50 protein-coding genes, 1 tRNA gene and 1 pseudogene (2 of these 52 only partly in view) are annotated in these 57,671 nt (G+C 38.8%); 17 read left to right on the forward strand and 35 right to left on the reverse strand.

From position 1 onward, the window contains the following. Positions 1 to 67, reverse strand: partial view of a hypothetical protein gene (locus tag ACJ004_RS16580; RefSeq protein ID WP_410894232.1) — the 5' end (the start) only. The gene continues 572 nt to the left of window position 1, outside the view; the window shows 67 of its 639 coding nt (coding positions 1–67); the start codon lies at positions 65 to 67; the stop codon falls past the left edge of the window. A gap of 239 nt (positions 68 to 306) precedes the next feature. Between ACJ004_RS16580 and ahpC the strand changes: the two genes are divergently transcribed. Further along, complete coding sequence (gene ahpC, locus ACJ004_RS16585; RefSeq protein WP_410894234.1) at positions 307 to 870, forward strand: alkyl hydroperoxide reductase subunit C; 564 nt, start codon at positions 307 to 309, stop codon at positions 868 to 870. Between the two features lie 13 nt (positions 871 to 883). Then, entirely contained in the window at positions 884 to 2,413 is a 1,530-nt protein-coding gene (gene ahpF / locus ACJ004_RS16590; RefSeq protein ID WP_410894236.1) for an alkyl hydroperoxide reductase subunit F, read from the forward strand. A 171-nt stretch (positions 2,414 to 2,584) separates the two neighbouring features. On the opposite strand, the gene ACJ004_RS16595 is transcribed toward ahpF, so the two are convergent. Then, positions 2,585 to 3,514 carry a phosphate ABC transporter substrate-binding protein gene (locus ACJ004_RS16595; protein ID WP_410894238.1) on the reverse strand — a complete coding sequence of 310 codons (930 nt, stop codon included), beginning with the start codon at positions 3,512 to 3,514 and terminating at the stop codon, positions 2,585 to 2,587. A gap of 323 nt (positions 3,515 to 3,837) precedes the next feature. Between ACJ004_RS16595 and ACJ004_RS16600 the strand changes: the two genes are divergently transcribed. Together ACJ004_RS16600 and ACJ004_RS16605 are read left to right on the forward strand one after the other, a co-directional pair. Continuing rightward, positions 3,838 to 4,575, forward strand: coding sequence for an EAL domain-containing protein (locus tag ACJ004_RS16600; RefSeq protein ID WP_410894240.1), 738 nt, complete (start codon positions 3,838 to 3,840; stop codon positions 4,573 to 4,575). 27 nt (positions 4,576 to 4,602) lie between these two features. Beyond that, complete coding sequence (locus ACJ004_RS16605; RefSeq protein WP_410894242.1) at positions 4,603 to 4,821, forward strand: CBS domain-containing protein; 219 nt, start codon at positions 4,603 to 4,605, stop codon at positions 4,819 to 4,821. Positions 4,822 to 4,992: 171 nt separating this feature from the next. Here ACJ004_RS16605 and ACJ004_RS16610 read toward each other — a convergent pair whose 3' ends face one another. From ACJ004_RS16610 to ACJ004_RS16625, 4 genes are all read right to left on the reverse strand, one after another. After that, complete coding sequence (locus ACJ004_RS16610; RefSeq protein WP_410894244.1) at positions 4,993 to 5,103, reverse strand: hypothetical protein; 111 nt, start codon at positions 5,101 to 5,103, stop codon at positions 4,993 to 4,995. A 20-nt stretch (positions 5,104 to 5,123) separates the two neighbouring features. Beyond that, positions 5,124 to 5,726: an SDR family NAD(P)-dependent oxidoreductase gene (locus tag ACJ004_RS16615; protein ID WP_410894246.1), complete on the reverse strand. Its 603-nt coding sequence runs from the start codon at positions 5,724 to 5,726 to the stop codon at positions 5,124 to 5,126. Between the two features lie 253 nt (positions 5,727 to 5,979). Then, a complete protein-coding gene (locus ACJ004_RS16620) occupies positions 5,980 to 7,392 on the reverse strand; it encodes an amino acid permease (protein ID WP_410894248.1) in 1,413 nt (470 codons plus the stop codon). A 197-nt stretch (positions 7,393 to 7,589) separates the two neighbouring features. Next, positions 7,590 to 7,910 carry a hypothetical protein gene (locus tag ACJ004_RS16625; RefSeq protein WP_410894250.1) on the reverse strand — a complete coding sequence of 107 codons (321 nt, stop codon included), beginning with the start codon at positions 7,908 to 7,910 and terminating at the stop codon, positions 7,590 to 7,592. Between the two features lie 166 nt (positions 7,911 to 8,076). Here ACJ004_RS16625 and ACJ004_RS16630 point away from each other — a divergent pair, with 166 nt between their 5' ends. From ACJ004_RS16630 to ACJ004_RS16645, 4 genes are all read left to right on the forward strand, one after another. After that, positions 8,077 to 9,288, forward strand: coding sequence for an MFS transporter (locus ACJ004_RS16630; RefSeq protein WP_410894252.1), 1,212 nt, complete (start codon positions 8,077 to 8,079; stop codon positions 9,286 to 9,288). Between the two features lie 296 nt (positions 9,289 to 9,584). Then, positions 9,585 to 11,801, forward strand: a complete 2,217-nt coding sequence (locus ACJ004_RS16635; RefSeq protein ID WP_410894254.1) for a glycerophosphodiester phosphodiesterase family protein — start codon at positions 9,585 to 9,587, stop codon at positions 11,799 to 11,801. Positions 11,802 to 12,098: 297 nt separating this feature from the next. Next, positions 12,099 to 12,302, forward strand: a complete 204-nt coding sequence (locus ACJ004_RS16640) for a DUF3311 domain-containing protein (protein WP_410894256.1) — start codon at positions 12,099 to 12,101, stop codon at positions 12,300 to 12,302. Next, positions 12,302 to 13,801, forward strand: coding sequence for a sodium:solute symporter family protein (locus ACJ004_RS16645; RefSeq protein ID WP_410894257.1), 1,500 nt, complete (start codon positions 12,302 to 12,304; stop codon positions 13,799 to 13,801). The genes ACJ004_RS16640 and ACJ004_RS16645 overlap by 1 nt, the downstream gene beginning before the upstream one ends. An 87-nt stretch (positions 13,802 to 13,888) precedes the next feature. Here the strand turns inward: ACJ004_RS16645 and nagZ are convergent, their stop codons facing one another. Beyond that, the gene (gene nagZ / locus ACJ004_RS16650) at positions 13,889 to 15,646 is read right to left on the reverse strand and encodes a beta-N-acetylhexosaminidase (protein ID WP_410894258.1); all 1,758 of its coding nucleotides are present in this window, start codon (positions 15,644 to 15,646) and stop codon (positions 13,889 to 13,891) included. Between the two features lie 357 nt (positions 15,647 to 16,003). Between nagZ and ACJ004_RS16655 the strand changes: the two genes are divergently transcribed. Next, the gene (locus ACJ004_RS16655) at positions 16,004 to 16,786 is read left to right on the forward strand and encodes a 3D domain-containing protein (RefSeq protein ID WP_410894259.1); all 783 of its coding nucleotides are present in this window, start codon (positions 16,004 to 16,006) and stop codon (positions 16,784 to 16,786) included. 240 nt (positions 16,787 to 17,026) lie between these two features. Here the strand turns inward: ACJ004_RS16655 and ACJ004_RS16660 are convergent. The 12 genes and pseudogenes from ACJ004_RS16660 to ACJ004_RS16715 form a co-directional block, all read right to left on the reverse strand. Next, a tRNA-OTHER gene (locus tag ACJ004_RS16660) sits at positions 17,027 to 17,128 on the reverse strand. A 113-nt stretch (positions 17,129 to 17,241) separates the two neighbouring features. After that, on the reverse strand, positions 17,242 to 17,502 hold the full coding sequence (locus ACJ004_RS16665; RefSeq protein ID WP_410894260.1) for a hypothetical protein: 261 nt from the start codon (positions 17,500 to 17,502) through the stop codon (positions 17,242 to 17,244). Between the two features lie 19 nt (positions 17,503 to 17,521). Continuing rightward, positions 17,522 to 17,728: a hypothetical protein gene (locus ACJ004_RS16670; RefSeq protein ID WP_410894261.1), complete on the reverse strand. Its 207-nt coding sequence runs from the start codon at positions 17,726 to 17,728 to the stop codon at positions 17,522 to 17,524. A gap of 348 nt (positions 17,729 to 18,076) precedes the next feature. Further along, positions 18,077 to 18,244 (reverse strand): hypothetical protein, encoded by a 168-nt coding sequence (locus ACJ004_RS16675; RefSeq protein WP_410894262.1) that lies wholly within the window; start codon positions 18,242 to 18,244, stop codon positions 18,077 to 18,079. 90 nt (positions 18,245 to 18,334) lie between these two features. After that, positions 18,335 to 20,014: a glycoside hydrolase family 13 protein gene (locus ACJ004_RS16680; protein ID WP_410894263.1), complete on the reverse strand. Its 1,680-nt coding sequence runs from the start codon at positions 20,012 to 20,014 to the stop codon at positions 18,335 to 18,337. Positions 20,015 to 20,042: 28 nt separating this feature from the next. Next, positions 20,043 to 22,307 carry a glycoside hydrolase family 31 protein gene (locus tag ACJ004_RS16685; RefSeq protein ID WP_410894264.1) on the reverse strand — a complete coding sequence of 755 codons (2,265 nt, stop codon included), beginning with the start codon at positions 22,305 to 22,307 and terminating at the stop codon, positions 20,043 to 20,045. Positions 22,308 to 22,371: 64 nt separating this feature from the next. Next, positions 22,372 to 25,722 (reverse strand): glycoside hydrolase family 31 protein, encoded by a 3,351-nt coding sequence (locus tag ACJ004_RS16690; RefSeq protein ID WP_410894265.1) that lies wholly within the window; start codon positions 25,720 to 25,722, stop codon positions 22,372 to 22,374. Between the two features lie 75 nt (positions 25,723 to 25,797). Continuing rightward, a complete protein-coding gene (locus ACJ004_RS16695) occupies positions 25,798 to 27,063 on the reverse strand; it encodes an ABC transporter substrate-binding protein (RefSeq protein ID WP_410894266.1) in 1,266 nt (421 codons plus the stop codon). Between the two features lie 28 nt (positions 27,064 to 27,091). Beyond that, the gene (locus ACJ004_RS16700; RefSeq protein WP_410894326.1) at positions 27,092 to 27,937 is read right to left on the reverse strand and encodes a carbohydrate ABC transporter permease; all 846 of its coding nucleotides are present in this window, start codon (positions 27,935 to 27,937) and stop codon (positions 27,092 to 27,094) included. Between the two features lie 9 nt (positions 27,938 to 27,946). Continuing rightward, positions 27,947 to 28,822, reverse strand: a complete 876-nt coding sequence (locus ACJ004_RS16705; RefSeq protein WP_410894267.1) for a carbohydrate ABC transporter permease — start codon at positions 28,820 to 28,822, stop codon at positions 27,947 to 27,949. Between the two features lie 15 nt (positions 28,823 to 28,837). Next, positions 28,838 to 30,058: an ROK family protein gene (locus ACJ004_RS16710; RefSeq protein WP_410894268.1), complete on the reverse strand. Its 1,221-nt coding sequence runs from the start codon at positions 30,056 to 30,058 to the stop codon at positions 28,838 to 28,840. Between the two features lie 738 nt (positions 30,059 to 30,796). Then, positions 30,797 to 31,452: pseudogene (locus ACJ004_RS16715) on the reverse strand (RNA-guided endonuclease TnpB family protein). 249 nt (positions 31,453 to 31,701) lie between these two features. Between ACJ004_RS16715 and ACJ004_RS16720 the strand changes: the two are divergent. Further along, a complete protein-coding gene (locus ACJ004_RS16720; RefSeq protein ID WP_410894269.1) occupies positions 31,702 to 32,076 on the forward strand; it encodes a DUF4430 domain-containing protein in 375 nt (124 codons plus the stop codon). A 389-nt stretch (positions 32,077 to 32,465) separates the two neighbouring features. Here ACJ004_RS16720 and ACJ004_RS16725 read toward each other — a convergent pair whose 3' ends face one another. Beyond that, positions 32,466 to 34,004, reverse strand: coding sequence for a GNAT family N-acetyltransferase (locus ACJ004_RS16725; RefSeq protein ID WP_410894271.1), 1,539 nt, complete (start codon positions 34,002 to 34,004; stop codon positions 32,466 to 32,468). A 506-nt stretch (positions 34,005 to 34,510) separates the two neighbouring features. Here ACJ004_RS16725 and ACJ004_RS16730 point away from each other — a divergent pair. Then, on the forward strand, positions 34,511 to 34,768 hold the full coding sequence (locus ACJ004_RS16730; protein ID WP_410894272.1) for a Spo0E family sporulation regulatory protein-aspartic acid phosphatase: 258 nt from the start codon (positions 34,511 to 34,513) through the stop codon (positions 34,766 to 34,768). Positions 34,769 to 35,691: 923 nt separating this feature from the next. Here the strand turns inward: ACJ004_RS16730 and ACJ004_RS16735 are convergent. From ACJ004_RS16735 to ACJ004_RS16755, 5 genes are all read right to left on the reverse strand, one after another. After that, positions 35,692 to 35,865 carry a hypothetical protein gene (locus ACJ004_RS16735; protein ID WP_410894273.1) on the reverse strand — a complete coding sequence of 58 codons (174 nt, stop codon included), beginning with the start codon at positions 35,863 to 35,865 and terminating at the stop codon, positions 35,692 to 35,694. Between the two features lie 750 nt (positions 35,866 to 36,615). Further along, positions 36,616 to 37,383 carry a SurA N-terminal domain-containing protein gene (locus ACJ004_RS16740; RefSeq protein ID WP_410894274.1) on the reverse strand — a complete coding sequence of 256 codons (768 nt, stop codon included), beginning with the start codon at positions 37,381 to 37,383 and terminating at the stop codon, positions 36,616 to 36,618. 212 nt (positions 37,384 to 37,595) lie between these two features. Next, positions 37,596 to 38,465, reverse strand: coding sequence for a DUF1002 domain-containing protein (locus tag ACJ004_RS16745; protein WP_410894275.1), 870 nt, complete (start codon positions 38,463 to 38,465; stop codon positions 37,596 to 37,598). 615 nt (positions 38,466 to 39,080) lie between these two features. Then, the gene (locus tag ACJ004_RS16750; protein WP_410894276.1) at positions 39,081 to 39,710 is read right to left on the reverse strand and encodes an FMN-dependent NADH-azoreductase; all 630 of its coding nucleotides are present in this window, start codon (positions 39,708 to 39,710) and stop codon (positions 39,081 to 39,083) included. Between the two features lie 167 nt (positions 39,711 to 39,877). Beyond that, positions 39,878 to 40,042 (reverse strand): hypothetical protein, encoded by a 165-nt coding sequence (locus ACJ004_RS16755; protein WP_410894278.1) that lies wholly within the window; start codon positions 40,040 to 40,042, stop codon positions 39,878 to 39,880. A 536-nt stretch (positions 40,043 to 40,578) separates the two neighbouring features. Here ACJ004_RS16755 and ACJ004_RS16760 point away from each other — a divergent pair. Further along, positions 40,579 to 41,061 (forward strand): sigma-70 family RNA polymerase sigma factor, encoded by a 483-nt coding sequence (locus ACJ004_RS16760; protein ID WP_410894280.1) that lies wholly within the window; start codon positions 40,579 to 40,581, stop codon positions 41,059 to 41,061. 170 nt (positions 41,062 to 41,231) lie between these two features. Here the strand turns inward: ACJ004_RS16760 and ACJ004_RS16765 are convergent, their stop codons facing one another. From ACJ004_RS16765 to ACJ004_RS16785, 5 genes are read right to left on the reverse strand one after another with little or no spacing between them, the layout of a single operon-like run. After that, positions 41,232 to 42,416 (reverse strand): FAD-dependent monooxygenase, encoded by a 1,185-nt coding sequence (locus tag ACJ004_RS16765; RefSeq protein ID WP_410894282.1) that lies wholly within the window; start codon positions 42,414 to 42,416, stop codon positions 41,232 to 41,234. A 45-nt stretch (positions 42,417 to 42,461) separates the two neighbouring features. Next, positions 42,462 to 43,574 (reverse strand): cupin domain-containing protein, encoded by a 1,113-nt coding sequence (locus tag ACJ004_RS16770; RefSeq protein WP_410894283.1) that lies wholly within the window; start codon positions 43,572 to 43,574, stop codon positions 42,462 to 42,464. 13 nt (positions 43,575 to 43,587) lie between these two features. Next, positions 43,588 to 44,082, reverse strand: a complete 495-nt coding sequence (locus tag ACJ004_RS16775) for a DinB family protein (RefSeq protein ID WP_410894285.1) — start codon at positions 44,080 to 44,082, stop codon at positions 43,588 to 43,590. Between the two features lie 2 nt (positions 44,083 to 44,084). Then, the gene (locus ACJ004_RS16780; RefSeq protein ID WP_410894287.1) at positions 44,085 to 45,038 is read right to left on the reverse strand and encodes a fumarylacetoacetate hydrolase family protein; all 954 of its coding nucleotides are present in this window, start codon (positions 45,036 to 45,038) and stop codon (positions 44,085 to 44,087) included. Between the two features lie 34 nt (positions 45,039 to 45,072). Further along, on the reverse strand, positions 45,073 to 45,327 hold the full coding sequence (locus tag ACJ004_RS16785; RefSeq protein ID WP_410894289.1) for a YciI family protein: 255 nt from the start codon (positions 45,325 to 45,327) through the stop codon (positions 45,073 to 45,075). Positions 45,328 to 45,543: 216 nt separating this feature from the next. On the opposite strand from ACJ004_RS16785, the gene ACJ004_RS16790 reads away from it, so the two are divergent. The 4 genes from ACJ004_RS16790 to ACJ004_RS16805 all read left to right on the forward strand — a co-directional run bounded on the left by ACJ004_RS16790 (position 45,544) and on the right by ACJ004_RS16805 (position 50,821). Next, a complete protein-coding gene (locus ACJ004_RS16790) occupies positions 45,544 to 46,314 on the forward strand; it encodes an IclR family transcriptional regulator (RefSeq protein WP_410894291.1) in 771 nt (256 codons plus the stop codon). A gap of 250 nt (positions 46,315 to 46,564) precedes the next feature. After that, positions 46,565 to 47,914: an MFS transporter gene (locus ACJ004_RS16795; protein WP_410894293.1), complete on the forward strand. Its 1,350-nt coding sequence runs from the start codon at positions 46,565 to 46,567 to the stop codon at positions 47,912 to 47,914. Between the two features lie 353 nt (positions 47,915 to 48,267). Continuing rightward, entirely contained in the window at positions 48,268 to 49,272 is a 1,005-nt protein-coding gene (locus ACJ004_RS16800; RefSeq protein WP_410894295.1) for a peptidoglycan recognition protein family protein, read from the forward strand. Between the two features lie 382 nt (positions 49,273 to 49,654). Beyond that, positions 49,655 to 50,821 (forward strand): endo-1,4-beta-xylanase, encoded by a 1,167-nt coding sequence (locus tag ACJ004_RS16805; protein ID WP_410894296.1) that lies wholly within the window; start codon positions 49,655 to 49,657, stop codon positions 50,819 to 50,821. A 267-nt stretch (positions 50,822 to 51,088) separates the two neighbouring features. Here ACJ004_RS16805 and ACJ004_RS16810 read toward each other — a convergent pair whose 3' ends face one another. From ACJ004_RS16810 to ACJ004_RS16830, 5 genes are all read right to left on the reverse strand, one after another. Beyond that, positions 51,089 to 51,985, reverse strand: coding sequence for a carbohydrate ABC transporter permease (locus tag ACJ004_RS16810; RefSeq protein WP_410894298.1), 897 nt, complete (start codon positions 51,983 to 51,985; stop codon positions 51,089 to 51,091). Between the two features lie 20 nt (positions 51,986 to 52,005). Next, positions 52,006 to 52,881, reverse strand: coding sequence for a carbohydrate ABC transporter permease (locus ACJ004_RS16815; protein WP_410894300.1), 876 nt, complete (start codon positions 52,879 to 52,881; stop codon positions 52,006 to 52,008). A gap of 117 nt (positions 52,882 to 52,998) precedes the next feature. Next, positions 52,999 to 54,291, reverse strand: coding sequence for an extracellular solute-binding protein (locus ACJ004_RS16820; RefSeq protein ID WP_410894327.1), 1,293 nt, complete (start codon positions 54,289 to 54,291; stop codon positions 52,999 to 53,001). A 134-nt stretch (positions 54,292 to 54,425) separates the two neighbouring features. Beyond that, entirely contained in the window at positions 54,426 to 55,214 is a 789-nt protein-coding gene (locus tag ACJ004_RS16825) for a response regulator transcription factor (RefSeq protein WP_410894302.1), read from the reverse strand. Next, positions 55,208 to 56,962, reverse strand: a complete 1,755-nt coding sequence (locus ACJ004_RS16830) for a sensor histidine kinase (RefSeq protein ID WP_410894304.1) — start codon at positions 56,960 to 56,962, stop codon at positions 55,208 to 55,210. Before ACJ004_RS16830 ends, ACJ004_RS16825 begins: the two co-directional genes overlap by 7 nt. Positions 56,963 to 57,135: 173 nt before the next feature. Between ACJ004_RS16830 and ACJ004_RS16835 the strand changes: the two genes are divergently transcribed. After that, a protein-coding gene (locus ACJ004_RS16835; protein WP_410894306.1) for a YesL family protein crosses the window boundary here: on the forward strand, positions 57,136 to 57,671 show its 5' portion. The gene runs 109 nt beyond the window's last position; the window shows 536 of its 645 coding nt (coding positions 1–536); the start codon lies at positions 57,136 to 57,138; the stop codon falls past the right edge of the window.

Here is a 57,671-nt window from a genome sequence, read left to right on the forward strand (position 1 = left end):
TGGCAACAGAAAACGTAACAGATCCCGCTAATACCATGGCAAGGGCTCCCTTGGTTACTTTTTTCATGTTATTCCCCTCGTGTTTTTTGTGTGTTCATACTAATAAAATACGAACGACCCAAATGTCTTAAGGGGGTAGGAAAGAAAATAGAGTCTATTAACATTCCCAATGCAAGCAAAAAAAGTGGAACATTCTATTTGACAAAGTAATAGGTTTTATATAATAATAGTTTTTGTATTAGAATTAATCTAATTTAATAGTTTCTATTTAATAATACTAACAACATAATTAGGAGGAAATTAACTATGTCATTAATTGGAAAAGAAGTAAAACCATTCATAGCGAACGCGTACCATAACGGTGATTTTATCACTGTTAGCGAAGAAAACTTTAAAGGTAAATGGAGTGTAGTTTGCTTCTACCCAGCAGATTTTACATTCGTGTGTCCAACTGAATTAGAAGACCTGCAAAAGGAATACGCAACACTAAAAGATCTTGGCGTAGAAGTATATTCCGTTTCCACAGATACTCATTTTACACATAAAGCATGGCATGATAATTCCGAAACAATCGGCAAAATTGAATATATTATGATTGGCGACCCTTCACAAAAAATCTCTCGTAACTTTGATGTACTAGACGAAGAAGAAGGTCTTGCACAACGCGGTACGTTTATCATCGATCCAGAGGGCGTTGTACAAGCTGTTGAAATTAATGCTGACGGCATCGGCCGTGATGCTAGTACTCTTGTCAACAAAATTAAGGCAGCACAGTATGTTCGCAACAATCCAGGTGAAGTTTGCCCGGCTAAATGGCAAGAAGGTTCTGCAACACTTAAGCCAAGCCTTGACCTTGTAGGAAAGATTTAAGGAGTAGATTCAAATGTTACTAGATGCAGATATAAAATCACAGTTAGCCCAATATCTTCAGCTGATGGAGGGCGATGTGCTGCTCAAAGTTAGCACAGGGACCGATGACGTATCCCGTGACCTATTGGTTTTAGTCGATGAATTGGCTGCCATGTCACCGAACATTAAGATAGAGAAAACCCAATTACAAAGAACGCCAAGCTTTAGTGTAAATCGTATCGGCGAGGACACTGGCGTAACATTTGCTGGTATTCCGCTAGGTCACGAATTTACTTCATTAGTGTTAGCTCTACTACAGGTTAGCGGAAGAGCTCCTAAGGTTGATCAGAACGTAATGGATCAAATCAGAAACATGAAAGGCGAATATCATTTCGAATCTTACATCAGCCTAACCTGCCACAATTGTCCGGATGTAGTCCAAGCACTAAACATCATGAGCATTCTTAACCCCGGTATTACTCATACCATGATTGATGGTGCTGAGTTCAAGGAAGAAGTTGAAAGCAAAAACATCATGGCCGTACCAACTGTATTTCTAAATGGTGAATCCTTCGGCAGCGGCCGTATGACACTTGAAGAAATTCTAGCTAAGATGGGCAGTGGTTCGGATGCATCAGAGCTTTCTGATAAGGAACCATTTGATGTGGTTGTTGTTGGAGGCGGTCCAGCTGGAGCAAGTGCAGCCATCTATGCAGCACGTAAAGGTATTCGGACAGGGATTGTGGCTGAACGCTTTGGCGGACAGGTTATGGACACCATGGGTATTGAGAACTTTATTGGGACGAAATATACGGAAGGTCCTAAACTCGCAGCAAGTCTCGAAGAACATGTGAAAGAGTACAACGTGGATGTCATGAATTTACAGCGTGCCAAGCGTTTAGAAAAGAAGGACCTAATTGAAATTGAACTTGAAAACGGTGCGGTTCTAAAGAGCAAGACTGTGATCCTTTCAACCGGTGCCCGCTGGCGTAATATTGGCGTCCCAGGTGAAGCAGAGTTCAAGAACAAAGGTGTAGCCTACTGTCCTCATTGCGATGGTCCATTGTTTGCTGGAAAAGACGTAGCTGTTATTGGCGGCGGTAATTCCGGTATTGAAGCAGCCATTGATCTCGCAGGGATTGTGAATCATGTAACGGTTATTGAGTTTTCGCCAGAGCTGAAAGCTGATTCTGTCCTACAAGACCGACTTAACAGCCTGCCTAATGTAACGGTTATAAAGAATGCTCAAACAAAAGAAATTACCGGTACTGACAAGGTTAACGGCATTTCTTATATCGACCGTGAAACAGGAGCAGAGCATCACGTTGAATTACAAGGTGTATTTGTTCAAATTGGTCTAGTACCAAATACGGATTGGTTAGACGAAACGCTTGAACGGACCCGCTTCGGTGAGATCGTTGTAGATAATCATGGCGCAACCACCATTCCTGGTGTGTTTGCTGCAGGCGATTGTACCAATAGTGCCTATAAGCAGATCATCATTTCTATGGGATCAGGTGCTACTGCAGCTTTAGGTGCATTCGACTACCTCATCCGCAATTAATGCTATTTTTCAAAGTCGCTTCACTATCTTTCCGGTAGTAAAGCGACTTTCTTTTTTTGGGGGAGCTTGTCTCAATATAGCCCAAAAAAGTACCCAATAGGTAGACCTTTTTTGTGTCTAACACTATCGGGTACTTTTTACTTTACACTTACCTTTTTTGAACTCTAAAATTTATTTATTAGTTTGATTTCCTTTAGCATCGCGTTCTACTGTCATTTTTGATACAGGAAGATATCCTTGTTCCTTTAATAGAGTGTTTTGGATATCATCAGACATCATGTAGTCAAGGAATGCTTTTGCAAGATCTTTAGCCTCACCCTTTGTATAAGAGTGTTGATAAGCCCAAACCGGGAATTTACCAGATTGTACATTTTCTTCATTTGGTTCTACACCATTAATGGCAAGTGGTGTTACAGATTCGTCAGTAAAATAAGAGAACGCTAGATATCCAACGGCACCTTCAGTTTCATTAATAATCTTTTTAACAGTGTTAGAAGAATCTTCCGTAATTCCTTCAGCAGGTGTTGCTCCATCAAGTGCAAATTTATTGAATACCGCACGAGTTCCTGATGAGTCAGGACGGTTTACTAGAACAATCTTTTGATCTGCTCCGCCAAGTTCTTTCCAGTTTGTAATTTTTCCAGTGAAAACTTTAATTAAATCTTCTTTCTTAATATCTTTAATACCAACTTTAGGATTAACAGCCGCTGTCATACCTACAACAGCTACTTTATGGTCAACGAGTTGATCAGCAGGAATTCCTTCTTTTTCTTCTGCAAAAACGTCTGAATTACCAATCTGTACAGATCCTTCAGCAACTTGTGATAAGCCCGTACCAGATCCACCAGCATTAACTTGGACATCGACATTTGGATTTTCAGCCATAAATTCTTCTGCAGCCGCTGCTACTAATGGCTGCATCGCAGAGGAGCCAGAAATAGTTAATGAGCCGGAAAGTTCTTGCTTTTCTTCAGTTTTTGCCGTTTCTTTCTTCGTAGTTCCTTCTGTCTTATCTGTAGATGTAGAGCCTCCACAAGCTGCTATGATAACCATTAACGCAGCTAGCATTGTAAGTAGGCTAAATTTTTTCAAACTTTTCATTTGCCTTATTTCCCCCTAAGAATCATATGAATTTATTGTTTTGCCCCACAGTATTAAATATAGGACAAAAGTATTAATTTAATTTCAATTTAATGTAAAGGTTTTGTAAAACAGGATTTTTCCGTTTTAGTAAATCGAAATAACCTATCTATTATTCTTCTATTCAATTTTATAATAATATTTAAAAACAGATTGATTTTATTCTCTTTCATTTTTCCTAAAAAAGAGCATTTTTTTACACTCCCTTTACAAAATATTAATACTTTCGTAGTAAATTAGGATTATAATTTTAAAAATTAGAAACTTAGGATAGGACTTAGACAATGAACCAAACTTTTGATTTACCAATCTCCAACATTAAGCTATCTGAACCTCTTACTTTTTCCCATGTATTTCAGCCTATATTTTCACTGCAGGACGAAACCATTTATGGGTTTGAAAGTTTAATAAGAGGTAAAAAAATTCAAAACCCTCAATTTCTATTCGCTTTGGCTGAAAAGCAAAAAAAACTATTTGATCTTGATATGTCTTCCATTTTGCAGAGCATTTTCTCTTTTAATAAATGTATATCATCAAAAGATAAAGACGTATATCTAACCGTTAATATCTTTCCCTCTACAGTATTAGAACCATCCTTTCTTTGCTTCATTGAAGACATGATGAAAAAGGTAAATATTACACCTAACAAAATCATTTTTGAAATAAATGAAGCTGAGACTGTGCACAATTTCAAAAAACTCAAGGAAATAGTGCGATATTTAAAAGAATTCGGTTTTATGATTGCACTTGATGATTTGGGGAAAGGACAATCATCTTTAAGAGTAGCACTTGAGCTAGAGCCGGACATGGTAAAACTTGATCAATACTTTTCCATAGATTTAGAGAGATCAATAAAAAAACAACGCTTTTTAGAATGGATTACCTCCTATTTTAGAGAAGCTGGAACACTCGTAACACTTGAAGGCATTGAAACGGAATCACAATTATTCACTGCAAAGCAAGCAGGTGTCCCTTATGGTCAGGGATATCATCTTGGAAGACCGGTACCTTTAATTATTTAATCATCATTATGAGTTGGAGGTGAATAAATGCAACTAGCGATTGGGGAAATTGTAGAGAAAGTAACAAAAGTAACACCTTACACAAAGTGTGAGGAAGTGTATAAATCTTTCAAGGAAATTCCTTCTTTAGAGGGGGTTGTGGTTTGCTTGAATGAGGTACCAGTTGGACTAGTAATGAATACACATTTTTATCAAGCACTTTCCACTAAGTATGGATTTAATCTATTTATGAATAGAGGATTGTAAAAATCTGCATTATGACCTTCGATAATTACTTCATCACAGAAAATCACAATTAAGTGACTGGATTCATTATCTCATTGTTTCTCCTCCCTCATAAATAGAGACTTAACCTATAATAGATTAAGCCTCTTTGTTTTGTAGGATTAGCAGGGGCTAATAGTCTGTTAATCACGGCTATTCGCTGATAATCATTAGTTCCGTTCCCAATTCAATTGAAGATATTTCTTTACTTTCTAAGTACAATGTACCCGGTAATTCTGGAGTTGTCGCTCCATCGAAACGCAAAGTAATATGACCTAGAATAGTTAGATTTCGTTGAACGAGATTACCAAAATGCCAGGGGCAAGGGCAACCACACGGATATTAAATTTGCCTAATTCCTTTGCCCACGCACGTGTGAATGAAATCACAGCACCCTTTGTGGCGGAGTAGCAGCTTTGTCCAGCAGAACCTTCCTGGCCAGCTTCCGAAGCAACGTTAATAATGACTCCTTTATTTTGTTTTACCATTTCTTTAGCAGCAGCCTGTGCACAAAGGTAAGGTCCTTTTTGATTGACTGCTACCATGAAATCGAAGTCTTTCTCATTCAGTTCATATTCTGGTCTTTCACCCACAACATCAACTAACAATCGAGGAAGGTTTACACCAGCATTATTTACTAGGATATCCACTGAGCCAAACATTTCAACCGTTTGAGCTACCATATTAGCTACGCTTTCTCTTTTTGTTACATCACATTTTATAAAATAAGAACCATCAGTTTGTTGTCCTTCTTCACCATTTATATCAGAAACAACTACCTTAGCACCGTTCTTGATTAATTCTCTGGAAATTTGTAATCCAATGCCAGAGGCACCTCCTGTTACAATCGCCACTTTCCCTTCTAACTCAAGCCAAGAACTACTCATACCTTTTCCTCCTAGTGCTTTTTTTTAAGCGGTTTCATTTATGTTTTAAGTATAAGTAGATTGAAAGAATAGATTAATACATACTTTTTCACATTAAATTGAAAACGATTGCTTTATTAGAGATTATAAAATAAAGAGGATAGGCTTAGGCCTGTCCTCTTCGGTTACTTCAATGGGAACGCAGAGGAATTTGGATTCAATAGCAAAAGACGTTAAGGTGACCCTTTACTAAAAAATCCCTGTAGTTGGTTGGTTATTTTAATTCATTTTTACGAAGAAGATAATAGCTCGATTTATAAATAAGCCAATAGACTATCGATAAGATGAATATTAGAACGAAGCTTATCAATACGCCCATTCGTTGTGTAGGATGGAGAAAACATCCGGAAACGGCGACAAGAATAAAGGCTATCCCCACAATCGAGGTGACTGGATAGCCTGCCATTTTAAAGGACCCTTCCTTGTGATTAGCTTGTGAACGTAATTTAATTTGGGAAGAAAGAATAATCGTCCAATTCAAAATGAGCATAACACCAGCGGCTGTTGTAATATATTCGTATAGCTTGCCAGGGAGTAAGAAGGAGAAAATAAGTGAAATCGTTACGGCCAAACCTGTTAAGAACAAAGCTTTGAGTGCCGTCCCCCTGCTGTTCTTTTGGGCCATTGCTTGTGGTGCTGCTCCGTCCTCCGCCAAGGAAATCAGGATATTGGTAACAGAAAAAAGTGCTCCCACCATTGTTGAAAAAGCGGCACTAATGATAATTAGATTAAATATCGAGTCCATATACGGGATATTAAAAGAAGCCATGGCCGTAACGAAAGGACTTTCTGATGCATCAATCTTTGTCCAGGAAACCATATAGAGGACAAAGAAGATCGATAAGATATAGACAGCTACAAGGGCAATCAACATGCCAATCCCCGCTTTAGGAACATCCTCTTTCCTTTTCAGCTCAGTGGCTGCAATTCCAATCACTTCAATTCCTCCAAAGGAAAAAAAGACAAATATTAAGGCAGCCCACATTCCTTTAATCCCGGCCGGAAAAAAGTGGTGAGATAAGTGGTGTTCATTTAATGAAACAGCGTGCGGAGAAATGATCTTGGTAAGCAGCAGTACACCAAAAACAATAAAAATAATTAACGTAGCTAATTTTATGATCGCAAACAAGGACTCAATAGTTCCAAAGTTTTTGACTCCCAGAAAGTTTATTCCAAAGGCCACTCCAACGTAAGCAAGAGTAAAGATCCAAAGTGGAACATGGGGAAACCAAAATTTTGTAAAGGTTGCAAGTGCAACAGCTTCACTTGAAATAATCAATACTCCTGCTATCCAGTACATCCATCCTGAGATAAAACCCAACGAATTTCCGAACGCTTTTTTGGCATAGGTGCGAAATGAGCCTGGACTGGGATCCCTGACAGTCATTTCAGCCAGTGCGCTAAAAACAAAGAATGCGGTTATTCCAGCGAATAAATAATTGATTAATATAGCAGGTCCGGCCGTTTTAATGGACAAGCTCGTACCGAGAAAAAAGCCTGCCCCGATGATAGAGCCAATTCCTATTAGTGACAGTTGCCACCAGTAAAGACCGGAGGCCTTACCTTGACTACGATTCTCTCTCTTTTTTTGCTTAATATGCTGTTTGATTACATGTTCATTTTCCATAAGAACTTCCTTTCCCACTACAATTAACAGTAGAATTCCCTAAAATGAGCAGGTCATTCTAGGCCTAGGAAAGGAAAATATTTCAAAATATGATCAACATGAGATTTCTTCAGTTGACTTTCCGAACCGGAGAAATCTAGCATCATTCGCTACGTAGAAATTATTTTTCAAATTCTTCATTGGTATGATTTCTCGGTTCATTTTATTTGATCAGAGGATTGAATCCCTACAAATCTTTTATGCTCCTCAATAACAAGCTGGATAAATTTTTCGCGCTCCCATTCACTACTTTTGAGAATTTTAATATTTTCAGGCTTCTTTAAGTAGCGTTTTACCTTCTTGTTATGCCAAATGATGTAATTATATCGAACATCTTTATTCAATTGCGAAAACCATTCATCTTCCTTTAATTCTTCAATGTGTTTTTCTAGTTTTGACTTTGGAGTAGGGATGATTGCCTCTAATAAACCACCAATCAAATCACCAATCAAATCAACTATAAAATCAATAATGATCATCAAAACTACTCCTTGCCCTTAAAAGATTTTTCATAGCAATTTAATAATATTATTGGAGGGGGTAGAAGTAAACATAAGTATGTGCATATCAATCATTGGAAGGTTTTTCTATCTTTTTGTAGAATCTATTAAACCTCGGAGTGTGTATTGAGAGGGGGAATTTGGAATGTTTACAAATACGGATGACATAGCGAGGCCGGAGCAATCCAACATGTCTAAAAAGTTAATCTTATTAATGTCGCTCGCCTGTGGGATGGTAGTGGCAAATCTTTACTATAATCAACCGCTTCTTGCAGAGATGGGGCGAACCTTTCATGCGACTGCAACCCAAGTTGGCAACATTGCCATGTTTACACAAATTGGCTATGCCGTCGGGATGTTTTTATTTGTACCATTAGGTGACATGAAGGAACGCAGGCAGCTGATTGCCATTTTATTAATAGCCGTAGCGATTTCCCTGATAGGGGTTGCCACTGCACAAAATCTTCTCTGGATGAACATCGCGAGTTTGGCAGTGGGAGTGACAACGGTAGCCCCACAAATCATCGTTCCCCTCGCAGCACAAATGGCAGCCCCTATTGAACGTGGCAAAGTGATCGGCAGTGTCATGAGTGGGTTATTCATTGGGATTCTATTAGCGAGAACTGTTTCTGGACTGGTTGGCGGAAGCCTTGGCTGGCGTACTATGTATTGGCTCGCCGCAGCGATGATGTTGGCGTTAGCGATCATTTTGCGGACCTTTCTTCCAAAAAGTTACCCAGAATCACGTTTATCTTATCCTCAGCTCTATAAGTCCATCTGGCATTTAATTGTTACCCAGCCGATTTTAAGAGAAGTTTCTTTCGTCGGTGCGATGCTCTTCGGCAGTTTCAGCGTATTTTGGACGTCCCTATCATTTTTTCTCGAAGGAGAACCCTATCATTATGGCAGTGAAGTGGCAGGATTATTTGGCCTAGTGGGAATTGTAGGAGTAGCAGGTGCACCTGTAGTCGGCCGTTTGGCAGACCGATTCAACGCAAAGACAATGGTTGGCCTATTGGTTGGGATCACCCTATTATCCTATCTATTCTTTGGGTTTTTTGGAACATCCTTATTGGGGTTGTTCATTGGCGTGATTCTCTTAGATTTGGGTGTCCAGGGTGCACAAGTCTCCAATCAGACCAGAATCTACAGCTTAATCCCAGAGGCCAGAAACCGTTTAAATACCGTTTATATGGTTAGTTATTTTCTGGGCGGTTCACTCGGATCTACCCTTGGCGGCTATACGTGGGGGTTGTGGAAATGGCAAGGAGTTTGTTTGACGGGCGGCTTGATGATCCTCATAGGACTGATCGTCTGGGCCGCGCATCTGACAAAAAAAGATAAAACGAAGGCATAGCTATTCCCCAACAAGGGCACCATCTTCCCTCATCAGCATGGTGCCCTTGTTTGTATGTTTAAATAACAATGAACTTCTTTTTAACTTTCCTATCCTCTTTTTGAAAGGCACATGCCCTTTAAACATTTATAGGTAATTATCCCTGTAAAAATAGTTCTATTTTCAATCTTTAATCATAAGAAAAAGGTACTGTTTTTGTGCGTTTTACTAAATATTAACACTCTATCAATTAAGGCTTTACAATTCTCCTATACTTTTAAATTGAAATACATAAACTTATAGGAGATGAATTGAATATGAAAAAGAGTTTAATAGCCGGATTAGCTTGTTTGACACTTTCGGTAACAGCAGCGGCTCCTTACGCTGTTTTCGCCCATCCCATTCAAAGCACGGCTACAGATAATGGACAATCGACCTTACGACCGCTTACCTCTGATGTAGCAGTAATTGCTCATCGCGGGGCATCTGCCTACGGCCCGGAACATACACTCGCCGCCTATAAACAGGCGATGACGATGAAGGCGGATTATGTAGAATTCGATTTACAGATGACGAAGGATGGCCAATTGATCGCCATGCATGATGAAACCTTGGCAAGAACTACCAATGCAAAGGAACTTTACCCAGACCGCGCACCATGGAGGGTAAAAGATTTCACTCTTGAAGAAATCAACCGCCTGGATGCAGGGTCATGGTTCAATAAAGCATACCCGGATAAGGCAAAAACAGAGTACATTGGACAGCATGTTCCAACGCTTGAGGAAGCAATTGAATTTGTCAAAAAACATGGTGACGGAAAAGTCGGCCTTTACATGGAAACAAAAGCGCCTAACGTTTATCCAGGTATGGAAGAGAAAGTAATTGAAATTTTGAAAAAAACTAATGTACTTGATAACGAAAAGCTTTTTCTTGAATCATTTAGCGAGGAAAGCCTTCGTAAATTAAAATCTCTAGCCCCTAATGTAAGGCTGATTCAACTGTATACAGGAAGCATGCTGGCAGGCAAGGATGTTTATCAGGAAATGAAACGTATCTCTGACTATGCTGCCGGCGTAGGTCCTAGTAAGGAACTTGTTGTTCCGAAACTAATGGAAGCCGCTCATCAGAATCAGCTTCTAGTGCATCCATGGACAGTCAATGCTCAGGACGATATGGTTTCCTTGCTTTCCCTTGGTGTGGACGGAGAGTTCACAAACAATACTGACCAGCTTGTTGATTTACTGGACAAGCCGTTTATTTCACATGGTGTAGCAAGCGGGGATGTAACGGATTCGTCGGCGATTTTATGGGCACGAACCAATGAAGCTGCAAAAGTTCAGTTTGAAATTTCCACTGACAGTAGTTTTAAACACGATACAATCGTCAAAACAAGCCCTTCTGTTGACGAGCATGATTATACGGTAAATGTAGAGATCAACGGATTGAAGCCGGATACTACCTATTATTATCGCGCACATGCCGTGTCCAGCCACTATGCTGTTAATGGAGAATTCAAAACAGCACCAGAACAAAACAGCTTAAAACCAATGACAGTAGTATGGGGCGGAGATACTGGCGGCCAAGGAGAAATTCCGCCCTTTAAATCTTTCAAAGCCATGTCATCATTAAATCCCGACTTCTTCCTGTTCAGCGGGGATACTATCTATGCTGATAATAAGACACCGGCTGTGCCTAACCCTCCTTCTCAAACCGTTCAGGATTTCTGGGCGAAATATAAGGAGAACCGTACGGATGCGGGATTACGCGGCCTTTTACAGAAAACAGGAACGTTTGCTATATGGGATGATCATGAAGTGACCAATGACTTTTCAGGTCCTTCCCAGCCGTTGACTCCATCTGGGTTGAGTGCGTTTAAGGATTATTGGCCAATTTCAAGTGAACGCAGTTCTGCGGACAAGCTTTATCACAAGTATTCTTGGGGTAATGCAATGGATATGATCATTCTTAACAACCGTGGCTACCGCTCTCCAAACACCATGGCAGATGGACCGGATAAAACAATGCTCGGCGAAGAACAAGTAAAATGGCTGGAACAGCAGCTTCTTGAATCAGATGCCAAGGTTAAATTTGTAGCGACTTCCGTGCCAATCTCCGTTCCGACCGGAAAGGAAACTGCTAGGGATGGATGGGCAAATGGAAATCAAGTAAATCCTAATGATGTAACAGGATATGAGAACGAGTTTAAAAAAATCTCTGATTTTATTATTGAAAAAGGAATCAAAAACGTTTATTTTGTCACAACCGATGTCCATTTTGCCGAAGTCATCAAATATGATGCCAATCATGACGGCAAAACAGATTATCACGAATTAATCAGCGGTCCGATTGGAGCAGTAAAAATCAATCCTGGTACACTGGATCCCACCTTCGGCCCTGAACGTTTGTATGCGGAAGGTAATTTCTTCAACTTCGGTGTGTTCCATGTAGACCCAGCAAAAAATCAAGCAGGCGTGGAAATCCGGGATGAAAACGGAAAGGTTCATTTCAGCCAAACGTTCCTGCTTGAAGACTAGAAAATGGTAACTTTATTTAATTTAGCAGTTGGAACATTAAATAAATGAAAGAAAGAGAGCTAACCCCACAAGGAGATTATTACTTGTGAGGTTAGCTCTTTCTTTTTTAAATAAGTGTAAAAAGTAATAGTTTGTTAATTTGAATTTTATAAATAATTAAAAAATTATCTTGTAATCTCCTTCCAAAATTGTTACTATTACGTACATGAAAAAATTATTTAACAATACTATTGGCGAAACAATATTACTATTCGTTTATAGTAAAAAACTACTATGATCAAACAGGAGGTTCTTCATATGGGCAGAAAATTCATTAAAATAGTATTGATTATACTCCCTTTTATTTCTCAGTTAGCGGTCCTACCTTTCGTCAATCGCATCGACCCGATTGTTTTAGGATTACCCTTCCTTCAATTTTGGCTGTTTCTATGGATAGTTTTAACGCCATTATGCACATTTGGGATTTATCAACTACAGAAATCAGAAGGGAGTCTTGACTAATGCATGGAAATTTGACAGCTTTGTTAATCACAGTATTCATTGTCTTGACCGTTGTATTGATAGGATTCGTAGCAGGGCGAAATAAATCTTCCCGAAGCTCCGTGGAGGAATGGTCTGTTGGCGGCAGGCGCTTTGGCGGATTGCTGGTTTGGTTTTTAGTAGGAGCAGATTTATATACAGCCTATACATTTTTAGGACTAACAAGTACAGCCTATGCTGGAGGAAGTCTTGCATTCTTTGCAATTCCTTATTGTATTTTAGCCTATTTTGTTTCTTACTTTTACCTTCCAAAACTATGGAAAGTAGCGAATCAATTCAAGTTAACCACACTTGCAGATTATGCGCGAGAGCGTTTTGGCAGTAAACTTCTTTCTTCTATAATCGCTATTGTCGGCGTATTAATGCTCATCCCGTATATTGATCTGCAGTTAGCCGGGATTCAAGATACGCTTCAAGTAGCTGGAACAGGTTTTATTAATGTCAAGGTAGTCGTGATTACATCATTCCTGCTTGTGGCCCTTTTTACCTTCTTTAGCGGAATCAAAGGCCCTACCTATACAGCCATCATTAAAGATGTACTCGTTTGGGCGATTATGTTATTCCTAGTGGTTTCTCTGCCGATCATCCATTTTGGCGGCTGGAGTCCGATGATTGATACTCTTGTGAAGGAATCACCACAATTACTGACGATTCCTACAGCCGGCCCGAAAGGCATTCCATGGTTTATGACTGCTTCACTTGTTTCTGCCTTAGCATTATTTATGTGGGCTCATGGAGCAACAGGCGTATTTACAGCGAAAAGTGCGGATGCTGTTCGAAAGAATGCCATGTTCCTGCCTTTATATAACATTGTCTTAATCCTAGTTATTTTCCTTGGCTTTGTGGCTTTCCATGTGTTGCCGGAAGGAAGCAATCCAAGGTTTGCGTTTTTAAATCTCATTCAAGTTTCATACGGCGGTATTGGACAAGGGCTTGCTTATTCAACGATTGCCTTAGCATCTCTCATTCCATGCTCGATCATGGCTATCGGTGCGTCCAACTTATTTGCGAACAACATCTATCGTGATTTAATCAATCCCAACGTGAAAGGTGCGAAATTAACGCTTATCACTCGTTCCATGGTGTTTGTGGTCATCGGTCTTGCATTATTATTTGGACTGTTATTCCCTACCGCACTAGTTTCCTTGCAGCTTTTAGGTGTATCAGGAATGGTTCAAATTTTCCCAGCGATTGTGATCAGCTTATTCTGGAAAAATCAAACGAAAGAGGCAACCATTATTGGATTGATCGTCGGGTTGGCAACTACCTTTACCGTTTATGGAACAGGCAGCTCTCATGGAATTTATGAAGGGTTTTGGGGATTATCAGCCAACGTATTAACGATTATTATTTTGAACCCTTTCTTCGTAGCAAAAGCGAAACAACAAACTAATTCTGTAAAAGAGTTTCTGTTTAATCGTTCAAAAACAGCCACAGCCAAACTTAGAAAAGGCGCATAACTAAATAATTACTTTTTAAAATAAACATGAAGAAAAGGGTATCACCTTGATGTTAAAGTGAGGATACCCTTTTTTTTGTCGAATAATTTATTTTGAATAATTATCCAGGAGTTTATTTATTGATTGGTTTATTTTCTCTATATTCACATCTTTCACTTCCGCATTATTTATTTCATATTTCTTTTTTAACTCCAAAATTCTACTGACACTTTCATTTATTCTTTGTTCAGTAATTTCCCCTTTTTGGACAGCGATTTTTAAAGAAGAGATAGTTTCCACTATATTGTTATAATCATGTCCAACTAAAATAATATCGCTGCCAGCCTTGACTGATTCAACTGCAGCCCTGCCAATCGTATAATGGTCGATAATCGCCTTCATTGTCATGTCATCAGTTATTACCACACCGCTATAGTCCAGCTGTTTTCTCAAGATTCCTGTGATTATATTTTTGGACATAGAAGATGGAAAAACAGCATCCAGTTTGGGCAGTAAGATATGGGCAACCATAACAACATCAGCCCCGCTATTGATTGCCCGTTCAAACGGGATTAATTCGAGTTCTTTTAGTTGCTGAAGGCTTTTATTCACAATTGGCAGCTCCAGATGGGAATCAACAGACGTATCACCATGACCGGGAAAATGCTTAATTGTTGTGATAACTTTTTGCGACTGTATACCTTTAAAGGTTTGAATACCAAGCTTACTAACAATTTCAGAATGATTCCCGAATGATCTATCCCCTATAACCGGGTTTTTTGGATTGCTGTTGATGTCAAGAACAGGAGCAAAATCAAGATTGAGACCAAATCCTTTTAACTCCTTCCCTAAAATCGTACCCACATTATAGGAAAACTGAGAATTATTAATGGCGCCAATTTCTTTATTTGGTGGGACATTAACCAAACCGCCAGGAAGCCTGGTTACACGCCCACCTTCTTGATCCACCCCTAATAGAAGCGGCAAATTCGGATCACTTTCAGACTTCAGTTGATTCACAAGCTGCACTGTTTGTGTTGGGTTGACTAAATTCTCCTTATAAAAAATAATCCCGCCAACCTTGTTTTTCGTTAGTAAGTTTTTTGTATTTGTATCCATGGTTGTGCCGGAAATACCTGCGATGATCATTTGCCCAATTTTCTCATCTAAACTCATATCTGATATCTTGTCCGATATGCTCTTTTGTGGGTCAGGTTGATTGGGTTGATCCGCTTGATTTTTTACTTGTGTATAGACTGAAATATGGTCCACTTTTGGATTCGGCTCCTCTTCGGTTGGTTTTGGTAAGATCCACTTTAACTCAGTTAAAGGGTTAACCTGATAAACTAGAATGATTTGATCATGAGTATCATCTTTGTAGTACCGAATCTTATCAGGTTCACCACCTGTCATCTTAATTTCATTTTGCCGGATTTTTTGTAATTTAGGATCAGATAACCTGATATCTGAAACAATCTCACCCAGATAGCCTATGACGACATTTCGACTTTCATATTCTTCGTATCTATTACTTTCTGTTTCCGTTGTTTGGTTCGGTTCTCCCCATTTATTATGTACTTCCTTAGCCTTAGTCTTACCGGAAATAAAAGGGATGGTGGCCAATTTTCCTTCCTTTGCCAGGGAAAATATTTCACTACTATAGGCATGCAGTTCCTGTTTTTTGTCTCCAACTGTTTCTGTTGGTATATCGGTTGAAGTTTGGTGTGCTGGTTTAGAGTCTACCTTTGTTAACTGTTTCAAGCCCCTGTCCTTATCAAAAGCATAAATAACTATAACTAAAATAATAAGGAAAGATAGGCTTGACCAAATAAGTGGTTTCAAGATGGAATTTTTACGTTTTGACATAAAAGGATACCTTTCTATGGCGAACTTACCATTGATTATTTTGTTAGTCTTACATCATGTCTAGTTCATTAATTAATACCTAAATAGAGCGTTAATAACTTAATGACCAAATATAGAATTGTAACATACAAATATGAATCATACCTTTATATCATACAGCTTTTTAATGAATCTAGTTGATTTGAATGGGGCTTTTAGAAAAATATTATTTCCCGAATTTTCATTTAATTTTGAAATATTATTGCAATATAAATGCCTTGGATGTAAACAATTTAACATCTCGCTGTTCTTTGTTTCAGAAAATTCTATGTTACGATTATAAAAACTTAGCAACCAAAGAACATGGAGGGTAAAAGAATGCTTAAAAGAATTATATCAATTTTAGCAGTTGCTGTACTCTCAGTAACTGTAAGTGCTAATGTACAAGCTGCAACGGTAACAGTAAAAAAAGGGGATACCCTTTGGGATCTATCACGCGCAAATAATACTTCTTTAGAAAATATTCAAAAGTTGAATCATCTTACTACGGACCTTATTCACCCCGGGGATGTATTAACCATTGCTCCAGAAAAACATTATATTGTTAAAAATAATGACACACTATGGGACATTGCACTGGATTATCGTGTAACTGTTTCGCAACTTAAAGAATGGAACAAATTAAATACTGATCTTATCCATCCTGGATTAAATCTATTAATCTATGAAGGTTTAAATACTACTACTACTAAGGTTGTAACAGAAAGACCAATCAATCAGGCGGCACAAGCAGCATCTGCAAAGCCTGCAGCGCAGGCACCAAAGGAAAGTGAACCTGAGGTAGAAGCTGCATCAACTAGTAATACAAGTTCAAGGGAAATGACTGTGAAAGCTACGGCCTATACGGCTTCATGTGAGGGATGTTCAGGTACTACAGCTACTGGAATAAACCTTAAAGCAAATCCAAATGCAAAAGTCATCGCAGTTGACCCAAATGTTATACCGCTTGGCAGTAAAGTTTATGTAGAAGGCTATGGTGAAGCAACCGCCGGAGATACTGGTGGAGCCATTAAAGGAAATCGAATTGATGTCTTTATTCCTTCAGAGCAAGATGCAATTAATTTTGGGGTAAAACAATTAAAAGTAAAAATATTAAACTAACATGGCCAAAACCAAGCTATCCTGAGGATCTCAATTAATGAACAAAAAACTGCAACCCCTTTATGTTCCAAGGGGTTGCAGTTTTTTGTTCATTAACTTTATTAAATTATTCGATTGCCCACCTATTTATGATACGGTTCACCTTAACCTCTTTATCGGCGAATTTATTATCCTCAAAACAAAAAAATAAAAAAACCAATCATCATATGATTGGGTATCGATCAATGTTATTAATTAAATTGGTAGCCCACTGCGGATTCGAACCACAACTTCCCCCTTCATAAAAACATGATAATTCATGTTCTTATGGAGGGGAGCGATCTACCGTTAAGCTAGTGGGCTATTTGGATATCTTCTCTAAAATTAATTCTTATACTAAATTTGCCTCTTGTCCAGTAATTCCAAAACGGGTTCCAAGTTCACCTTTAATAGCGTTACTTAAACGTTCCGTATCATTAGTAAATTTTTTTGAATTTCTTATAGTCAATAGCTTCAGCAATAAGCTCAGTTGAAGGTTTACCCAACTCACAGAGGGAATGCGCTATTTTCTTTATAACCCTTGAAAAGAGGATAAAATCATCAAAATTCACTTCATTAAAGTTGTTAGGGCCATTCAAATTGTACAATTCTTTTATTTTACCCTTATACTCGGTAATCCTCTTAAATTCTTTATTTAGTCTGTCTTCAGCAATTGCAGAACGGTGTACTACTGCCACCTGAATATATCGGTAATATTCAAATAACATTACCTCCACTTCTCCAACTTTTTTTTAAAGCCTCTTGATATGTTGAATTAGTATTCTTTAATGCTACTGTTAATTCGCTTTCACTATCTTTTTCATATTTCCATACTTTATTATTCAATCTCTGACTTTCAGACTTATATTCCTCCAAAAACAATTCAGCAGACTGATAGGTAACTACAATATAATTTTTTGCCATTAGAACAGATAAGTCTTCAGGTAGTTTATTGAAATTAACCCTAATATTATGCTTTTCAGAAAGACCTCTAATATAAGAGTCTATATTGCCAGTTTGATTGGCAACAACATTAATTTCTCTAATGGCTAACTCATTTAACTCATTTTTTGCATCAAACTGACCTAGGTGCCCTTTAACTTTCTATAACACTCATATGTAAATCCCATAATTGCCACCTAAATGAGTAAGTAATATTGAATAAATATTTCCATGATTGTGATAACAATTCCTGCTCCAATAATAAACGAATAAAAATACGGTCAGTGTTCATTGACCGTATTTTTATATCATTTTAATTTGAAGTTGGAATCAACATGAGCGATGATCCGTTTCGTCAGATGAGTAGGCATCGAAGCAACCATTGCTTCCGTCGGAGGTTCTAACTTCTTTTGATAATTCCGCTTTAATTAAAAGATCAAAAATTGCTAGTTTCTCTTCACGCAACATTTCACGTACAGCCCGATTTTTTTTTTCCAAGATCCTTCACAAACTTCAAAAGGGCTTCAAATGTCCTTTTAAATAGTTAGACGATTGTTTCCTTATTATAATCTGCCACTATTTTCTAACCTAAAGGGAATATACCACTGCCTCAAAAGGATTTAACACACTTCTACTATCCTTATTCTCGTCATTCGTAATAATAATCGAAGCATCCCGCAACAATTCACAAATACCTTCATCAGCAACATCAACGACTTGGTCAGAAAAATTACACAGGGTTATTAACGTTTCCTTTTCCCCAATTCGTTTATAAGCAAAGATATTAGGATCACTTACCAAAATCAGCTCAAACCTGCCAGTTGTAATGATATCCATGTCTTTTCGAAGCTGAATAAGACGCTGATAGTAGTAATAAATCGAATTTGGATCATCGAGAGCTGCCTTTGCATTAATTTCCGTATATCGTGGGTTTACGTTAATCCAAGGTGTCCCGGACGTAAATCCTCCATTTTCTGAATCATCCCATTGCATTGGTGTACGGGCATTATCTCTGCCTTTGGCATAAATAGCCTCCATAATCCTTTCGTGTGACCATCCTAATTTCAACTTTTCCTTATACATATTCAACAGCTCAATATCGCGGTAATCCTCTAATGTATCAAAGTGCACATTGGTCATACCGATTTCTTCACCTTGATAGATATATGGTGTCCCCTGCATCATATGAAGACAGGTTGCCAGCATTTTGGCAGACTTAATGCGATATTCCTGGTCATTCCCAAAACGGGACACGATTCGCGGCTGATCATGGTTGTTCCAGTACAAACTGTTCCAGCCTACTTCATGTAGCGATGTCTGCCATTTTTCAAAGTTTTCCTTAAGCTCAACTAAATCCAGTGCCTTTAGATTCCATTTATCTCCATTTACACAATCAAAATTCATGTGTTCAAAAGTAAACACCATATTTAATTCTTTACTCTCTGGGTTTGTATACACCATTGCATCCTCAGGAGACGCCCCCGGCATTTCGCCTACGGTTAATACGTTATAATTGGAAATCACTTCAGTATTTATTTCTTTTAAGAACTCATGAATGCGTGGTCCATTTACAAAATACGGACCGCTGTCACCGTATAGCTGGCCTTCTGCCACGACTCCATCTGAATAGGAAGGATCTTTTGAGATGAAGTTGATGACATCCATACGGAACCCATCGATTCCTTTATCCAGCCAAAACCTCATCATGTCATAAATGTCTGATCTTAATTTTGGGTTCTCCCAATTTAAATCTGGCTGCTTGGTCGCAAATAAATGAAGATAATACTGCTTCGTTTCTTCATCATACTGCCAAGCAGACCCGCTGAAAATAGACCCCCAGTTCGTTGGAGGTTCCTCATTCTCTTTGCCATCACGCCAAATGTAATAATCCCGATAAGGGTTATCCTTGCTGGTCTTCGATTCTACAAACCATTGATGCTCATCCGATGTGTGATTCACGACCAGGTCCATGACTAGCTTCATTTCCCGTTGGTGCATTTCCATTAATAATTGATCGAAATCTTCCATCGTTCCATATTGGTCAAAAATGGTTCGATAGTTTCGAATATCATAGCCATTATCTTCTTGAGGAGAGTCATAAATCGGTGACAGCCAGATGACATCCACGCCAAGGGTTTTCAGGTAATCCAACCGTTCAATGATGCCTTGAATATCACCGATTCCATCCCCATTGCTATCGTTAAAGCTTTTTGGATAGATTTGATACACAACGCTTTTTTTCCACCAGTTTTTTGTCTCTCTCTTCATGTTGCTGCTTCCCCTTCACTTTAGATTTTCATTTATTTAGTCCAATGATTTCAATATTTTTAATCGAAGCGACCTCAGTATAAAAGCCTTCCCGTTCCGTTCTAAGCTCCAGGTCCTCACCCATTTTAAAGGTTGATAAACTAAATTCGCCATCATGATAATCATAGGAATAACCATCATCTTCATAAAGATAACCCATCATTCCATTTTCCGAATGATAGATTTGCAATTCAATATCTTGCTTTTCTTTTGTATTTTTAACAGCACTTCCTAACGGTAAAATCGTACCGGCCTTAATAAAGATTGGCAGTGTATCCAAATCAGCTACTATAAGATGATACTTACCACCCTCATACTTTTCACGAGTCCAAAAGTCATACCACGTGCCCTCTGGCAAATAAACAGAACGATGGCTTTGACCAGGTCGAAGAATTGGAGCGACTAATAGCTGACCTCCTACTAATATTTGATCACTGCATTGGAAGGTTTCAGGGTCATTTGGATATTCCATTACCAATGGACGAACAATCGGAAGGCCCGTTTTTTCAGTTTCATGAAACAAGGAATACAGGTACGGCATAAAGCGATACCGCAGCTCAATATATTTTTTCACGGATGCTAATGTTTCCATCCCAAACGCCCAAGGCTCCTGATAAATCGAATCTTGTACACTATGATTACGGAAATACGGCATGAAAGCACCAACCTGAGTCCAGCGGATCAGTAATTCTGGAGTGGTATCCGAGGAAAATCCGCCAACATCTGCTCCCGTAAACGCTACCCCTGACAGTCCAAGATTCATAATCATCGGTAATGACATTTCTAGATGCTCCCAGTGGCTTCGATTATCTCCCGTCCATACAGCAGAATACCTTTGAACTCCAGCATATCCTGCTCGTGTCAGAGAAAATGGCCGGCCATTGCCTAACAGCTTCTGCAGCCCTTCAAAGGTGGCCTTACTCATATACAAGCCATACAAGTTATGCCCCTCGCGATGAGTAATTTCCTTTCCGTCTGCATTGTGAATGACATCTAAATCCATGGTTTTGGATTCATTGAAAACAGAAGGCTCATTCATGTCATTCCATATTCCTCTAATCCCCAAGTCAGTATAGAAGCGGTGTAGCTCCCCCCACCATTCCTGAACCTGGCTGTTAAAGAAATCCGGAAACGCACTGATCCCTGGCCATACTTCTCCATAATAAACTTCGCCGCTCAAGTACTTACTGAAATACCCCTTCTTCATTCCCTCATAGTAAACGGGATAGTCCACGTCTTTTTTAATCCCTGGGTCCACGATGGGAACCACATCAATATTCTCACGCGCAAGTTCCTTAATTAATTCCTTATACTGTGGAAACTTGTCTTCATCGAATGTAAAGACGCGAAAACCATCCATATAATGAATATCTAGAAACACACAATCTAACGGAATTTCAAAGTCCTTAAACCGGGTGACAATATCCTTTACCTCATCCTGAGAGGTATAACTATACCGTGACTGGTGATAGCCAAGCGACCACTTTGGCGGCAAGGGTGTTTTCCCTGTCAGTCTTGTATACAACGTAATAACCTCTTTCACATCTTGTCCCAGCATGATATAGGTGTTTACCTGCCCGCCTTCAGCCATAATCGTTAACTGATCAGTTTTGCTTTGCATATCGAACTCAGTCCGAAATGTATTATCAAAGTAGATTCCTGTTGATTTCGTTGTTTCATGCATAAGAACGAACGGAATCGTTTGATAGAGCTCGACCGTATCTTTATTGTGAGGAGCGTAGACATCGGTATTCCAATTGCTGATCTTTGAACCATTTTTGTTAATAAATCCGCTTTTTTCACCTAAACCATAGATAGGAGAATCGGGATTCTTTTTTATTGAAAAATAAACATGTTTTTCTGAATTATAAGCGACGGCAGGAGTGTCTGTTTGAAAAAGAACTTCTCCTTCTTTTTTAACACTCAGTCTAAAACTCTCTTTTTCAATAATGACCTCGTTTTCACCAATCTGTAAATAAAGGCTGCGATCATTTTCCTCCAATGTTCCAGACATACGCTCCGTATCACCAGCTGCAGCGATGGAAGCTGCCGTATCCACTTCACCAAAAGGATTAACGATCAATCTCATGGTCTTATCATTAATAAAATAAATACAAAATGTACCCTTTGAAAGTGTCCCTGTTAAAACCTTTCCATCCCACTTATACGAGTTAACGGAAGTAACTGCGTGACGGACCTCAACTTTTCGATTTACCTTAGAAGGCAAAATAGCATAGCTTGTTGTCTCTAACATAATGTACCTTCCTTTTTTAATCACAAACCGTGATTTAGTCAATCAAGGATTGTATATAGAATGCTTACTGCCTTGTAATCCTCAAAGGTTTAGAACTTCCAACTACTTCAAATTCCAATCCATCTAATTTTCCGATCACATTCAGGACCAGTACATCTTCTTCATCTTGAATGGAAACAACGATTTTATTGTCAAGATGATCTTCTAGTGTTTGTTCAAAATCACTTTCGAAATAAATTTTGCAAACGGGATTGTTATAGTTTGTTATATTATTGCCTACCCAAGAACCCAGTTGCCTGCTCTCATCGACATTGAACAGCAATGCGGTATTCCCTTTAACATAAACGGGTATCTGGTCCACTTGTGCAGCGACAGCAGCAAGGACTGGTCCACTAACCTTTTCATTTGTCCAAAGATCAAACCAAGTGCCCTCTGGCAGATACACATTTCTTGTGATTGAACCTTCTTCAATAATTGGTGCAACCAATAGTGATTCCCCGAAAAGGTATTCATCATATAAACCTCGTAACCTGCTGTCTTCTGGATAATCCACCATTAATGCCCTCATCAAAGGCAGACCTGATTCACTCGTCTTTTTAGCCTCCTGATAGATATACGGTAAAAGGTTCATTCGGACATTGGCAAAGAAACGATATACATCAATGACTTGATCTACCCCTGTTCTCTCCGCGATATTCCAAGGTGTCCGGTCTTGATTAAATTCTGCTTTACTTTCCGCATGGTACTGCATGATCGGGCAAAATGCCGCCATTGCGGAAGAACGCATAAACAGTTCTGCTGTAGGGATTTCTCCATTGAAACCTGCCAAATCCCAGCTCCAAAACGGAATCCCCGCTAATCCTGCATTTAACCCTGCGATTAAAGAACGTTTAAATGCTGCAAACGTTGAGCGTTCATCACCTGCCCAGTGAGCAGGGAAGTTCTGTGCTCCCGTATAGCCTGCCCGGCTGAACGTAATCCCGTTATTTTGCTGGGCAAACTGATAATACGCAGCGATATAATCATTCGGGTATTGATTGCGCATTTCACTGCCTGTTTGACCATTGGCGAAACGCAGATTTTTACCGAAAACAAATTCACCGCCATCGGTTTTAAATCCATCTACGCCAATGTCAATTAAATACTGACGCTTATTAAACCACCATTCGGAACCCTCTTCATGGCTAAAATCCATGATTAAGCTGTTCGTAAACCAGTTCTCCGGAATACGATAAGGCGTTCCATCCCCATTTTTTACCACATAGCCCTTTTCAATCATATAGGCTTCATCTTGATCTTTCAGCGGATGCTGCTGTTTGTTTAAATATTTTTGAATCGGAATTTGCCAAAGGATTAGTTTTAATCCATTTTCATGAAGATAGTCGACCATTCCTTTTGGATTTGGCCATCTACCCCATTCCGGAAACACCATTTCCTCGTAGCTATGGATTTCTCCAGGATTTTTAAGATTGTACTCTGCATCATTGAACATATAATAGGTAGCCTCGTCACTCCATTGTTCAAGAACAATCACGGTTGCAGGGATTTGATAGTGGTTAGTTGCCTCCACTTCTTTTCTTACGACCGATTCTCGATCCCAGTTATTGCTCGACATCCATGGGCCGAGCGCCCAAACCGGAATCATTTTTGGTTTTCCGGTATCCTTTGTAAAGGCTTGAATGTTCTCTTTATAATCACCAAAATATAAATGGATCTTTGTTTCGGTGATATAAGGCACCTGTTCAATCGTTATCGTACATTTATCTTTCAGCTCGCTGGCAATATCAAATTTGGTATATAAATTGGTATCAATAAAGCAGCCATAGCCTGAATTGGTAATATAGAAAGGGATTGGCATATAGGTTCTTGTGCCCTGATCCCGATATTGGTTATAGACAAAGCAATCAATTACTTCTCCGCGCTGTTCTGTTGCATTATAGCGTTCGCCAAAGCCGTAAAACTGTTCACTTTCCGGGCTGTACCAATGAATGAGAAACTCTTTAACCTGATGAGTTACGTCCGTCTTCCATTCAATCGCTGCATATAGCGGATGAGTAGCGAGAATTCTTTCATCGCCTTTGTATAGTTCGATGATGGCTTGATCTAGAATGACTTTTAAGGTGAACTCGCCAGATTCCAATAAGGCGGTATTTGAATGACTCTCCACGTCAGATACCTCCACATTTTGCTGCAGACTAATATCTAAACCACTTTGTCCAAAAGAGAATGATAAACCATGCGTCATTTCAGCTTCGCCAAATGCTAATAAAATCTCACTATTTGTTTGTTTAACCAATTGGAACTGTTCAATTCTATGTTTTTCTAACGAAGAAACCTCATAGGTTTCTGACACCACTTGTTCTCCACCGCTAAGGGTGGCAGCAAAGTAATACTGATAGCTCTCATGGTACGGAAGCGGTGATACCTTCGTTTCATATACTTGTGTATTATTTTTCACAACTGGTTTTAATAGTTCTTCAATACTCCATGTTTTCGATTCATTCTCCAGCTTCACCACAACAGCCTCTACTGTTTCATCTGTAAGGACCTGACACGTTAACTGGAGGTACTGATCTAATGCAGGTGAATGTGGAATTCGCTCTGTCAATTGCGGAATATACACATTCCCGTGTCCATATGGCGTATGGACAATTTTGTTTTTCTCGAGTATCCCTTCCGCTGCATAATGGTCATAGATGGCTAATATCACATCTGCTAATTCGTCAGGCTCAACGCCTTTTCGTGCCATTTCCGAATAATATAAAGCCTTTTCTCGATCCGACTTTTCTAAATAATATAGGGCAAACATAGCAGCCGCCGCTGAAGATGGATACTGTGCACCTGCAAATGGCAATAATTCATTTTCATTCGCCAATTGCACAGACATTCTCTGAACTGCTTCAACCACAATTAAGTCCTCTGGTGAAAACAATCCATACGGCATAACCGCTAGCAGCTGGTCAACAGATAAGCCTCTTTCGTTTGTTCCATTTAGCACAGAACCGCCCGACAGTAAATGATTAAATACATAATCCCGGATTTCTGTCATCGTCTTCTGAACCATGAAATGATTTCTGACATTCTTCGTTTCAAGTAGCGCGGCATAGGCCATCGCTATATTTGATAGATAGATATCTGTTCTTTTTTCTCCCCATATACTTAGATTTGGCTTTGACCATTGTTCACATAAATACTTTGTATACGGGATATAATCAATCGTTGATAATCGGGGATTATTTGGTTGAAGTGAAATTTGTTTTTGCAGGAGCCATACCCATGTCGAGATGTTGTAAAAAGAATCCCGCTCCAAATCAGGCTGACGATCGACCAGAAATGTTTCTACTTCTCTGAAATTGCCTTTTAATTGTTCAAGATAAACAATTAGTAAATTGATATATTCCTTTGAATGTTTCATGATAGTCTCCCTTTATAGAAAAGGATATAAGTGCCAGAACCACTTATATCCTTTTTTTAGTTAATAGAGAATTGATTATTGATTCAGTATTCCCTTGTATTCAGCTTCCAACGATTCTAATACTTCTTTCGTTGTTTTCTCACCATCCAAAGCTTGCTGGAATTGTTTATTGGTTTCGTCACTAATCTTACTCCAGTTTTCTACAACAGGCGGAAGTACTAAAGAATCTAATGCTTCAAATACAGCCTTTCTGTTTTGTGGAGGATTTTTTTCTAAATAAGGATTCAAAATATCTTGATTTGTAATCGCTGGCAGCTCCCATGCAGAATCTACACGAATTTTTGCTACATCTTCACTAGCACTCATGAATGAGGCAAATTTGTATGCTGCTTCCTTCGCTTTAGAATCCTTCGAAACCGCTAGTCCGTTCGCGAAGAAATGATGTGCTTTTTGGGTGTTTCCGGCTTCAAGCTGAACATCCCAATTAAACGGAAGATCCTTGAACGCATCGAACATCCAGATTCCAGTATGAAGAATCGCTAATTTACCGCTTTTAAACAAATCTTCCGGTGATTGGCCAGACAAATCAGCCGATGATGGAGAAACTTTATCCTTTGTTACTTTATCAACCATGTAATTAAGTGCTTCTAAATTTTCAGGACTATTAATCACGATCTTCCCATCTTTATCAAAAATTTGACCGCCATTTTGGGCTGCGATTTTAAAGAATTCATTCATCGTAACGGGAGCGAACGTACCCCATACTTTATTGTTCTTATCATTTAATTTTTTCGCTGCGTCAAGTTCATCTGCCCATTTCCAATCAGCTGTTGGATATGCAACGCCTGCTTTATCAAATAAATCTTTATTATAGAATGTCAGGACATTTGAGAAGCTTTCAACCATTCCATATTGTTTACCATCATATTGATAAGCTTTAAACGCCTGCTGATTTAATTGCTCTGGTTTAAAGTCCTTATCATCCTTGATGTACCCTGATAAGTCTGCAAGTGTACCTTTTGAAGCATAATCAACGAAGTTTTCATAATTTAATTCAAATACATCCGGAGCCTTGCCGCCAGCAATACGCGTCTGTAATTTTGTGAAGTAATCATTATAGGCAGCTAATTCAATCTTTACTTTAATGTCAGGATTTTTCGCTTCAAACGCTTTAATCATTTCCTTTAGTTGTGTTTCATGATCAGGTGTTGCGGAAAAGCTAAAGTAATTAATGACTGTTTTTCCGTCTGCTTTGTCCGAGTTCGTGGAAGAAGAACAACCAACAAGAGAAAAAACGAGTAAAGCAATAATTGATAATACCAGCATTCTTGTACTTTTCATCTTAACCTCTCCTATCATATATTAGTTTTTATTCTTTCATTCCGCTCATGGTCATGCCTTGAATAAAGTATTTTTGAGCGAAAAGGTAAACCACTAATATTGGAATCACGCTAATGACCACTCCAGCCATCATTAAACTCCAGTCAGTTGCCCAGCGTCCTTGCAGGAGTGATAAACCTAAAGGCAATGTCGCTAATTCTTCCGAACTAGTCACAATCAACGGCCACAAAAAATTATTCCAGGAAGCCATAAACGTGAAAATCCCGAGCGTTGCGATTGTTGGCTTCACTAATGGCAGACAAACCTTTGAAAATACTTGAAAATGATTGGCTCCATCCATAAATGCTGCCTCTTCTAATTCTTTTGGAACACTTAGCATCGCCTGACGCATTAAAAACGTGCCAAATACGCCAAACATTCCTGGTACAATGAGTGCCTGGTAGGAATCTAACCATCCCAACTCTTTCATTAAAATGAATTGAGGAATCATGGTCACCTGAGAAGGTACCATCATCGTTGCCAGATAGAGCAAAAACAGCTTATCTCTTCCTTTGAATTGCATTCGCGCAAAGGCATATGCTGCCATCGAACTAAGAACAATCTGTCCTAGTGTGGTTAGGACGGCAACCAGAAAGGAGTTGCCTAAAAACTGGATCATCGGAAACATCTCTGAAACGGTTTGATAGTTTTCTATAGTCGGCTGCTTTGGAATAAACTCAGGCGGAAGAACCATCGTTGTATTACTCGTTTTAAAGGAAGTCGAAACCATCCACAAGAATGGAAGCAGCATGATGAAAGCGCCTGCAATTAAAACACCATAAAAGAGTACCTTTTTGATCAAGCTGGGGGGATTTAATTGCTTTTTAGTTAAGATGTTTTCCACCTAATATTCCCCCTTTTTTTGCAGTTTCATTTGAATCAGCGTGAAAATAAATATGACAAGGAATAGCGCCCAGCTCATCGCAGATGCATATCCCATTTCAAAGTAACGGAACGCATGATTATAAATATTTTGTACCAATACAGTTGTGGCACCGCCTGGTCCGCCTTCCGTCATAATCATGACTTGGTCAAAAACTTGAAACGAATTTATCAAAGAGATAATCGTAACAAAGAAGGTCGTCGGTGTTAAAAGCGGCAGTGTAATGCTCCAAAACATACGAAGTTTATTGGCTCCATCGATCGAAGCCGCTTCATAATACGATGGAGAGATATTCTGTAAACCGCCTAAGAACAGTACCATAATAAATCCGATATCCTTCCAGGCACTGGTTAGAATCACACCCAGCATCGCAGTCTTTGGATCGTTTAACCACTGAGGTCCCGTGATCCCCACTAGTGATAATAGATAGTTGATTAATCCATAGTTTGGATTGTAAAGCCATTTCCATACAAGAGAAACGGCCACCCAGCTCGTCACGACCGGTAAAAAATAAACGGCTCGAAACAGTGCACGAAATCTCATATTTTGATTCAGTAATAATGCAGCAGCCAGCCCAAGAACCATCACCAAAGGCAGATAGCCGATGATAAATAAGAAGGTATTTTTAAAAGCTGACCAAAAATCAGGATCTTTTACTAATCGAATGTAGTTCTCAATACCTGTAAATTGAATGGTCCCTACCAGATCCCAACTCGTAAAGCTGATGACTAATGACGATAATATAGGAGTACCTATAAAGATTAGAAAACCAAGTAAATTCGGCAGTAAAAAAATACAGAGCCAAAACAGGGTTTTCTTTCTTGTCATTCCAACCATAACGTTGTACACCTCCTATAATCCTTTTACTTCCATGCCCTCATAGATTGGTTCCTGGAATAGATGATTTATAGCAAGTAAAGCTCCTCCAACCAGCCATTCATTATCTCGTAATCTAGAAGGAACAATTTTTGTTTGAAGATCTACTTTTGCAAAAAAGTTGTCCTGCGAAATCCGACAGACATCCTCTAAAAATAAATGACTATACTTCATTCCTTCACCAGCCATCACTATTTTGTCAGGATTAAGGGTATTGATCAGATTTCGAATTCCATAACCAAGATATTGACTCATTCCTTTCACCAACAGGACAGCAAGTTCATCTCCAAGCTCTGCTTGGTTGGCTACCTCAAAGAAAGAGAAATTCTCAAGCGTTGTATTCGGGAAGTTGTAAAGCAGGTCTTTCCCTTTATTTTCAAAAAAGAACTCTGACGCATACATCTCTAAACAGCCATTTTGGCCGCAGTGACAGGGGTAGCCATTCACTTCGATCGTCGTATGCCCAAATTCCCCAGCACCCCCTATGGACCCGTAATTAATCTTTCGTCCAATCACGACGGTAAGCCCGATACCTGCTCCTACGGACACGACAAGAAAGTCATTACTCTCCTGCCCCTCTCCCTTCCATATTTCAGCGAGCGTATATCCATTGATGTTCTTATCAACAAAGATTTGAATATCAGGAAACTTTTCACTTAACATGTCAGCAATCGGAACATTGTTCCAGCCTAACATCGTGGATCGGATAATAATGCCTTCATGTCGATTAATTAATCCTGAAGATAGAATGCCGATACCAAGCAAGGTCGAAATTTCTTTATGATTCTTTGCAAGAATCTTAGGGATCTGGTCAACAATAATCTCGACAACTGCTTCTGGTGAAGAATACTTTTGAATGGGTACATTACAAGCATCAATAATTTCAGCATTCATGTTCGTCAGTGCCAGCAGCAGCTGCTTTTCTTCGATTTTTATACTAATCGTTGAGCCGTAATCTTTATTGAATTCAAGCAATTTGGCTCTTCTGCCGCCAGTAGAGGTGGACTCTCCAACCTCATGAATCAAGCCTTGACTCGTTAAATCTTCAATAATATAGGTGAGCGTTGAAACGCCCAAATCACACTGCTTTGAAATTTCGATCCTGCTGATGGGATGCTGCTCACGAATGATATTTAAAACTTTAAAGCGATTTATATCCTTTATTAGTTCTTTACTGCCGTTTCTTAGGACACGCATTGATTTCACCTCAAGTAATCACTGAATTACACTTAAAACTTACTTCTTTCAATGAACGAATTAAGTTATAGGTTTATTATAATGTAAGGGTTCTCATATAGCAATTAGTTTTTTTACATTCTCTTATTACTAAATTTAGGGTTTATTGCCAGTTGAATTTTAATCTGTTAGGCTGTTTAATCCCCCTAATCTGGTCTTTTGCAACACCAAAGGGAAGACTGAAAGGTAGAAATTAATATGCCAAAATATGAACAATTATGATTGTTTGCTATCTGTCCCTAAATACACACTGATAAAGTTCTTCTATTAAAAGCAGGTTTTCGGTTAGCCTCAAATGGGTTCAACTGATTATGAAAAAGGCGGTAATTTATTCGATTACTATGAAAATTTCCATCCACATTCAAAATGAAAACCGATTATGGCCCGTGAAAATGTCCTGCAACAGGATTTTTCTACCTGGGTACCGTTGCTATTCTTTTTCCACTTCCTAGGTATAAAAAACCAACTCTATTTATTTGAGTTGGTTTTTTATATGCAATCCTCTTTTACAGGTCACCTTAATTAAGCCAAATATTTCGCCGTTACTTATGATACGGTTCACCACATTTAATCCGAAAAACCTCCAACCACCCTAGTTATCTTCTCAGCTACCTGTTGAACTACTCACCACTTAACACCCTTACAGGTCGTTTGAAGTGGGAGATTCCTAAGTACGGAAGCCTATCGGCTTCTAATTGATTAGGCTATCCCCGTAGTCCCTACGGTTAGAAGTCTTATAGCTTCATCTTTAAGATTTTGTCCTGCGTTAATATCCCTGTCGTGATGTGTTCCACAAGAAGGGCAATCCCATTCACGAAGGTTTAGATTTTTAACGTCTTTGTTTTTATAGCCGCAGCACGAACACAATTGAGAACTAGCGAAGGTTTTAGATACAGCAATCACTTGCTTACCATACCATTTCGCTTTGTATTCTAACATCGTCCGGAACTACGACCACCCAGTTTAGGCAATTTAATTTTGTTGCCTACAATGGCAATATTTCCGTTTGTTTCCTTTGTTGTGTAAGACTGTACTCGATTCTTTTTAGACTTGAAGCGAGGTGCATTGTTTTGCTTTTTAAAGAATCGCGTATACGAATCGGTAAGGTTTTTCAGTGAGGATTGAAGGGTAATGCTATCAACTTCTTTTAGCCATACCAATTCTTTTTTCAACTGTGTCAATTCAGCAGAACATGAATTGTAAGTTAATCCTTTGCCTGTTTCTTTGTAGATATCATTCCATTGTGCTGAAAAGCGATTAAATACAAAACGACCACATCCGATTGTTTTAGCAATTAGGATTTCCTGTTCTTTAGTTGGATAGATACGGAATTTGTATGCTTTGTTGACTAACATTACTTTGCACCTCACTTCCATCAGAACTTATGTTCTTATTATACCATATTTTAGCTATCGACAACCGACATTCATCCCCTCCTACTCATTAGGCTTTGCCCTTCACACTCCTTGAGGAAGGGGTATTCTGTCGGAAGGATGATAAAAAAAGCATCTCTATAAATGACCCCTTTAATTTAACAATTAAATCAATAATTTCTGCCAAATTGCTTACAATATGACTAAAATACGCTAAAAGGAGATTAAAAAATGCTTATTAAAAGGATTGCGATATTTTTACTACTTTTTCTCTTTTTTATATATTCCCCAACACTTGCAATAGAAACGACGGGCACTTTCAGAATTATGAACGACAAAAAAGAGACTATTGTTTCAAAAGAAGTTTCATTTCAAGAAGGAGAAACATTATACGAAGTGACGAAAAGGGCATTTGACGTAGAAGAATCCAAGGATAATATTATATCCATCAACGGTATTAACTCCATTCCGAAGAAAAATATACATTGGGCTGCTTTTGTAAACGGGGATTTTGTAGAAGTACGTTTAGATGAAGTCAATCTCTATGCAAACGATAATGTAGTATGGGCTTTAAAAAACTATGATAATGAGGAAATTTTAAAATAAATGCGCTCCGTCAGATTTTAGAGAATTATGCACTTAAATTTTCCATCATTTGCTGATCGACTACTTTTTCAAAATCAACTGGTTTAGTTAATGTAATTCCCCTGCGATTCATAACAGTAATGATAGTCCTAATTCATAATACATAATCTTAGAAAGTATCCTTTTAATGATGTTCTGATTAATTTCATTAAAAAAATCTAGTAATACATCAGTAGGTAATTTTTCATAACAAGTCATTAGGTACGTTATCGATACAGTATGGGGTCCTGCCAGCGGCGGGACCCCATATTTATCATAAATTCTTGTGACCTCGCAGGACTAGTCGAGAGATAGACATTTATACTTATTCTTCAAATAAGACAAAGAATAAGTAGCCTTTGCAAACGGATTTATTTTTTATAATACACCGAGTACACATCGTGTCTTCTATCCTTAAGCTGTCGTACGGTTCCTGATTGGCGCTGTCTTCTTAATATTTCTAAGTCCACGTCGCCGATGATGACCATCTCAATATTTGGATTACACTCACCAACGATGCCGTCACGGGCAAACTCAAAATCAGACGGTGCAAATATCGCTGATTGAGCGTACTGAATGTCCATATTCTCAGTTTGTGGCAGATTACCTACTGTACCTGCAATTACGGTGTATACCTGGTTTTCAACAGCACGTGCTTGTGCACAGTATCTCACTCGTAAATAACCTTGACGGTCCTCTGTACAGAACGGAGTAAAGATAATTTTTGCACCTTTATTTGTTGCGATACGAGCAAGCTCAGGGAACTCAATGTCGTAGCAAATCTGAATCGCAATTTTACCACAGTCGGTATCGAATACCTTTACTTCATCTCCACGTGTAATACCCCACCATTTTCGCTCGTTTGGCGTAATATGTAGTTTGTATTGCTTCTCAATAGTTCCATCTCTTCTAAATAAGTAAGCAATATTATAGATTTTCTCATCCTCTTCTACGAAATGCGAGCCACCAATAATATTCACATTATATTTTACAGCGAGGTCTGTAAAGAGGTTAATATAGTCCTCTGTAAATTGCGAAATTCGTTGTACAGCCAGACTTGGTGACCGTTCATGTAAAAACGACATAAGCTGTGTTGTAAAAATTTCAGGAAATACAACAAAATCAGATTCTGCATCAGAAGCCACATCGGTATAATATTCTACCTGTGTTGCAAATTCCTCAAATGAATTTATTTGCTTCATCATATATTGCACAACACAAATGCGGACAGGAAATGCTGTTTTATAATATCGCTTTGAATTCGGCTGATAATCTACGTTGTTCCATTCCATTAGTGTTGCGTATTGGTTAGATGCTTGATCATCTGGTAAATATCCAGGATTAATACGCATCATGGTAAACTCGTTCAGCAATTGAAATGAAAGCACAGGGTCGTATATTTTGTGATGAATTACCTGCGCAACGTATTCTCTTGGAGACATTTCCTCTGCATACTTATGATAATTTGGAATACGTCCGCCGATAATGATACTTTTTAGATTCATGCGTCGTGCTAAATCCTTACGAGCTTCGTATAATCGATGACCAATTTTCATTCTTCGATAGTTAGGATGAACCATTACCTCAATGCCATACATATTATAGCCGTCTGGATTATGATTTGTTATATAGCCGTTATCGGTAATATCATCCCATGTATGACGATCATCGTATTCATCAAAGTTCACTAACAGACTAGAGCACGAACCAATGATATTTCCTTCAAACTCTGCACAAAATTGTCCTTCCTGAAAGTGCTCTAGATGACTTTCTAGATGCTCCCGCTTCCACGGCACCATCCCTGGAAAACACGAAGTTTGCAGGGCAATAATCTCATCAATATCCTCAGGCTCAATATTTCGAATTTCAATCCTTTTTTCATACTTCGTTAAATCTAATTCATCTGACATTTCTTTCACCCCTTTACAGCTAGTCCAACCTATACTCTACTATGTAATGTTTACCTACAGCTTTCGCTTCATGTATTTCACTCATAGTTGAAGCGGGTTTCTCTTGGTAACATTCCTTTCACCATTTTTTGAAACTAATATGACTGATATAAGTCCTTCCTCCCCCTCTTTTTTCAGATATTCCCAACCAAATCTTAAGTGCTTTCAATTATATATAATAGAAGAAACTCGTTTTTTTTAGTTATCAGATTAACTTACTATCTACCTATTAGGCGTTTGAATACCTAGTCTTAAAGTCATTTAACTCTTTTGGGACTGCCATATGCGTGAGTAAAACAGGCCCCTTTTTGTCGAAAAACAACAAACCTCGTCTATTTTTGCCACCTTTTAACTTGTTTTATCGAATCTATTCCATATCAGTTAATACATGCTATAATTCATTTCAACTCTATTAGGATCTAACTTTACTAAAATTTTTACTGAAATTTTATAAGGAGTAATCGGCAATGAGACTAGAACAATATGAAGCTGCTATTAAAGAGAAAAAAAACGAAATGATTAAATTGGGAATGACAAAGGGACTTCAAAATGAAGAAACCATCTATTGCAGCCAAGAACTAGACAAACTGCTTAACGATTATAATAGGTTTTTATTGGACAATAAACATTCTAAATCCCTAAATCCTTACGTAGACCTTTACTCAATACTTAAAAAACATGTACATAGGATTTTATCGATTCCTTACAAATATTTTACTACTTAATTGCAATAGTCGTATACTTCAACATAAGTCATTTGAGACCCATTTCTAAATGTGTTTGGATTCGTTAATAATCTATTGAGAATGCACCCATGGCATTCTCTTTTTTTGTCTATTTTAGAAAGGGCTTTTCAGGTGGGAGAAGTAGGAGCTAAGTCCTTCATCTATGTATTGCAACAAACTGGAACAATTGAAAAGTATCACTACGGCTCGGATTAATCTTATAGTTTCTTTTATTAAGGGAAGATAACAGTCTATTTACAAATAGGTGAAGATCCGATTGTTCGACAAATTTTTAAGAATCCCTTGATATAATGGCTATATCTTAGCAGGAAGGGAGTTGAAACCACTAAAACTTTAAAAATAACAAAGGAGGAATCATGGTAGACATTTTACTTTATCTTGCTACATATCTATCTGGTACTCTTGCTACTGTATGGCTGATTACAATCGCCTTTGATCTATTTTTTAAATAAAGCAGCAAGTTCAAGGGGTAGAGAAAATTAGAACGATATTTAAAAGTGTATACAACAGAGGAATTGTTAAAAGAAGCCCAGAAATACATTCCATCCCTTCGTTCTCATTCAGATGATCTCCATAAGTTGAACGAAAAGAAGCTGCCTACATCCCGTCGTAAATACTCTCATTTATTAGGTTCTTGCCACAAACAAAAAATCTCATAAATTTTAAACTATCGGAATTAGCTGATTTGTGCAGAAAATCTAACGTTATGATAAATCAGATGGGTGTAAAATCCTTTCTGAGATTATCCATTATACGGATTTTGAAAAAAAGAGGTAAGATAAAATCAATTGGTGTCAGGCACCGCCCGTAGCTTCAACAAGACAAAAAGGCTTCGCGTGTAGCGAAGCCTTTTTGTTAGCAGAGCTCATATAAATCAATTGTCTTGATGGAAATTAGATATTCTATCCTACTTTACTTTCTTCTATGGCATGCTGCCAACTTGGGTAGTAATACAAAGCACTCCGCATTAAATCAGGATAAAGTTGTTTTACCTCTTTTTTACGTAGAGAATCACCTTGGTTCTGTAACTTCTGGATCTGAGTAATGACTTGCTCTGATGTGAATGGAACATCCATTTTTCATTCCTCCCTTTCCAAGTTATCCTTACTATCTTTCCCATTGGCTAACAATATGAAACCTGAAAACATAGTTGCTTATTTGTCGCCCCTATGTTTTAACAAAGTCTAGCATATCGTATGGGTATTGTGAAGAAATTTGATTGCTATAAAGAATCCCATCAAGAATGGAGGTTGATATTATCAGTATGCTAACTAAAATAAATGAGTTTAATTATTGCAATAACAAATATAATGACAAACCTAAAAATAGATTTCATACATCCGAGGTTCAATGACCTTTTGTCTGTATGACCAGGAAGCATCCAAGAAGTCTCCGCTCTTGGGTCCGAGAAATGTAAGAATACTAGTCAAACGTCCAAAGTCACCTGACCTTTTATTTTTATCTGAATCGTCTTTAAATGCTAAGTATTGTTTATGCTCAGGACAGTACCAGGAGCCTAGGATCTGCCCTTGTTGGAACGTAAGCTCGGATTACGTGTTTGTACGATCCGCAGGGCAAAAGACAAAATATCAAAAGAAGGCAGCCACTTGGCTGCCCTATAATAATACTAGGTGACGATATCACGTTATGTGAGCTCCCCTTCATGTTCATCAGCTGTAGCTGATTTAAATCCATCCCCTTCAGGGAGACTCGTGGATTGTTCCACATAAATTGGCGGCCCGTTGGTCTGCAAGTTACGTAATAAGCATTAACGGCAGTATTACATTTGAGTTATCGTTCAAAAAGGGTCATAGTTTTGGAAATCATTAGATTTTAATGTCAACTTTAGCATTTTTCTTAAGCTTTTCTACTAGTGTAGTGAGCTGTTTTTGTTGTTGTTGTTGTTCAAGTTGTTGCTTAATTTGCGGTTTTACTTCTTCAAGCTTTGGAAGTTTTTGACCACCGGCACTTGCTTGCTGGGCTGATTGGTCATAATAGGCTTGAATTTCTTCATCCGTTACTTCTTCTACTGGTATTTCTTTCTCCATGTACTTCATGTATTGAATATTCTCAGCAGTTTTGGCTTTTAGGGTCGTCATATCCAAACCAGCTAGTTTCATAGCATCTTCAAATTTGTTATCATCTTTATACGATTCTTTCATTTTGACTAATTGTTTTTCAACTTCGTCATCTGATGCTTGATACCCTTTTTTAGCTGCTTCTTGAAGAATCAACGTTTGTCCCACTAAGCTATCGATGGTTTGTTCTTTCACTTGTTTGGCTGCTTCTTTAGAAGTAGGATCTTGTCCCATTTGTTGCATTTGCATTTGTAGTGAAGATAGTACCATATTATAGTCACTACCTAAAACCTCTTCATTATTGATGATAGCAACGGTTTTCTTCTCGTCTATTTTTTGCTTTCCTAGCTTCTTCTGCATTTCCTTCATCTGTTTCTCTTGATCTTGTTGCTCAGTTTGAGCAGTTTTAGTTTGCTCTTTACTATTATTGGATTGTGCACCTTTATCATTTGAACCACAAGCTGTTAGAGTAATAGCCATGATTCCTGCAATAAGAGGATATATAATTTTCTTCATGATCCATCTCCTTTCGTGACCTAGATTTACGATTCTCCATTCAAAAAGATTATCTAGTGATTATTATATTAGACATAGACATTAAATGAAACCCTAAGGGTCCACTCCTTTAATTTGATATATTGATGACAAAATAGAAACTAACACACCTCCAGAAATAATTCCTGCAAAAGAGCCATATTTTGTTACAAAATTCCTTCAACCTTTTTTCATTAAGCAAAAAGGACTCGAATCTCATCAAGTAAGCGATTTAAGAAATCTTGCATCTTTTGTAAAAATGACTGACCATCTTCAGATTGCAAAAATGTCGAGATTTTTTCTGTCGTAACGCTTAATTGTTCTTTTACTTGGTTCCAGTCAATATCCATAGCCTTCAGTTTGTTGAAGAAGTCTACTAACATATCTAAATCTGCATCTGTTAAAGTAATCCCAAGCTCCGTGGCAACTTGTTTAATTAATGCACGCAAGTCAGCTTCTGTTTGCGGTTCATTCTTGGCGATTTCATCCTTGACTTTTCCCATGAGAGCAGCAGCATTGTCCGCTCCAATGGAGTCACCGAGCTGTGCGGTTTTCACCATTTCTTCATTCGCCACTTTTTTGATTTCTTCAGGAATTTCTTCATTAGTTGTCGTTTCATAAGCTTTCATAATTCCCGTCAAAGCAGCTGTACCTGTAACAGAAAATGGAGCGGCAATCTGAATTGTCGCATCCTTTACACCCGCTGTAGTCAAGGCATTTGTATACATTTCATCCGTAACCCATGTAATATTGTTCGTTTGAACCTCTAACCCGGAATCTTTGGCACCGATTGTGATGCTCGCTGATGAAATAGCAATGGAACCAATTTGTGCCTTAGGTATAGACTCCCCTAAATAATCATGCTCTTCTTTATTGGATACGGTAATAATTTGTGCGTTTTCCGGTGCCGCTAACTCTGCTAACATTTCATTTTTTTGCTGTTCGGTTAGGTCTTCTCCTAATGTAACAATGACATCTCCTTCTGCTACGTCTGCAAAGCTGACAGATGGAACAGAGAAAAGCATCGTTATGGCAAGAAACATTGCCTGAAATTTCCGTTTCAAAAAAAGACCTCCTTTTATACATTCAACCATTCATATAAGAATGGGTAATGTTTCACCACTTATATTTATATCAAAAAAAATACTTCCTGAAAAAGTGGCTTTGCATTATCTTAACATAGAGGTTTGGGATTGCATTTAAAGAATGGGTAACATTTTTGCTAATTATATTAAGATTCTTACATGGTAGATAAAAATGTTACAACCTTTACAGTAACCCTCAAAAGCCCAAATTCAAGATGAACAGCATTCCGTTATCAATCTTGATTTTTACGATATGATTCGAATAAATATTACCTAACCCTTCCTTGAAATATATGAAAATTATTGATATCGCATCATTCCCTTTTAATCGATTAAAAAATGCTGCAATTAGGTAATCTTTAAAGGAACTTTAAGCATAACAAAAAGGCTTCGCGGTGTGCGAAGCCTTTTTGTTAGCAGAGTTGATGTTAATTAATTGTCTTGATCGAAATTAGATATTCTATCCTACTTTACTTTCTTCTAAAGTTTGGGAGCTAGAAATAAACGTTTTATGACATGAGAAATACAATAAATAAGCCCTTGGAGAGGTTCTCACAAGGGCACTTTTAACAAATCATAATCTTTAACTTCGACTTAAGCTGTTACCGCGGAAAAATTCTTTGCTACCTTTGCTACTTTTGCTAGACCTTCAGCAATAATTGTTTGTGCTTGATCCGGTGCCGCATTATGTCCTTCGATGATAACTTCGTCAACGATTTCCATTCCGAATAAGCCGCCTACCATATTTTTAATATAAGTAGCTGCCATTTCCATTGGAGCTGCTTCAGGTGTTGAGTAAATACCGCCGCGTGCAGTTAGGATAACAGCCTTTTTGTCAGACATCAAGCCGACTACGCCAGCTTCAGTGTATTTGAAAGTGAAACCTGCTCCAGCTACATAATCGATGAATGTATGCAATTTTGCTGGGATGGTTAAGTTCCATAGTGGGAATGCAAATACAACAACATCTGCTGCAGAAAGAGCATCCATTGCTTTTTGTTTCGCAGCAACAATACGTTGCTCAACATCAGTTAACTCTTCACCAGATTGTAATTTACCGAAAGCATTGAATAAATCTTGACCAAAGTAAGGCATATCTTCGGCAAATACATCGTAAGTTGTTACATTTACGCCTTCTAAGTTCTCCATGAAAGTTTCATACATTCTACTAGAAACAGCCTCAGAAGCTGGACGGTTATTTGCTTTCACTACTAAAATATTCATGTATTTAAAATCTCCTTTTACTATATCTTTGATATGAGTATCTCAGATTCATAATATATTAATCCGAAGTTTTCGTCAAACAAAAGATACTGACATAGGAGGAAAATTTGGCCATGCACTTTTTGTAGTTCAATTCTGGTAGATGGTGGCTTTTTGAGGTCGTGTATTTATGTAAGCAATTTTATTTGCGAAACGAGTACGTTTGTTTGCGAAACTACCAAGTTTGTTTGCGAAACGATCCCATTTATTTGCGAAACCACGACTTTTATTTGCGAAACCATCTTTTGACCCTCCCCAATCGTCTCTACTCCACGATCGCTAACATCTATCAATCTAGACTAACTTTCTGGAAAGCATGACAGGAACTCCAACCATTATCGAGTAAAATGCCCAATACCGCTAACGATCGTATTTAGTTCTTCTAGTGTTGGGATCCCTTCCCAGCCCCCTTTAAATTGGGTTGCTAGGGCACCTTCACACATTTTGCAAATGTTTTGTACGCTTTTTCACAGAATGTTCAAAACTACTCTTTCTTAGGAAAGTCATTTCCCTACTAAACTTCTAAGATACAAATCCCAATTTTTACAAAGGCGATTCCTAATAAATAGAGTAGGAATCGCCTTTTTTTAATGTGAAAACGACCTCATTTTGCCTTTTAAAAAAAACAATTTTGCCATTTACCCCAAAATCAACTGAAACTATAAAAAACGCCTCCTAAAAATAAAATTTGCTAACATAAATACCTTCTAATTCCCCTAAAAAAACCTCCAAAAGTGAATAATGCCGGTTCGATATGCTTGAGCATTCCCGTTATGGTAGAGGTACCCGGGAATATACGAAAAAGCGCGCATTCTGAAAGGATTCTCCCTTGGAAAGCTTTGAACAATTAGTCGCCCAGTACCAACCCATGCTCCACAAAATCATGCGCTCGCTCCACCTTTACAAAGATCATGAAGAATTCTATCAGCACAGTCTCATCGCCCTATGGGAGGTGAGTCAACGATTCGACCCCAGCAAAGGCACCTTCACCAACTATGCCTATACCTACATCAAAGGCTGCCTGCTCATGGAATTAAAAAAATCACACCAAGACCAAGAACGAAATGTGCAACCGGATGAGCAATTCTGGGAACTGGCAGCAGATTCCTATGCTGATGACCCATTACAGGAGGAAATCCTATTATCCTACTGCACTACGCTGACACCGAATCAAAAGAAATGGCTGCTATATACTGTCTGTGATCGCCTATCGATCAAAGAAATTGCCGCAATAGAAAAGGTTTCTTTATCAGCAGTGAAAAGTTGGCGGAGTGGGGCCAGAGAAAAAGTGAAAAATTTAGTGTGGGAGTAAGATTAACGACCAGTCCGGCGAAATAATCATGGGCTCGGTCGTCTATACAGCCTATTGACTACCATCGCACCGATTTTTCCATGGGCTCGGTCGTCTATATAGAACCAAAACAGCCCCATCAAAAAAGGGACACCCCCCTAATCAGGATGGTGTCCCTTCTAAACTACCAATCAAATTTTAGCTGGAAGTTTTTTATAGCCGTACAACCAATCAATCATTTCGAACTCCTTGGCTTCCTTTTTCTCAAAAAGCGTGTTACGGAGCAAAATGGAGACTGGATTTTCTGCATGAATAATTTCTCCCCATAGACGAGCACTTTTTTGGACTTTCGATGCACGCGGAATCCGTTCCTCTTGGTATGCTAAGAAGGCCTGTCCAAAGTTTTCCCCATGAAGCTTAAGCATATCAGCTAAATAGGAAGCATCTTCTAATGCCTGGCATCCACCCTGTGCCAAGTATTGAAGCATCGGATGGGCCGCATCACCTAAAAGGGTGAAATTTCCTTTTGTCCAGTTCTCGATAGGCTCCCGGTCAAACATCGGCCAGCGGATTTGGCGCTGAATGAAGGATAATGCATTTTCCACTAGAGGGTGGCAGCCTTTAAATACTTGATCCATTTCTTCTGGTGTTCCCCAGTCATCAGAATCTGGCTTGTAATTTTGACTTTTGAACACAACTACTTGATTATACAATTCCCCTTTGCGTACAGGATATTGCACAACATGTTGATTAGGACCAATCCACATAATAACGTCATCCATATTGGCGTCATGTCCAATTTCCTCAATCGGAACAGCTCCACGATAGGCAACATAATGAGAACAGACAGCTTCGTCATCGGAAAAATACTTGCGGGTTTTTGACCAAAGACCATCTGCACCAATCACTGCTTTTCCTGTAAATTCATCGCCCAGCTGATTGGTCACAATGACACCAGTTTCATTCTCTTCAACGGTTTCAATGGTTTGACCATTAACAAGGCTAATAAGGGGATTCTTCTTACAGGCTTCATATAATACACGATGCAAATCTGATCGATGTAACACAATATAAGGAAAACCATATTTCTCTTTAAATTCATCCCCTAAATCTAAGACCGACAATTCCTTCGCTGTATAAACATCCTTTAGAACAAGTCGTTGCGGAAAAACAGCATATTTCGAGATCTCCTCCGCCACCCCGAACCGATCTAAGACCGACATCGCATTGGGCCCCATCTGAATTCCTGCTCCAATTTCTCCAAATTGAGGTGCTTGTTCAAGAACCATTGTTTCCTGGCCTGCTTCCGCTGCTGCCAACGCACCAGCCAAGCCTCCGATCCCGCCGCCAATGACGATTACAGGTTTTTTACTCATATTCTCGTCCCCCTTATGATCGAAATACTCTTTAAAAAAATATCCTTAGACTAGTACTGGTTTGAATTCTTTTTTCATTTCCTGATAGCCATTATTGCTTTCAAACGCCTGCTCACGTTCCAAATCAAATTTTTCCATAATCGGCAGGTCGTTGACAGAGAAGAAGTAGGTTTCTTCCTCAGCTACATGTTCATGGACCGCCCAGTTCGGGATAATAAAGTAATCCCCTTTTGACCAATCAAAGCGAACCCCATTAATAATGCTATATCCAGACCCTTTAAATACTTGATAAATCGTCGAATGCGTATGGCGGTGTGCCTTCGAATGGAATCCTTTTGGAAGCTTCTGGATCCATGCGCCAATATTCGGATTGGCTGTTTGGCCTGTGGATGGATTGATAAACTCTACGGCATAGCCATCATATGGGTCAGGTTCAAAGCGAGACAATCCGTCAATCGCACGCACCGTTTGATTCCATTTATAAGCGCCAAGTGGGGCCGCTTTCGGATGCCGGTCTGAAATCGGTCGAACCATCCCACCTTCATAACGCTGAGAAGTATAATTATCAGGCACTTTCGGCTGTTCAATTTTATCAGGGTACGGCTCAAAGAACGTACCGCCTAACATATAAATCGTTGGAATGTCGAGAACATCCATCCAAATCATCGGTTCGGTCCCTAAGTGACCGTGACCATGCCAGAGATTTTTTGGCGTAATGACAAAATCCCCTTCTTCCATAAAAATCCGTTCACCCTCAACGATGGAATACGCTCCTTCACCATGCGTGATAAAACGAAGGGCATTTTGTGTATGTCGATGGGAAGGGGCAATTTCTCCCGGCTGAAGCAGCTGAACGGCAGCATAAAGTGTCTGTGATGTCGAAGCCCAGCCCCATGGTTGACGATAGTCCAAACCTGGGTTTTGCAAATAAATCGCCCGGCGTTCACCACCGCGATCCGGTGTAAAAATCTGCGCTGCTTCCATTAACTTTTTCTCCAGAAGCTCCCACTTCCAAAGGTAGGCCTGTGCATGCGGCTCAGGCTGATGATGCATTAATTCCGGAATCGCCTCCCATAGCGGTCCGAGATTGTATTGGCGAATATCCTTGGTGAAGTCCTGGACAATTTTACTTTTAAAAAATTCGTTTTGTTCTGCCACGTTCGTGCCCCCCTTACTTAACTTTCGATAAGTTCCGTTCAATTTGGCCGTAATGCTTACTTATATGCTCCACCAGTAAATGATCAACGATAAATGAAATCGGTTTAGTTCCAAAGCGAGGATTTCGGCTTGGTGCTTGCCGTGATAATTTTTTGCTATCTAATTGACCAAGAGTGTGCTCGACTCGTGTTTTTACCTGGTCTAGTTCACTTAACACCTCAGCTAAAGAAAGACGAGCAACCTTTTCCTTCCTCACTGCCTCTAAGCGTGCATCCTGCTGAAGACCTCGGCCCCACTCCTTACCAGGAGTTTCTAAAAGCAATTCTATTTCATCGAGCCAGTACGGAACCGCTTCCACGAGATGGCTAAGAATTTGCATAATCGACCATTCATCTTCGGAAGGATTCCAGCGAAGGACCTCGTCGGGAAGTCCCTTTACTTTTTCAATCACTTGATCCAGTAACTGTTGAATGGTTTGAATGGAATCATTAACCGTTACATTAGTCATAATCATTTCACCTCTACTGTTTCTTTGACTGCCGCGACCCGGTTTTCTAAAGATCCAATTTGATCGATTTTTATTTCTACTACGTCTCCGTCCTTCAAGAAAACCTGCGGATTACGTGCCACACCGACGCCACCAGGTGTTCCTGTTAAGATCACATCGCCCGGCTCAAGTGTCATCAGATTCGATAAAAATTCAACTAAATATTGAACAGAGAAAACTAGATTAGCAGTATTAGAGCGTTGACGTTCTTCCCCATTTACCGTCAAAACCACTTCTAAACCGGATGGATTTTGGAGTTCATCTGTCGTGATCAGCCACGGACCCATCGGCGCACTTCCTTCAACCGTTTTACCTTGAAGCCATTGGAGAGTGCGACGCTGCAAGTCACGGTACGTCACATCATTGACGATCGTATAGCCAGCTACATAATCAAGTGCATCTGCCTGTGACACATTACGGGCCCGTTTCCCGATGACAAAAGTAAACTCCGCTTCATAATCAAGTTGTTCCGAAATAGGGAAAAAGGGGATATCGTCCTGCGGCCCAATGACTGTATTTGCAAACTTGGCAAACACAACAGGATACGGTGGTAATTCACGCTTCATTTCCAAAATATGTTCCCGATAATTGTGACCGACACAAATCATCTTCCCTGGTGCAGGAACCGGCGCCTCAACCTTTACTTCATGAACATCGTATACCAGCTTATATCCGGCATCTTCTCGAACAATCAAGGCGTAGTCCAATGCTTTCTTTGCTAATTCCAAGCTCTCTCTTCCACCTTGTAAAAATCCATTCATATCTGCTGGAACAAAGGCTTCCGCGATTTGACGGGCCCTAATTTTTCCTTCTGATGTTAATAAGGCATTATAGGCAGCATGTAAATCGACAACTTCTTCGTGATGAATGGCTCCAATTCGTGAAATACCTGCATGGTTAAAAGTAATTAGTTTCATTTTGGTAAACTCCCTTTCTATTCAACGTGTTGTGTTAATTCGCGTTCCATTCTCTAACCCTGTAAACGGTCTCATTTTCATGATTCATTGGATCTTTGCTCACAATCGTTTGAGCTTCTTCCAAAGAAGTCGCCTGCAACACATAAGCGCCACCTGTTTGGTCTTCATATCCACCTGCGACCATTAACGTGTCTACTTCTCGCAGATTATTTAGAAAATCACGATGGCCTTGAATCAGGTTGCCTGTGAAAGAAGGTTTTCTTTCAATCAACACCAAGTATCTATTCAAATTCATCACCTCTTCATTGATCTCACGAAAATTATCAATATAGATAACTCTGTTCTCTATTTATATAATATATTAATTCATATTGTCAATATTATAAATACAAAAATGATTCAGAAAAGTTAAGTCACTTATTTCTTTTGGCCATTAAAACTGTGGGATATGCTTCACCGCTATGCTAATATAGGGATAATAAAGAGGGGATAAAGGAGGGTCACAATGGAAGGCATCAAAAAAGGAACGACCATTCAATCATTACAAATCGGAATGGGTATCCTAGATTTAATGGCCAAACAAGGAAGACCGTTAAAATTTACCGATATTCAAGATCTAACACAGATTACAAAAAGTAATCTTTATAAATACTTAAATACCTTCACACAATTAGGAATTCTTTATCGGGATAAAGCTTCCGGCGCTTATGTACTGGGAAGTAAGTTAATTGAATACGGAATGGCTGCCGTCGATCACGAAAACGTGGTCGACCGGATCACTCCTTACCTGCAAGAGCTAAACGAAAAAAGTTCAAGCACTGTTCTTTATTCCAGTTGGACTCATAATGGTCCCATGATCGTGAAAGATATTAACACCAATCGAGGATACAATATTGGAGCTCAGATCGGAACCTTGCTCCCCATTTATTCCTCAACTGGGAAAGTATTTTTGGCCTTCATGGATGAGCAAACGATTCGTGAGTGGAAAGCAAAGGAACTATTACAGATTCCACCGGAAAAAGTTAGCCAATTGGAAGAAGAATGCCGATTGATTCAGGAGAAAGAAATTGCCTTTGCCAGGGAACCGCTGGTATCATCCGTGTCCTCTGTTTCTTTCCCAGTATTTAATTTTAAAAAGAAACTCCTTGGGGCCGTTACAATTGTAGGTTTTTCCGAGTTAATCCCATCTAATGAAGAAGATGAACTAAGTGATTATTTCATCCAAACCAGCAAAGAAATATCCGCTAGTTTTGGATATCTATCACATGCGGAATAAGTACGATCAGTTAAGAAACGAAGCGGGATGATTCCCGCTTTTTTTGTGTTTAAATGACCCTGTGAATTTACCGAAAACTATTAATATTATAATTTTTATATTGAAAATAAAGAAATTGCCCTTTATAATCTCTAAATAGATAACAGTTTTCACTATATGTATAACAAAGGTGGTGTTAACCAACTTGAATTTGTACACATTTACGTAAGCGCTCTCATCAAAATTAGCATTAAAACAAGGGGGAGAAAATTTGGCAACCATTAATTCGGCAGAGGTTATTGCTAACAGTAAATTTAATCGTTTTCATCTAAGCTTATTAATTTGGAGCTTCATCATCATATCTTTCGACGGGTATGATCTAGTCGTATATGGAACCGTCGTACCGACCCTAATTGAGAAATGGAACCTAACTCCTGTTGAAGCCGGGGCGATAGGAACCTATGGATTGTTTGGGATGATGTTCGGTGCGATCGTCTTCGGAACACTCGCCGACCGGATTGGCAGAAAAAACGTGATTGCTATCACCTTAGTGCTGTTTAGTTTATTTACATTCTTTTGTGGGTTTGCAGAAACACCGACCGTCTTCTCAACCTTTCGCTTCCTAGCAGGATTAGGACTTGGAGGAATCATGCCAAATGTCATCGCATTATTGACCGATTATGCCCCGAAAACGATGAGAAGTATGATTGTTTCCATCGTCTTATGCGGCTATTCAATCGGGGGAATCCTGGCTCCGTTATTAGGAATCTTTTTAATGCCTACGTTCGGCTGGGAAGCGATCTTTTGGTTTGCAGGTCTGCCGCTCTTACTTTTGCCTTTTATGTATAAGCAACTGCCTGAAACAGCCAGCTACCTGATCCGGACAGGCAAAAAGGACAAATTAATCTCTGTTCTTGCGAAGGTAAGTCCAGGAACAAAGTTCAATCCGCATGACGAAATCGTGGAATATAAATTACAAGAAACAAAGGTTCCGATCATGGGTTTATTTAAAGAAAAACGTGCCGTAAGTACAGTTATGTTTTGGCTCGCCTTTTTCAGTTGCTTATTGATGGTGTACGGTTTAAATACATGGCTTCCTAAGCTGATGATTGAAGCAGGATATGGACTCAATTCAAGCTTAACCTTCCTCATTGCCCTGCAAGGCGGCGCCATTATCGGAACGCTCATTATTGGACGACTTTGTGACAAATACGGCTCCAAAAAAATGCTCATTCCGATGTATGCATCAGGGGCAGTGGCATTGACATTGCTTGGATTTGGCGGCAATTCATTTTTGATCTATCTCTTAGTAGCGATTGCAGGTGCTGCGACAATAGGTGCCCAAAATATAGTCCAAGCCTATGTATCACAATACTACCCTCCAAATATAAGATCGACTGCATTAGGGATGGCTTCAGGCATCGGAAGAATTGGTGGTATGTTCGGACCACTTTTAGGTGGATTCCTTCTATCTGTTTCTTTACCGATTCACTTAAATTTTATTGCCTTCGCCATTCCTGGTTTAATTGCGGCATTGGCCCTAGCCGCCATACCTGTTAGATACGCGCATTCCAATGAAAGCGATACCAAAATTGAGTCGATTACAACCCATGTGAGTTGAGCACGACAACTTTCTGGAGTCATTTCTATGGCCCCAGAAAGGAGTTATACGTTTCATAAAATCTGTAGTAAGTCTCCTGTCATAAGTCCTCCAAATTATGTCGTAAGTATCTACAATCCCAAGGGATTTCCAATATTATCCAACAAATGTCGTAAGTTTCAAAAAATATGTAGTAAGTGGACGAAATTATGTCATAAGTACTACGAATTATGTAGTAAGTCCTCCAAATTATGTAGTAAGTCACCGCAATTATGTAATAAACTCTTCTTTCATCCTCGGTCCGAATAAATTAATTCATGTTTTACACACTATAAAATAGAAGCGTGACCTCATCATCATGAAAGGAATACTCAATGAAAAAACTATGTGTGTTTCTATTTAGTTTGTTCTTTTTAATGCAAATTAATTTATCACCAGCTCTTGCGGTTAATAATCCTCGAAATCTGTATGAGGTGAAATCAGGGGATTACCTATGGAAAATTGCTACAGTATACGGCACTACAGCTGCAGACCTGAAGCTGATCAATGGGTTACAATCCGATTTAATCCTAGTTGGTCAAAAGCTGCGGGTTCCGATCATGTATGAAGTGGTTCCTGGAGATACGCTTTGGAAGCTCTCACAGTCGTTTAATTCAACAGTCTCCCTGATAGCAACGACAAATGGACTTTCAAACGATACGATTTATGTGGGACAGAAATTAAAAATCCCTCCTAAGAAGCTGACTATGGACGGAAAGTTTATCCGGATGAATCGAGAAGAATTTAAAGATTGGATTTTTAACCATAAATTCACTCGAAAAGTCGGCAAGGTCCAGCAACATCACACCTATCAACCGTCCTATCAGCAATTCAATGGGTCGAATCATTTTGCTTTAATGAAGGGCATGGAGGAATACCATGTTTCGGGGATGAAATGGAGTGAAATCAGTCAACAATTAACCACCTTTCCAGACGGAACTGTGGTAGTTGGCCGGTCATTTAACACACCTCCAGAAGGTTCCTTCGGATTATTAGATAAAGAAGCGATGCATGCGATTGAAGCCGATGCCTTAGCGATTGAAAACGTTGGAAACTTTGATGCAGAACAAATGACGGCGGAGCAAAGGGAAACCATTGTTACGGTCACTGCTTTACTTATGCTGAAATACGGGTTAACTCCTACAGTTGACAGTATCACCTACCATCATTGGTGGGATATAAATTCAGGAGAAAGAGTGTTAGACCATGGGGAAGGTCATGCCGTTAAAACGTGTCCTGGCACTAAATTTTTCGGTGGCAATTCCACCGCTGATGCAAAAAACAATTTTTACCCGCTAGTATCACGAAAGATGCAAGAAATTTTAGCATCGATGCGGTAATTTTGTGAACGTAAAAAAACGGCTGATTCCTTCTGTGGAGTCAGCCGTTTTTATATTAACATTTATTCAGGAGTCGCAGCTCCCGCCGAATGTCGTAACTCTCCAAAATTATTTAGGTAAATATCCGTAATGATTTAATAGGTCCTGACCGATTTTACTTTTTTAATAATTTTCAGAAAAATTGCAAATACTTAGTTTATCCGATGGACAAACCAAGTCAAGACAGGGTATAATATACTCAAGACAGGATTACGGCTACATAAGTTTAAATAAAAATGTAAGCCCTTTCGTGACTCCTGACTTGAAATTATTAAAAGGAGGTTCTAAGTAAAAATAGTTTAGAGTGCCAAACCAAAAAAGCGTATAAAGGAGAATCCAATTCATGCTAAAAGTATTGCGTAAACCTCTCATTTCAGGATTAGCTTTAGCCCTTCTATTACCCGCAGGAATGAATACTTCAGCAGCTGAAACAACAAAAAATGAACAGTCTCCTAGTGCATTAACGGTACCATCGATAGCCGAACGATATAAAAAGTCTTTTACTATTGGTGCGGCCGTAGAGCCTTATCAATTACAAGGCACCGATGCTCAAGTCTTAAAACGTCATTATAATAGCATTGTTGCAGAAAATATTATGAAACCGATTAATATTCAGCCAGAAGAAGGAAAGTTCAACTTCGAAGAGGCTGATAAAATAGTTAAGTTTGCGAAAGAAAATGGTATGGACATTCGTTTCCACAATCTTGTCTGGCATAGTCAGGTACCGGAATGGTTCTTCCTTGATGAAAATGGGAAACCAATGGTAGATGAAACGGATGCAAACCAACGCGCGAAAAATAAGAAGCTTTTATTAAAGCGCTTAGAAACCCATATTAAAACAATTGTAAAACGCTATAAAGATGATGTGAAATCTTGGGATGTTGTAAATGAGGTTATTGATGATTCTCCACAAAATGAAAGAGGTCTACGTGAATCGGCGTGGTACAAAATAACGGGCGATGAGTATATAAAAGTAGCCTTTGAAACAGCTAAAAGATATGCAGCCAAAGATGCAAAGCTTTATATCAATGATTACAATACCGAAGTAACTCCAAAAAGAACTTATTTATATAATCTAGTGAAAGATATGCTAGCACAAGGCGTTCCGATCGACGGTGTTGGACATCAGTCTCACATCCAAATTGGCTGGCCGTCTCTTCAAGATACGGAAGATTCCATTAACATGTTTGCCGATCTTGGTTTAGATAATCAAATTACAGAGCTTGATCTTAGCCTTTACGGTTGGCCGCCAAGACCAGCATTCCCTACTTATGCGGATATTACAGCTGATAGATTGCAAGCTCAAGCAGCCAAATACGACGCTCTATTCCAGCTATATGAAAAATTAGGGGATAAAATCAGCAATGTAACTTTCTGGGGTATTGCGGATAACCATACATGGTTAGACGACCGCGCCAAGCAATATAATGACGGTGTAGGAAAAGATGCTCCATTTGTGTTTGATCCAGAATATAACGTAAAACCAGCTTATTGGGCTATTATGGACTAAAAAAATAGTAAATCAGCTCCGGGTCTATGGAGCTGATTTTTTGTTTTTTAGAACAATGGGCATCCTAAGGACAAAACTCCTCTAGGAAACTGTCTTTTATAAGACCTCTTACGGACAATTCTCCTCATAGAAACCCGCAAACTGTCCTTAATAGCCCCTCTTACGGACAAATCTCCTCATAAAAACTACCAATCTGTCCTTAATGCCCCCCATGCAGGACGCACAAAAATGGCTGACCCTATTTGAGAGTCAGCCTTATCATATGCATTAACCTTTTACAGATCCTGATGCAATCCCTTCGACAATTCGATCACTAAGAATGAAATAAGCGATTAATACAGGGATAATACTAATCATCAGTGTGGCACCAATGGCGCCCCAGTCAGTTAAATACTGTCCGACGAAGTTATTTACACCAACCGTAATTGTTTTCCACTTATCTGAACTTAGGAAGGTATTGACGAATACGAATTCATTCCAGTTATAAATCATGTTAATAATGACCGTTGTTGAGAGGACAGGTACTGTCATCGGAAGTGTAATTTGGAAGAAGATCCGATGGATGGAACACCCGTCCATAACGGCCGCTTCTTCGACCTCCCGCGGGATCGACTTGTAAAATCCGGTTAGAATCATAATCGTAATCGGCAAATTAAACGCTACGTAAGATAAAATAATCGACACTGGATTATCAATTAGATTGACCGTTTTAAAGAAATTAAAGAGCGGAATTAATGTTGAATGAAGTGGAATCATATACCCTGCCATAAACAAACCAAGGACTAATCCACTCAGTTTCCAATGCATTCTTGTAATCGCAAACGTTACAAAGCTAGCAAGGATCACGGTAAGTACCACAGCGACAACTGTGTACAACACACTATTAAAAAAGTAAACATCAATGTGACCTGCTGTCCACGCCTTAGCATAGTTGCCCCATTGAGGATCTTGCGGTAACGAGAACGGGGACATCCCAAAAACCTCTTGATTGGTTTTCAAGGAAAAAAGGAATAACCAAAGCAATGGATAAATTTGAATAAGTGCAATAACCCCCAGAATGAAGTAAAGAATTCCGAAGCCAATTCTATTTCCGAGTGATTTACTAGTTTTATATGTAGCGGCTGGGGTCGTATTTAATTGTGTTTCAAAGGCAACCTTACTCATCTTTTTTCAATCCCCTTTATTTAAAAATCAACTTCTTTAGAAGAAAGTAATTTTTGAATTAACCATGTCATCACAACACACATCACCAATAAACCAAAGCCGATGGCACTGCCGTATCCAAAGTTATATTTACTAAATGCTTCCGTATACATATAGGATGCCATCACTTCACTTGCATGGTTAGGTCCACCGCCAGTTAAGACGAAAATCAAATCAAAGTACTTTAAGGAACCAACAATCGCTAAAATAACCATCACTTTAATGACACCGGAAATGAGCGGAATCTTAATTTTATACGCAATTTGAATGGGAGAAGCTCCATCAATTTTCGCAGCCTCGATCAATTCTTCTGGAACATTTTTCAATGCAGCATAGAAAATAATGATATAAAAACCTGCGTATTGCCAAACGATTGGAAGGAAGAGGGCAAATAATACAATCTTAGAATCCGCTAACCAAACTGGTGGATTATCGACACCAACCATTACTAACAATCTGTTGATCATTCCGTTTGTTGGGTCAAAAATCTTAGCCCAAAGCTGGCCAATCGCAACGGATGATAATAACATTGGGATTAAGTATATTTTTCGTAGAAAGTTGGCTCCCTTTATTTTACTTGCTAAAATAAGCGATAAAATTAAATAACCAACCAAACTTACTGTCGAAAAAATACCTAATAACAATGAATGCCATGTACTTTGCCAAAACATTTTGTCCTTGACTAATTCAACATAGTTGTCTAATCCGATAAACTTCATCTTACCGATGCCGTTCCAATCCATTAGACCATAATAACCTGTTAAGGCAATGGGGATATAAATCAAGAGAAGAATAAGGAGTAACGCAGGAAGTACGTAAAGGGTGATTACAAATTTGTTTGACATAACACTTTTCATTTTCTATACTCCCTTCTAAATTGAAGTTAAACATTTCTTAAACAAATTGGTCTGATAAAATCATAGAGGGCATATGATCTATGCCCTCTATCACATAAAAGAATGAATTACGCTGGATTACTTTTGTTCCTTAGCAAGTTCATCCGCATGCTGCTTAACAAAATCCTTCGGCGTAATTTGTTTTCCAAATAGAGCCGTAACTAAATCATGGTGTAATTCGGATACAGCCGGGCTAGATTGAGTATCAAAATAGGTGGTAACATTAGATGCTTCACTCAAATCTTTCAAGATATCAATGTACATTGGAGAAAGGTCTAAGTTAGCTGTGTCTACTTTCGTTGCAGGAATAACACCGGCATCGGTCACAGATTTTTCTCCCCACTTTTTAACCAAGAATCCAACGAAATCTTTTGCTTCTTTTTGAACTTTTGAATCTTTCGCCACGAATAAACCTACACCAGGACCGCCGACATAACTGTTGATATCCGTACCTTTCCCGCCTTCATAAGTTGGGAACTTGAAATAGCCGATCTTATCTTTGAATTCTTGTTTAACATCAGGGCTTGTTGTATAGTTTGGTAATTCCCAAGTAGCGGTTAAGAACATCGCCGCTTTTTCATTCATAAAGTAACCTTTGGCATCATCATTAGATAAGGCACTGGAACCTTTTACAAAACCGCCCATATCGACAAGGTTTTGAACTTCTTCCGCTGCTTTAACAATGGCTGGGTCGTCCATTTTTGCTTTTCCATGGATCACATCTGTTAAAATTGTTGGTCCGCCGATACGGTCTGCAAGATACATAAACCAAAAGGAAGCTGGCCAGCCATCTTTAGCTCCTACCGTAGCTGGGACAACCCCATTATCTGCTAATGTTTTCACAACATGTTTATACTCTTCAAATGTTTTTGGAACTTCAAGGTTATATTTTTTGAAAATTTCTTTGTTGTAGAAAACGTAGGAAATGTTTAATTCTAATGGCAAACCATATGTTTTGCCATCAACAGCATACGATTCTTTTACCCCAGGGATAAAAGCATCCTTCAGATCTGCATTTCCTTCCACGACATCGTCTAATGGCGCTAACATATCACCTTCAACGTAAGGCTTAATGAATCCATCGGACCAAGTCATACCAATATCAGGTAACTCATTAGAAGACGCTAAAACTTTAAGCTTTTCTCTGTACTGATCAGGGTTGAGGATTTCTGTTTCAATTTTGATATCTTTATGTTCCTTTTCGTATTCACCAATGATGTCTTTTACAATTGAAAACTGAGCATTAGAACTGCCTTCCGGCCACAAGTGCATGAATTTGATAACTTTTTTACCGTCTGCGCTGCTTTCCTCAGAAGAGCTTGAGGAAGAACAACCTACAAGTGCTAGAGAGACAAGCATGATTAAAGACATCAGAACTGAAACCGTTTTCTTTTTAAACAATATAATTCCCCCTATGACCTTATCTGATTTTCCCTACACTTATAGTCTACATTCAGATTGTTCTGAGAAATAGGTCACAACGATTAGATAAAATACTACTTTTTTTAGAAAGCCCTTTCATTATTGATTTTACGGTAGGCACTAGGTGTCATCCCTTCTAATTCTTTAAATATCTTAATAAAATATTTAGCCGTTTTATATCCTGATTCTTCTGCGATATCGTTAATTGGCAGATTAGTAGAGATCAACAATTCCTTCGCCCGTTGGATTCTCCTTCTCGTTACATATTCACTGAAAGTGAGTTTGACATGTTCTTTAAATAAGACACTTAGATAACTTGGGTTTAAATGAACATGATCTGCTACTTCTTTCTGCGTTAACTCATTCTTTAAATGATTGTTAATATAATCGATGGCTTCTCTGATTGGTACACGATTCGAAGGGTTTTGCGTATTTGCTTCGACAAGCTTCTTATCTACTACTTTTTCAATCACTCCGGCCCGCTCTTGTTTTTCAACCGCTTGAACGGCATCCTCGACGGCCTCAATGAATACTTTCTTGCTGATCGGTTTTAGTAAATAGTTAATCACGCCTAAACGAAGAGCCTCCTGGGCATATTCAAACTCAGAGTAGGCTGAAATGACAATGATGACGGGATAGATATTTTGTGCTTTTGCCATTTTTAATAATTGTAAACCGGTGATTTCCGGCATTCGGATGTCTGTGATAAGGATATGAACTTTCTGTTGCTGCATCAGTTCAATCGCTTCTTCCCCATTCGAGGCTGTATCTATTTGGTACTTCCCATTTGCCCAAATGTCCAATGTTTTCTTTAGCCCTTGGCGGGTTCTTGGTTCATCATCCACAATCAAAATGGTCTTTGTATTCAACATCGCTCTTCCTCCCCATTCACTGGTATGACAAAAGAAACGGTTGTCCCTATGTTTTCTTCACTCATAATGGCAAGTCCACTTTTTAAACGATCCTGATAATATAATTCCAGGCGTTTATGGACATTGGAAATAGCCATCCCCTTGCCTTTTTTAATCGAGATACCCTCTCCTGATTGCATCGCCTGTTTAATAGAATCTAATTTTTCCTGATTCATCCCCGGACCATCGTCTTCTACAGAAATTTGCAGGTACTCCTTATCCGTTGCAGGTTGAATAGAAACAGAAATCGTACAGGGCTTCAACGTATTCCCTGCTCCATGCAGGACAGCATTTTCTACTAACGGCTGGATCAACAATTTTGGGATTTTAACCTGCGTGAACGAAGGAGGCATGGTTAGATTCCATTTTAAATGATCACCGAAGCGCATTTTAATAATTTCCATATAGTCTTCAATATGTTGAATTTCTTCTTTAATCGTTACCCAATCCCCATCAGTTTGTTTAGTAATCGTATAACGGAATAAGTTAGACATGGCAACGACAAGCTCAGCCAACTCTTCCTCATCTTTATCCTCAAGCGACCATCTCAGGGCATCTAAGGTATTAAAAAGAAAATGCGGATTAATTTGCGCTTGAAGTGCTTTTAACTCGCTCCTACTGCGGGTCAGTTCCTTTTGGAATACCATATTGATCAGATGATTCGTTTCTTTAACGAGTTGATTATAGGTACTATTTAATTCATTTATTTCATTTACCGTTGTCACACTGGGGTTCATGGCTAAAGAGCCAGCGCTTGCCTGCTGCATGGTTTCCGTCAATTTAATAATGGGTCTGGTAATAAAAGTGGATAGAAATAACGAACTGATAAAAAAGATAATAAATCCAATAATTCCAGAAATAATAATTCCCATTCTGAGTACACTAATTCCCTCTGTAAGCGCATGAATCGGAGTTAAAATGATGAATGTCCACCCGGTGGCACTAGAAGTTTGTTTTGTCACCATATAATCCTGCTTATCCAATGAAATAGTAGGTTGATCATTATTTAGGATGGGTTCGATTGATTTATGGTAGTTGGATAGAATCGGTTTGAAATCTTTATCTACTAAAATAGAATACTGATTCGTATTCTGGATCTCATTTTGGTTAGCAAACTGAAAATAATTTCTATAGGCACTAATGAGAAGATAACCGCCCTTAGCGTAATCCCGACCGATTAAATTAACCCGTCTTAACGCTAATATATTATCGGAGTTACGGGGATCATCACCAATCCAAACCAATCGGCCATTCGCTTCATTAGCCTGGTTAATCCACTTCCCATCAATTCTCGTGGTTAAATTCGTATCATCTAAGGGAAGTAAACGGATCATATCATTGGTATAAAGTTCAAAAGAAAAAATCCCATCCGTATTCGCTTGAATCGTATTCACAATTCCCTTTAATTGTTGCCGCTCCGCAAAACTAACAGGTTTTCCTTCATATCCTTTGGTTAAGACTCTTTGAATGTTATCATTCGTCATGACCAGTTTAGTGGCCGTGCTAATTTGTTTATACAGAGTTTCTAAGCGGCCATTTGCCTCAACGGCAGTCTGGTTAATTTGTTTTTCGGCGTTATTTTTGAGCAGAGTGGAAACCTGCTTAAAAGTTAAAATGCCAACAATCAATAAAACAATGGCCATAACCACTAAAAAAACTACTAAAATTTGATTTCGTAACGTATTCCATTTATGTAATCTTGAGAACATAGATTAATCGCCCTTCGATTGTAGAGGTTAGTTTTTATCTACTATAACGTATTTTCTTGAAACCGTTAACATTATTTTAAAATATCAAAAAAGTCCCAAAAGTTAACCATGTTCAATAATAGTTCCATCGTCTATAATTAAATGTAATCGTAATTAATGAAGGGAAATTATATATGAATAAACGTTCAATGAGAGGTCTTTTTACCCTTACCGAGTGGATAACCAAATTTGCCTATGTTAATTTATTATGGATTGGCTTTTCTCTCCTTGGATTAGTGTTCTTGGGATTATCTCCTGCGACTGTGGCTATGTTTACGGTTTTGCGCAAATGGATGATGGGAGAAAGTGACATACCCGTGTTTCAAACCTTCTGGGCTACCTTTAAAAAGGAGTTTCTGAGAAGTAATGGATTAGGGATTGTTTTAGCATTATTGACAGGTCTTATTTTTATCGATTTGTCTTATATGAAAATCGATCATAGTAATTTCCTTCAACTAACACATATTCCGTTATACCTTTTGATTTTGGCGATTATCATGACCGTTTTTTACATCTTCCCAGTGTACGTTCACTATAACGTTACATTTATTCAACTGTTTAAAAATGCTTTCTTCATCATGCTAGTTAATCCAATTTCCAATCTTGTCATGCTGATTGGAGTGGCAGCCGCCATTTATGTTATGTCGGTATTACCTGGACTGTTATTTTT

The organism is Neobacillus sp. 204 (assembly GCF_046562815.1).
Lineage (GTDB): Bacteria > Bacillota > Bacilli > Bacillales > Cytobacillaceae > Neobacillus.

What these genes read in the sequence shown, in the direction of transcription:
- ACJ004_RS16655 (WP_410894259.1), top strand. Translation starts at nt 16,004, where the DNA reads ATGCTTAAAAGAATTATATCAATTTTAGCAGTTGCTGTACTCTCAGTA.
- ACJ004_RS16830 (WP_410894304.1), bottom strand. Translation starts at nt 56,962, where the DNA reads ATGTTCTCAAGATTACATAAATGGAATACGTTACGAAATCAAATTTTA.
- ACJ004_RS16670 (WP_410894261.1), bottom strand. Translation starts at nt 17,728, where the DNA reads ATGGCAAAAAATTATATTGTAGTTACCTATCAGTCTGCTGAATTGTTT.
- ACJ004_RS16615 (WP_410894246.1), bottom strand. Translation starts at nt 5,726, where the DNA reads ATGAGTAGTTCTTGGCTTGAGTTAGAAGGGAAAGTGGCGATTGTAACA.
- ACJ004_RS16735 (WP_410894273.1), bottom strand. Translation starts at nt 35,865, where the DNA reads ATGGATGTTCCATTCACATCAGAGCAAGTCATTACTCAGATCCAGAAG.
- ACJ004_RS16695 (WP_410894266.1), bottom strand. Translation starts at nt 27,063, where the DNA reads ATGAAAAGTACAAGAATGCTGGTATTATCAATTATTGCTTTACTCGTT.
- ACJ004_RS16720 (WP_410894269.1), top strand. Translation starts at nt 31,702, where the DNA reads ATGCTTATTAAAAGGATTGCGATATTTTTACTACTTTTTCTCTTTTTT.
- ACJ004_RS16600 (WP_410894240.1), top strand. Translation starts at nt 3,838, where the DNA reads ATGAACCAAACTTTTGATTTACCAATCTCCAACATTAAGCTATCTGAA.
- ACJ004_RS16605 (WP_410894242.1), top strand. Translation starts at nt 4,603, where the DNA reads ATGCAACTAGCGATTGGGGAAATTGTAGAGAAAGTAACAAAAGTAACA.
- ACJ004_RS16790 (WP_410894291.1), top strand. Translation starts at nt 45,544, where the DNA reads ATGGAAGGCATCAAAAAAGGAACGACCATTCAATCATTACAAATCGGA.
- ACJ004_RS16640 (WP_410894256.1), top strand. Translation starts at nt 12,099, where the DNA reads ATGGGCAGAAAATTCATTAAAATAGTATTGATTATACTCCCTTTTATT.
- nagZ (WP_410894258.1), bottom strand. Translation starts at nt 15,646, where the DNA reads ATGTCAAAACGTAAAAATTCCATCTTGAAACCACTTATTTGGTCAAGC.
- ACJ004_RS16725 (WP_410894271.1), bottom strand. Translation starts at nt 34,004, where the DNA reads ATGTCAGATGAATTAGATTTAACGAAGTATGAAAAAAGGATTGAAATT.
- ACJ004_RS16775 (WP_410894285.1), bottom strand. Translation starts at nt 44,082, where the DNA reads ATGACTAATGTAACGGTTAATGATTCCATTCAAACCATTCAACAGTTA.
- ACJ004_RS16765 (WP_410894282.1), bottom strand. Translation starts at nt 42,416, where the DNA reads ATGAGTAAAAAACCTGTAATCGTCATTGGCGGCGGGATCGGAGGCTTG.
- ACJ004_RS16800 (WP_410894295.1), top strand. Translation starts at nt 48,268, where the DNA reads ATGAAAAAACTATGTGTGTTTCTATTTAGTTTGTTCTTTTTAATGCAA.
- ACJ004_RS16825 (WP_410894302.1), bottom strand. Translation starts at nt 55,214, where the DNA reads ATGTTGAATACAAAGACCATTTTGATTGTGGATGATGAACCAAGAACC.
- ACJ004_RS16805 (WP_410894296.1), top strand. Translation starts at nt 49,655, where the DNA reads ATGCTAAAAGTATTGCGTAAACCTCTCATTTCAGGATTAGCTTTAGCC.
- ACJ004_RS16820 (WP_410894327.1), bottom strand. Translation starts at nt 54,291, where the DNA reads ATGTCTTTAATCATGCTTGTCTCTCTAGCACTTGTAGGTTGTTCTTCC.
- ACJ004_RS16635 (WP_410894254.1), top strand. Translation starts at nt 9,585, where the DNA reads ATGAAAAAGAGTTTAATAGCCGGATTAGCTTGTTTGACACTTTCGGTA.
- ACJ004_RS16710 (WP_410894268.1), bottom strand. Translation starts at nt 30,058, where the DNA reads ATGCGTGTCCTAAGAAACGGCAGTAAAGAACTAATAAAGGATATAAAT.
- ACJ004_RS16705 (WP_410894267.1), bottom strand. Translation starts at nt 28,822, where the DNA reads ATGGTTGGAATGACAAGAAAGAAAACCCTGTTTTGGCTCTGTATTTTT.
- ACJ004_RS16625 (WP_410894250.1), bottom strand. Translation starts at nt 7,910, where the DNA reads ATGATCATTATTGATTTTATAGTTGATTTGATTGGTGATTTGATTGGT.
- ACJ004_RS16815 (WP_410894300.1), bottom strand. Translation starts at nt 52,881, where the DNA reads ATGAAAAGTGTTATGTCAAACAAATTTGTAATCACCCTTTACGTACTT.
- ACJ004_RS16780 (WP_410894287.1), bottom strand. Translation starts at nt 45,038, where the DNA reads ATGAAACTAATTACTTTTAACCATGCAGGTATTTCACGAATTGGAGCC.
- ACJ004_RS16740 (WP_410894274.1), bottom strand. Translation starts at nt 37,383, where the DNA reads ATGAAGAAAATTATATATCCTCTTATTGCAGGAATCATGGCTATTACT.
- ACJ004_RS16730 (WP_410894272.1), top strand. Translation starts at nt 34,511, where the DNA reads ATGAGACTAGAACAATATGAAGCTGCTATTAAAGAGAAAAAAAACGAA.
- ACJ004_RS16645 (WP_410894257.1), top strand. Translation starts at nt 12,302, where the DNA reads ATGCATGGAAATTTGACAGCTTTGTTAATCACAGTATTCATTGTCTTG.
- ACJ004_RS16595 (WP_410894238.1), bottom strand. Translation starts at nt 3,514, where the DNA reads ATGAAAAGTTTGAAAAAATTTAGCCTACTTACAATGCTAGCTGCGTTA.
- ACJ004_RS16690 (WP_410894265.1), bottom strand. Translation starts at nt 25,722, where the DNA reads ATGAAACATTCAAAGGAATATATCAATTTACTAATTGTTTATCTTGAA.
- ACJ004_RS16750 (WP_410894276.1), bottom strand. Translation starts at nt 39,710, where the DNA reads ATGAATATTTTAGTAGTGAAAGCAAATAACCGTCCAGCTTCTGAGGCT.
- ACJ004_RS16685 (WP_410894264.1), bottom strand. Translation starts at nt 22,307, where the DNA reads ATGTTAGAGACAACAAGCTATGCTATTTTGCCTTCTAAGGTAAATCGA.
- ACJ004_RS16680 (WP_410894263.1), bottom strand. Translation starts at nt 20,014, where the DNA reads ATGAAGAGAGAGACAAAAAACTGGTGGAAAAAAAGCGTTGTGTATCAA.
- ahpF (WP_410894236.1), top strand. Translation starts at nt 884, where the DNA reads ATGTTACTAGATGCAGATATAAAATCACAGTTAGCCCAATATCTTCAG.
- ACJ004_RS16810 (WP_410894298.1), bottom strand. Translation starts at nt 51,985, where the DNA reads ATGAGTAAGGTTGCCTTTGAAACACAATTAAATACGACCCCAGCCGCT.
- ACJ004_RS16620 (WP_410894248.1), bottom strand. Translation starts at nt 7,392, where the DNA reads ATGGAAAATGAACATGTAATCAAACAGCATATTAAGCAAAAAAAGAGA.
- ACJ004_RS16630 (WP_410894252.1), top strand. Translation starts at nt 8,077, where the DNA reads ATGTTTACAAATACGGATGACATAGCGAGGCCGGAGCAATCCAACATG.
- ahpC (WP_410894234.1), top strand. Translation starts at nt 307, where the DNA reads ATGTCATTAATTGGAAAAGAAGTAAAACCATTCATAGCGAACGCGTAC.